This window comes from Candidatus Sulfotelmatobacter sp. (assembly GCA_035498555.1).
Taxonomy (GTDB): domain Bacteria; phylum Eisenbacteria; class RBG-16-71-46; order RBG-16-71-46; family RBG-16-71-46; genus DATKAB01.
In genome coordinates, this window is sequence record DATKAB010000062.1 from 1 (window position 1) to 46,564 (window position 46,564).

The window sequence follows — 46,564 nt, forward strand, 5'->3', positions numbered from 1 at the left end:
CTGCGTCTTGATGTCCGACAGCGTCGCCGCCGGCACGTAGAGCGCGCGAATCCCGCCCTTCATCTGCGTCATCATGCCGTTCACGGTCACTTGCTTCGCGAGCAGCGGCAGGAAGGCATCCTTCAGCGTCACCTGGCCGTCGCGCCGCGGATCGTGCTCTTCGGCGAACAGCAGGTAGAGATTGTTCTGGGCGTCCACGAGCCCGATCGGCTGGCCGTTGTTGATGCACTTGGTGCCGCAGGGAATGTGGGCTTCGCCGCGCTTGCCGAGCTGGAGATAGCACGACACTTCGACCACCTCGCCGGTGACGGCGGCGGGCTTGCCGGACGCCAGCACCTTCTTGTTGGCGTCGGTGGCCGCCGCCTTGATCGTGGTCTCGGTCCACTTGGAGTCGGCAGCCTTGCCCACCGTCACCGGCGCGCCCGAATCGGCGCTGGTGTGATGGGCAATCGCCGGAATCGCCGCGGCGACCAGCAACAGGGACAGCGCGAAGCTCACGAGTCGAGTGCGCATGGGATCCTCCCGAAAGGCGCGCGGAGCGCCGAAGCCGAGCGTGCGGTCAAGGCCGGTGGGGTAGGGCCGGCTCGCGGAGTCTACCGCCGGGCGGCGGCGCGCGCATCCGACTCCCGGAAGCGCGCCGTGAGCAGGGGCGGCGTGAGCAGCGTGGTGAGCGAGATCATCAGCACCACCGCCGAGTAGACCGCGGGGCTCACCACCTTCCCGCCGTCCAGCGACAGCGACGCGCCGATACTGGCGAAGATCAGCCCGACCTCGCCGCGCGGGATCATGCCGAGCCCGACCGACAGCCGATCGAGCCCGCGCTCCAGCACGCCCAGCGAGCACGCCTGCTTGCCGGCGATCGCCGCCAGCGTCAGCACCGCGGCGAAGCCGAGGATTTCGCGGTGAGCGAACCTGGACAGATCCACGCGCATGCCCATCAGGACGAAGAAGACCGGCACCAGAAACGAGGCCAGCGGCTCGATCAGCTCACGAATCTCGCGCCGATGGCGATCGCGGGCCATCAGCTCCTGGTAGTTGACCGGCTCGAGCACCAGGCCGGCCGCGAACGCGCCGACGATGGGCGCGAGCCCGGCTTTGGCGGCCAGCCACGACAGCGCGAAACAGAACGCCAGCGCCAGCGACAGGAGCACGCCCTGGCCACGCAGGTGACTGGCCACCCGGAAGACTCGCCGCGAGAGCCAGCCGCCGATCAGCACCGCCGCCACCAGGAAGGCCACCGCCTTGCCAACGATCCACGCCAGCGCCGAGATCCGGAACGCAGCGCCTCCGTTCGCCGCCTGGATCGCGCCCGAGATCACCGCCAGCACGATCAGTCCGAGCACGTCGTCGATCACCGCCGCGCCGAGGATGATGCGCCCCTCGCGGCTCGCGGTCCGGCCGAGATCGCCGAGCACCCGTGCGGTGATGCCGACGCTGGTCGCGCACAGGATCGCGCCGATGAACCAGTGGGCGAGCCCGGGACTGGCGGGAAAGAACTCGCGCGAAACGAAGAACCCCAGCACCATGGGCACGATGACGCCGAAGGTGGCGACCAGGAACGAGGACGCGCCCACCGCCAGCATGTCGCGCACGTTCGACTCGAGCCCGACCTGGAACAGCAGGAACAGCACGCCGATCTCGGCGAGCAGCTCGAGACTCGGCTGATGCGCCAGACGATCGAACTGGTGAAAGCCGATCAGTCCGAGATTGCCGATTACCACGCCGATCAGGAGCTCGCCGAGCACCGCCGGCTGGCCAATCGCCTCGAACGCTGCGCCGCCGAGGCGCGCGCCGAGCAGCACCAGCACCAGCGCCAGCAGCACCGGCAGCAGGTCCGCGTGCGTCAACGCACCACCACCTTGCCCTTCAGCATGCCCATGCCGCAACCGTAGCTCAGGGTTTCGGCGTCGGCCGCCGGCATCGCGATCCGCACGGTTTCGTTGAGTGGCAGCTCGTGCTTCTCGCCGCTCTGGTCGAACACCAGCTCGGTGGCGCAAGTCGCCTCGACCTTGCGCGTCACCGCCAGCGTGTAGGGCTGCCCCTTCGGCACGATCACGATCGGCGGCACGAAGCCATCCTCGGTCACGGCGATCGCGACCTCGCCGGGCGCGGCGCTCCTGCCACAGCCGGCCAGAGCTCCCAGCGCCACCAGCAAAATCAGCGTTCGTTTCATGTGCGAATCCCCGTCATCCGACCGTTCAAGGTCGACCGGCCTCGTTCGAATCCGCCATCGCATGCGCGCCCGGCGGCGGACCGCCGCTCTCTCCGCCCGCGCCCTTCGATCCCGAATACCCGATCCACGCGATCAGAAATGGCAGCACGATCCCGGCCGAGACCGCCACCCAGGGCGCGCGGCCGTGCTTGCCGAGCTTGAATCCCAGGACGATGCCGAGCAGGGCGGTGCTCGCGAACACCAGCGCGATCGCCAGCTCGCCCAGCCGGAACACGTTTCCCGCCGGACCTCGCAGGCGCTCGGCCTTGTGGAGCACCGAGAGCCGCTCGAGCACCGCCGGCGCGTGATAGCTGCCGTCCTTGCGCGACTCGTGCAGCCGGAACGATTGCCACGCCCCCGAAACCGCGAAGAACAGCATGGCCGGCGCGACGCTCAAACTCAGATAGCGATGCCACCTCATCAACAGTCTCATTCCGCCATTCCTCCCGATTGGGCGCCGTCGCCGCCAGTGGCCGGCAGCATACGACCCTTCCACCACGCGAACACAGCCGGATACACCAGCAGCTCGAGCACGAACGAGCTGATCACGCCGCCTACCATCGGCGCGGCGATCCGCTTCATCACGTCGGCGCCGGTGCCGTGACTCCACAGGATCGGCAGGAGGCCGAAGAGGATCGCGAGCACCGTCATGTTCTTGGGCCGGATGCGATGCGCCGCGCCTTCGACGATCGCCGCTTCGAGATCGCGCCGATCTCGCAGCGCGCCGCGCGAGACGCGCTCGCGCCACGCCAGCGTGAGGTAGAGCATCATGAGCTGGCCGGTCTCGGCGTCGAGCCCGGCGAGCGCGATCATCCCCACCCACACCGCGACGCTCAGGTTGTAGTGGAGCAGGAACAGCAGCCAGACCGCGCCCACCAGCGAGAACGGCACCGCCAGCAGGATGATCGCGGTCTCGGGGACGCTGCGCAGATTGAGCCACAGCAGCAGCGCCACCAGCAGCAGCGTGATCGGCACCACCCACAGCAGCCGGCGCCGGGCGCTCTCGAGATGCTCGAACTGTCCGGCCCACGCCAGCCGATAGCCGGGCGGCAGTGTGACCTGCGCCGCGACCGCGCGCTGCGCGGCGCGCACGTAGTCGGCGATCGGTCGGTCCGCGACGTCCACCGACACCAGGCCGAACAACTGGCCGTCCTCGCTCTGCAGCATCGGCGCGCCTTTGCGGAACGAGATCGTGGCCAGCTCGGCGAGTGGCACCTGCGCCCCGCTCGGCGTCCCCACCAGTACTCGCGAGATCGCCTCCGGACTGTCACGCAGCTCGCGCGGGTAGCGCACGGTGATCGCGATTCGCTCGCGCCCCGCGATCGTCTGCCCGACGGTCATGCCGCCGATCGCGGACTCGATCACGTCCTGGATGTCGCCGGCGGTGAGTCCGTAGCGCGCGGCCTGATCGCGACGCACGTCGAAGTCGAGGAAGTAGCCGCCCGAGAGCCGCTCGGCGTAGGCGCTGCGCGTGCCGCGCACGCTTCCGAGCGCCGCTTCCACCGCGACGCCGAGGCTCTCGATCCCGGCCACGTCGGGCCCGAACACCTTGACCGCGACCGCGCTCCGCACGCCGGTCGAGAGCATCTCGTTGCGGGTCTGGATCGGCATCCACCACAGGTTCGGCATGCCCGGGTAGCGCAGGCGTCGATCCAGCTCCGAGACCAGTCGTTCCCAGGTCATGCCCTTCCGCCATTCGCGTTCGGGCTCGAGCTGAATCATGGTCTCCACCATGCCCGGCGGCGCGGGATCGGTGGCGGTGCGCGCGCGCCCGATCTTGCCGAACGCGTGCGCCACCTCGGGCACTTCCATCAGGCGGCGGTCCATGTTCTGGAGAATCGCGGCCGATTCGGTCTCGGACATGCCGGGAGGCGCGGTCGGCATGTAGAGAATGGTGCCCTCGTTCAAGGGTGGCATGAACTCGGTGCCGAGCGAGAGGAACGCCGGCACGGTCGAGAGCACCAGCAGCGCCGCGCCCCCGATCACCCAGCCGCGCCGGCGAATCGCCAGGCGCAGCACCGGCGTGTAGAGCGCGATCAGCGCGCGCGCCAGCGGCTGCTCCCGTTCGGGTCGGATCCTCCCGCGAATCAGCCAGGCGGCCAGCGCCGGCGTGAGCGTGATCGCGAGCAGCGCGGCGAAGGCCATCGAGTAGGTCTTGGTGAACGCCAGCGGCCGGAACAGCCGGCCCTCGGTGCCCGACAGGGAAAAGATCGGCAGGAAGGACACGGTGATCACCAGCAACGCGAAGAACACCGGCCGCCCGACTTCCTGGAGCGCGCGCACCAGGACCGCGTCGCGTTGCGCCCGCGGCGCGGCGGCGTCCACCGACTCGAGCCGCTTGTGCACGTTCTCGACCATGATGATCGCGGCGTCCACCATCGCGCCGATCGCGACCGCGATGCCGCCCAGCGACATGAGATTGGCGTTCAGGCCCTGGCGCAGCATGGGAACGAATGCGAGCAGGACGGCCGCGGGGAGCGACAGGATCGGGATCAGGGCGCTGCGGAAGTGCGAGAGGAACAGCAGGATCACCAGGCTCACGATCACCATCTCTTCGATCAGCGTGCGGCGCAGGGTGTCGGTGGCGCGGCGGATCAGCTCCGATCGGTCGTAGGTGACCACGATCTGCAGGCCCGGGGGCAGCGAGCGCCGCACCTCGGCGAGCCGGCGTTTCACGCCCTCGGCGACCTTGAGCGCGTTCGCGCCCTGGCGCATCACCACCACGCCGCCCACCACCTCGCCGCGGCCGTCCAGCTCGGCGATGCCGCGCCGCGGCTCGGGGCCGAGATGGACGTCGGCGACGTCGCCCACCGTCACCGCCACGCCATTCCCGCCGGTCTTGACCGGCGTCGCTTCGAGATCGGCGGCCGAGGTGACGTAGCCGTTGGCGCGCACCACGAACTCGTGCTCGGCGATCTCGAGCGCGCCCCCGCCGGTCGCGCCGCTCGCGCGCTTGAGCGCGTCGGCCACTTCCGAGAGCGTGACCCCGTAGCTCAGGAGCCGCGTGGGATTCACCTCGACCTGAAACTGGCGCACGAAGCCACCCACCGCGGCGACCTCGGCGACGCCGTCGACGCTCTGCAGCCAGTAGCGCAGCGTCCAGTCCTGGAAGCTGCGCAGCTCCCCGAGATCGAGGCGGCCGGTGGTGTCGACCAGCGCGTACTCGAACACCCAGCCGACGCCGGTGGCGTCGGGGCCGAGGCGCGGAGTCACGCCCGGGGGCAATCGCCCACCGGCCGCGGCCAGCGCTTCGAGCACGCGGCTGCGCGCCCAGTAGAGATCGACACCGTCCTTGAACACCACGGTCACGTACGAATCCCCGAACATCGAGAGGCCGCGCACGTAGCGCGCGCCGGGTGTCGAGCGAAGCGCCGCGACCAGCGGATAGGTGACCTGGTCCTCGATCAGGTCGGGGCTTCGGCCCGGCCACTCGGTCTGGACGATCACCTGGGTGTCGGTGAGATCGGGAATCGCGTCGAGGGGCGTGCGGAGCAGCGAGTAGACGCCGAAGCCGGCGGCCACCACGACGCCCAACACCGTCGCGGCGCGATGGCGCGCGCACCAGGCGATGACGCGTTCGATCATGGGCGGCCTCGCTTCATCGCCTCACCACTTCTCGCCCGCCGAGCGCAGCCGCGCTTCGGACGAGATCAGAAAGTTGCCCGAGGTGACGACGCGCTCGCCGGCCTCGAGTCCGCCGAGCACTTCGTACCATTCGCCGGCGTGGACCCCGAGCCGTACGTCGCGCGGTGCCAGCCGCCCGTCGCCGAGATCCACGAACACCAGGCGTCGCTCGCCGGTCGGCAGCACCGCGCTCTCGGGCACCGCGAGCCGCTCGCCGAGCGGCTTCTCGATCACCGCGTCCACGAACATGCCGGGCTTGAGATCGCCGGCCGGGTTCGGCACCTCGATGCGCACCGCGGCAGTGCGCGTGTCGGCGGTCAGGGTGGGATCCACGAACGCCACGCGACCCTTGCGAGAGCCACCGTCGAGATAGGGATTCGAGAGGGTGACCGGCGTTCCGACCGTCACCAGCGGCAGGTCGACCTGATAGATCGCCGCCATCACCCAGACCGGGTCGATCGGCGCGATCCGGAACAGCACGTCGCCGGCCGCGAACGGACTGCCCGCCACCACCCGCTTCTCGGTGATCACTCCGGTCGCCGGCGCCAGCACCGGAATCTCGTCGCGCGCCCTGCCCTCGCGCGCGATGCCTTCGATCTGCGCCGGCGGCACGTCCCACAGCAGCAGCCGGCGCCGCGCTGCGTCGGCCAGCTCGCGTGCCGACGGATCGGTCGGCGCGGCGCGCAGCGCTTCGAGATACTCCTGTTGCGCCGAGAGCAGTTCCGGCGAATAGACCGTCAGCAGGGGCTCGCCGGCGTTGACGGTGCGTCCGGTGAAGTCGCCGGACAGCGTGCGCACGTAGCCCGAAAACTTGAGCGTCACGTCGTGGAGTCGGGTCTCGTCCCACGAGACGCGGCCCGCGGCGCGAACCGTGGCGGTCAGCGGGCGGCGCGCCACCCCCTCGGTGCGGATGCCGAGCGACTGCCGGCGCGCGGCGTCGAGCGTCACCGCCTGCGCCACGCCCAGCGATTCAGCGGGCGGGGCGCCGCCGGTGGCCGCTTCGCCGGTGAAGGTGGCCCCGGCGCGAAGCGTGCTCAGACGGTAGTCGGCGTGAAGCGGCGGGCCGGATTTCGGCGTCACGCGCAGCTCGACGGTCCAATCGCCGGCCATCGCGAGCCCGAAGCGCGCGCGATAGAAGCCGGGGGCGATCTCGCGAAACTCGCCGCGGCTCTCCATGCGCGGCATCGCGCCCATCGCTTCCATCACCACCCGCGCCTGGAGATCGGCGCCGCGCAGCGGCTGGCCGTCGCGATCGCGCACTGCCACCAGCATCTGGTTCTCGCCCGCGCGCGGCGGATCGGGCGCGGTCGCGAGCCCGACCGAGAGCTCGCCGATCCTCTGGTACGCCAGGTCGGCCGGGAGCCTCGGAGCGCCGAACGGTCGCACGAGCAGCAGCGCCGCAACCGCGAGGACCGCCAACCCCGCCAGCGCGATCCCGGGCACGCGCGCCCTCATGGCCGGACCTCGGCTTCCGAGCGATCCGCGACCACGGCCTGCTGCGCCGCCGCCCAGGCACGCGCCCGCCGCACCCGCGCGGCTTCCAGCTCGAGCCGCGTGCCGGCGGCCCGCCGCGCGATGTCGAGCAGCGCGAGAAAGCTGCCGCGCCCGCTCTCGAACGATGCGCGCGCCGCGGCCAGCGCGCGAGCGCTGGTCGGAACCATCTCGCGCTCGATCACTTCGACCTCGTGGCCCGCCTCCTCGAGCTCCGCGGTCGATTGCTGGACGTGCCGCGCCGCCTCGTCGGCCGCCGCCGCGCGCTCCGCCTCGGCGCGCGAGACCCCGAAACGCGCCTCGTCCTCGGCGTCGGCCAGCCGGCCGAACCACAGCGGCAGGTTGAGCGCGACGATGCCCATCGATCGCCATTGCGGCTCGGCCATGGCGCGGTCGTAGCTCCATCCCAGCTCGAGGCGCGGCAGCCGCTGCCGGCCCGCCAGCGCCAGCCGCGATTCGGCCGCGGCGACACGCGCATCGGCTGCGGCGACTCCGGGCCAGCCACCGCGCGTGGCGATCGAGTCGCGCGCGGTGTCGGCGGCGGCCGGGATCTCGAGCACGCGCGGCGCGGGCGGCAGGCTGGCCGCGGGGTCGCGATGCAGAAGCGCGTTGATGCGCCCGGTGATGACTCGGCGCTCGCTCTCCAATTGCCGCTCGTGATGCTCCAGCTCGGCGATCTCGAGCTCGGCGGTCAGGGGATCCTGCTGCTCTCCGGTGCCGGCCGAGTAACGCGACAGCGCCACGCGCCGAAACTGATCCATCAGCGCCGACTGCTCGGCGTTGTTCTCGAGTGAGCGCGACACCAGGTAGTAGTCGAAGAACGCCTCGCGCGTCGCGCGCAGCAGATCGAGGCGCGCGCCCGCGGCGTCCTGCGACGCGGCGCCGGCGTCGGCCGCGGCGGCGCGGCGCTCGAGCCCGCGCTGGCCGAACGGCGTGAACCACTGCGTGACCTCGACGCGGTAGCCGGCATCGGGCGGACCCGAGCCGAAGCTCTGCGGCGCCGCCATCATGCGAACGCCGGGATCCTCGAGGGCCCCGCTCGTGCGCGCGCGGGCCGCGGCCTGCCCGGCGGCGGCTCGACTCGCGGCGAGGCCGGGATTGCGAGCCTCGACCTGGCGCTCGAGCCAGGCGAGCGACAGCGTGTCGGGCGGAGCCAGCTCCGCGGAAGCAGCGGGCGCGGCGGCGAGGAACGCCGCGACCACGAGAGTCAGAATCATGGAGCCATCCCACCGCGCGAACCGGAAACTCGCGCCACGAAACGAAGCCCTGAATCGCGCGTGCGCGATCCGCTGCCGGGAGTCCTCCCGGCGGGCGTTCTCACCCGCGGGCGAGAACGAGCCTCAGCGTGGGATCAGAGACGCGGCGGAGCGCGACCCGCGTCGGGGGTCGCGGCGCGTTCCGGAGGTCGAACGGCCTCGACCGAGACGGCCCGAGCGAAGTCAGCCGTCTCGGTCGGAACTGCGGGGAGCAGTGCGAGGAGCGTGATCGCGGCCGGGGCCGTGGCGATCGTGGGAGACGCCGGCGCCACCACCGGCGCCATCGCAACGCAACACGGCGCGGTGGACTCGCGGCGGGTCTGATGCTCGCGCTGGGCGCGAGCGGCCGCCGCGACACAACAGGGGTGGAGCGGAGCGGACGGCCGAACCGAGGCGCCCGCCGGCGCCGCCGACAGCATCGGCGCGCCGGTCACCACGCAGAAGTTGTTCCCGAGCAGGAACAGCGCGAGCGCGGTGGACGCCCAGATTCGCCGCAGGTCGTGGGTACGAGCCATGACCCCAATAGTATCGGCAGGCGGAGACCGCCGGGGTGTCCCAGAAGGGTCAACTCTCGTGAACGTCGCGCTCGGGCGCGCCCGAATTGCGGCGCGCGATCTGGGGCAGCTGGCGCGATCATCGAGCGGGTTCGAGAAGGCGGTGCGGTCCGATGATGATCCGCCTGCCGAGTCACATGATCAAGTGCCTGTCGCGATTATGCTTGGCTCCGTCCTCCGACGGGTTCCGCAACCCGTCGGGGTCGATGAGGGAGCGGCCGCTCGACGGCTTGTGATTTGTGCGAGGCGCGTGGGTCCCAATCATGGGTCGGGAGAGCGCAAACCGTCCGTCGAGGACTTTCCTTCATGCGAGTTCGCCAGATGCTCGGAGTGTTGTCGCTTCCGCTCGTCGCGTTCGCGACTCCGGTCCGCGCACAGGTCCTGGTGGATTACAACGCGGCGCTCGGCGCTCTGCCGCAGGCGAGCGGCTGGCTCTTCGTCGATGACGCGGGCGCCGAGCCCGCGCCAGTCGTTTCCGGTGGCGCGCTGCTCCCGCATCTCACCAACAATCCCGAGACGCGCTGGTGGCAGCGAGCGGACGTGCCGTTCCAGTTCCGGCCGGGGTTCGAAATGGTCATCGTTCTCGCGGTGTCGAGCTCGAGCTACAACGGCAACGTGGGCGACGGAACGCAGCGCTCCGGTTTCTACTTCGACGCGGTGGATTCCACGGGCCGGCGACTCACGCTTGGAATCGCGACCCCGGGACTCACGGTGAATACCGATCTGCGGCTCGATCCCACGAACGGCATACCGCTCGTGCCGTCCGGCGGGGTGGGCTTTCACACCTATCGGCTTGCAGTGGTCGCCGATAGCGCGATTCTGCAGCTGGACGGCGCGCGGATCGGGGCGACGGTGCTGGGTCCGGCCATCCTCGGATCCAGTCCGGACAACGTCTACTTCGGCGACGGCACCGGGGCCGCGGGGAGCGAGGTGGCCATCCAGCGGGTTCGCTACGGCTATGACAACGGAACGGCGGCGGTCGAGCCGGTTGCGATGGCGGTTCCCGGCGGCCTGCGCCTCGAGGCGCGCCCTTCGCGGGACCACGGCGGCGTGGACTTCGCGCTCCGCTCCGACCGCGGTGGAAGCGCGCGCGTGCGCATCCTGGATCTCTCGGGCCGGCGGCTCGCGGATCTCGGCGAGCATGTCGCGAGCGCGGCGGGCACGACCCTCCACTGGCCGGGGACCGACGCCTCGGGCCGGAAGATCGCGTCCGGCGCCTACTTCGCGCTCGCCGAGGGCAGCGCCGGTCGCGCCAGCTGCCGCGCCATCGTGCTGCGCTGAGACCGGGCCAGCACCGGCTCGACGAATTCACCCCGCGGCGCGAGGCATCCCCACCGCCCCCGCGCGCGTGCTAGATTTCACGCCCGGAGGCCGCCATGTTCATCGGCCATTTCGCCGTCGGTTTCGCCTCGAAACGCGTGGCGCCACGCGCCTCGCTCGGCACGCTGATGATCGCGCCGCTGCTCGCCGATCTGCTGTGGCCGGTCTTTCTCTTGCTCGGGATCGAGCAGGTACGAATCGTCCGGAGCGCGAACCCCTTCACCACCCTCGAGTTCATCGCTTATCCCTGGTCGCACAGCCTGCTGATGCTGTGCGTGTGGGGCGGGCTGTTCGCGCTGCTCTACTTCTGGCGGACGCGCGACTCGGTCGCAGCCTGGGTGATCGCCGCCGGCGTCGTGAGCCACTGGGTGCTGGACTGGTTCGCGCATCAGCCCGACCTGCCCCTGATTCCGGGCGGCGGGCCCAAAGTCGGGCTCGGGCTGTGGAACTCGCCGGCCGCGACCATCATCGTCGAGGCGCTGATGTTCGTGGTCGGGCTCGCGATCTATCTCAGGACCACGCGCGCCAGGAATCTCGCCGGCCATCTCGGCATGTGGTCGTTCGTGGTCGTGCTGCTCGCCTTCTACGTCGCGAGCATCGCCGGTCCGCCGCCGCCCAACGATCGCGCCATCGCGATCATGGGCAACATCGGCTGGCTGCTCGCGATCTGGATCTTCTGGTTCGACGCGCAGCGCGAGCCGATCGGCGTGTCCCCGGGTTGAAACGCGCGCCTCAGCGCTTCGATTTCCACAGCCCCACGACGTTGCCCTCGGGGTCCGCCATCCACGCGAACGTGCCGTTGGGAATCTCGATCGGCCCGACCAGCGTGCGCCCGCCGAGCCCGCCGGCCTTCTCGAGATAGGCGGCGACGTCGTTCACCTCGATGTAGAACGTGGTGTAGTTGTGCGGCTCGTGGCCGAGCGCGTTGATATGGCCGCCGATGCCGCTGGGGCTCGAATCCACGACGCCCATCGGATTGATGTTCCAGTCGAACAGCCGTCGATAGAAGGTCTCGATGCGCGCCCGATCGCGGCAGCCGATTTCGAAGTGAACCACGGGGCATCCCATGAGCGTTCTCCGGTGTGGGGAGCGGCCTGAACGCGAGTGGGGGCTCGCTGGGTCTCGTGACGCAGGGGCACGCTACTGCACCACGACCAGCCGGGTGGAGGCAAGCATGGATGCGCCGGCCTCGAGCCGCAGGAAATAGAGCCCCGGCCCCGGCACTGCCGGCTTCCACGCCAGCGTCGAGGGCGCGCCGGACGCGATCCAGCTCACGTCCGTGAAGTCCACGCGCCTCCCCGCGAGATCGTAGAGCGCGACGCGTGAGGGCGGCCTGAGAGTCGCCGCGAACGCCACGCGCAGCGCCTCGCCGGCACGCGCGGGGTTCGGCCAGGCGCGGACGCCCGAAGCGGGCGGCGCGGCCGGCGCCACCGGCAGATCGGCGCCGGCCGCGTCGTAGGCGGTGACGTCATCGACCGCCGCCTCGACGATGTCGTCGGGCGGCGTGTCGGCGGCGCTGAAGCGGACGCGCACGCGGTCGGTGGGCGCGACGAAATCGCGCACCGAGATCGAGACTTCCTTCCAGGCGTTCTCGAATCCCGCGTAAACCGTGTCGACCGGCACCCAGGTCGCGCCGTCGTCGTTGCTGAGTGCCACCGCAAACCAGTCGTCGCCGCGCCCGGTGGCGTACCACCAGCGCCAGTAGCCGATGGCCGGCTTCGCCATCCGCGAGAGATCGAGCCGCGGCGAGGTGAGCGACGTGTGCCCGTTGTCGATGTCGGCCTCGGTGAAGTTGGAAGGATCGCTGCCCTGGCCGGTCACGTAGCACTGGGTGCCCGCGCCGGGAGAGCGATCCGCGCCCGGCGCCACGTCACCGTCCGCGCCCGCGGCCACGATCGCCGACAACGCGGCGGCTCCGCCCAGCTCGGCGAGCGCGGCCTTCCGCGCCAGCGCCGGCGGGCACTGGCCGGTGCACGCGGGCAGGTTCTGGCAGCACGGCGGCACCGCGTCGCCGGCGGCGAGGAGCGGCACGATGCCGGTGCCGAGCGGTGTCACGCGCACCCACCGGCCGGTGGTCGCGTCGTCGCCGCTGCCGGGACCGCCGACGGTCCAGCCGCGATCGGTCTCGAAGTCGTCGTGGAACTCGGCCGGCTGGAGCGACAGCGTCTGTCCGGGATAGAGGCCGCCGGCCGGCATCGCGAGCGACAGCGGCACGTAGCCCGGCGCATGCACCGAGAGCCGATAGGCGTCCACCGGCACTTTGCCGAAGTCGAAGCGCCCGCCGGGATCGGTGCGGATCGTGGCCAGCGGCGTGTACTCGAGCCGCACCTCGGCGTCCTCGAGCGCCGCGCCGGTGCGCGCGTCGCGCACCAGTCCCGAGAACGGCGACCGCGCGCGCGGAATCATCGTCAGCAGCACCGTGTCGCGACTGCCGGTCGAGACCAGGCGCGTGGCGCTCGCGTCGTAGCAGCCGAACACGCGGGCGCGAACGGTATGGGCGCCGGGCGAGGGCGCGAACTGAACGATGCCGTCGCTCGGCGTCTCGAGCGAATCGCCCTGGGTGGTGAGCATCACCTGCGCGCGCGCGACCGGCGAGCCGTCGGCGTACGCGACGCGCGCACGGATCAGGCCGTAGTCGCGATCCGGCCGGTAGATGTAGAGCCCGGTCTCGCGGTCACTCGCGATCACGATGCCGGAGGGGAAGTAGGGGCACGCTTCCCACACGCCGTAGAAGCCGCCCGAAGGGCCGAAATACGAGTCGGCGCTCGCGAACTCGGCGGGATGCCGGGGATCGCTGATGTCGAGCGCGCGCACCCCCTCGGTGTAGTTGGCGAGATACAGCTCGTCTCCGAGCACGTGGGCGTTGTGGACGATCGCCTGCGGGTTCGAGGTGATGCCGTTGACGAGCTGGGGATGCGCGGGGTCCGACACGTCGAAGATCTTGAGCGGCTCGCCGTTCACTTCGTCGGTGACGTAGATCGTCTGGCCGTCCCGATCCGGCCAGATGTTGTGCGAGAACGCCCCGGGATAGGTCCAGGACTCGAGCATCGCCGGCGCCGCCGGATTGCTGAAGTCGAAGACCCGCGCGTAGCCGCCGTAGATCGAGGCGGCGTAGAGCAGGTTCCCGACCGGCACGCAGTCATGAACGTAGTCGGCCGCAGCAATCGGCACCGTGCCTCCCGGCCACCACGACAGCTCGACCGGCGCTTCGGGGTTCGCGATCGACAGCACGCGCATGCCGGTGCCCTGGCCCTGCGCGTTGGTGGTGCCGTTACAGATCAGGATCGCTCGCGTGGTGTCGATCGCCACGGTGTGCGAGCGGATGAAGTTGGTGGTGTAGGTGGCGGCGAGCACCGGATGCTCGGGATCGCTCATGCGCACGATCTGCAGACCCTGGCCGATTCCCGAGCCCTCGGTGGTGATGTAGACCCAGTTCCGGTACGACTTGGCCTCGCGCCAGGTCGAGACCGGTCCGGGAATGTAGGCGACGCGGTACGCGTGGACCGGATCGGTGACGTTGTAGATCGCGGTGCCGATCTGGAGCCCGAGGATCGCGTACTCGCGGCCGTCGCCGTGGACGTACGACCAGCACGCCGAGTAGCCGGTCTCGCCGGGCGGCGCCGGGAATTCGTCGAAGTGCGAGAGCAGCGTGAAATTGCGGGTGATCGCGAGCGGGCCGGCCGCGGTCGAGGCCGCCGTGGCGGGCGGCGAGCCGGCCAGCAGCAGGGCGGCGAGCGGCGCGAGGGCGGCGGTGAGATGAGGCAGGCGCAAGCGAACGATCTCCGGGCGCGGCGCAACGGGGTGTGGAAAGGATAGCCCAAGCCCGGGCACCGTGGGTGACCACGCCGTGGTCGAAACCAATTGCGACCGAGCGGAAAAAGCCTTTGAATAGCTGACGTGAATCTCGACTCGGCGAAGTGCTCAGAAGGGTGGCCCAAACGAGGCGGAACTTGCTGTGGACGGCCAAGACTGGCTGTCCAGTGCCTCGGCGTCTTGTCGTTCGCGCTGGCGCTCTGCGGCTGCGCTCCCAAGCCCACCGCGCCCGCGGTCACTCCACCTGTTCAGCGCCTGCCCTACAGTTCGGACTATCCCTTCGCATGGGCACCCGACGGTCGCACAATTGCGTTCCGCCGGATCATCCGCAGCAGCGCCGGACCGCCTGGAATCTACGTGGTCCAGCTCGGCGACCATCATCCCAGGTATCTCTTCCCCGCCAATCTCCTTTGGCCCATGAACGGATCCTTCTCGTCGGATGGCCGCCGGCTGCTGCTCTCGTATGCCCTGCGGATCTACATCATCGACGTGGCGTCGGGGAAGTGGATTGCTCCGTTCTACACGCCAAGCGGTGAGGATTTTCCGGTCTGGACGAACGGCGACAATTCAATCATGTACATCCGCGTCTATGGCGACGTGTCACTGCCTCCGGATTCGTTCGGGGTCCACGCTTACAGCCTATTGGACCACGTGGACCGAGCGGTTTCTTCGGCTGGAGAGGTGCTCAGGGCTTCGGACATCTGCTCGCTGCCCATCGATGGCCGCGTCGCGCTCGAAAACTTCGGGCCCCAGGGCCATAGAATTTTGCTCGCGCGCCCCGACGGCTCCGACCTCGCAACGCTCTTTCAGGCCGATCCTGGCCGACTCATTTCAGACCTCCAGCCGTTCCTCGACCCAGTCCGCGGACGCCGCGGAGTCGTGTTCGGCTACGGACCGTACCCCGCGGTCTTCAAGAGCTACTTTGCTGATGTTTCTGGATCCCCCGCTGATTCCTTGCCAAACGTTTCCAGCCATTTCGACCGCATCTCGCCCGACGGAACGCGTGTCCTGACTGCTGGCCTCGCGCCGGGCGACTCGGTGATTTCGCTGTTCATTCGGCCGTTGCTCGACCGGCTCTCCCGGCCACCCGTTCAGGTGACATGGTGGAGCCCGCCCCAACCTTAGCTAGCCGACGCCTACCGGAGCCGGACTGGCGCTCGGCAGCTGCTCAGGAGGTCGCAATGAAGGCGCCTTTGTTTCTTGCGGCGCTGGTGCTCGCGCTCCCCGCTGATGCGGCGGCACTCTCTTTGGCGTGGCAGAACGGATCCAAGGACATTCAATTGACGGCAGCTGCGGCGTGCACGCTCGAGGTGGTTACCGCAGCAGGTGAGATCGTCCTTCCGGCCTCTTGGCGGATGGTGTTCGCGTGCGACGACGGCCAAGGGAACGGACTTGTAATTTCGGGAATGACGGTTGCGGCGGACCCGAGCGGCGCGGCCTTCGCTGGGGAGGGCGCCGCCATCAGCAATGCTGATTCCATCGCCCACGTCACCTACGAGAACTTTTCCAGCGCTCCCGGGGTGCCATCCGCGACATCCGCCTACTACGTCGCCCGTTTGCCCGCCGCGGCAAGAGCGAAGATTGTCCTCATCGCGCCCGTCGGCGCCGGGCAGAACGAAGCTGCGGTTGATTCCGTGACGGTCAACTTAGGCATCGGCCTCCCTCCCGTCCCCATCATGACCTCGGCGCAATGCGCTTGGTTTGGTAATAGGCTCGCGCTTGCCGCCACCGGGATAGGCCTTAATAACGTCTCCTCCGCTTACCTGTCTTCCAGCGGGCGGGACTCGACTCCTGTGCAGATCCTTGGATCGGCGCTTGGGCAGGTCGCCCTAATGTCGGCGCCCATCGCCCCGGGGCAAGCGCTGCAGTCGGCCGCGCTAACGCTCGAGTCGTCTGGCGGCGTCAGGGCCGCTGCGCAGGTACCAGCGTCGATGTCTCCAGCAGCCGCAGCTAATAGCTCCCACATTGTGATCAGGTTCTTCCCTTACAGGGCATCCCAGACGCAACTGGTAGACGAAACGCTTTCGAGCTTCTCCTTCTCGTCCCCCTCGGCGCAGGACTACCTCGCCTCCGCCGGCGTCTCTGGCCTCATCAGGCTCATACCGGAGTTCGAACATGCAGACACTAACTCCGTCAACGAGCTGGGGGAGCCGGTCCACCTCGAGGACCTCGCCGACATCTACCGCGTGGAACTTCTGCCAGGAGCCGACGCAGCTGCCGCGGAGAGTCTCCTCAAGCTGGACCCCGACCTCATGTATGTCTCCAAGGACCTCTCTCTCTCGTCGCCGTCCTACTCGCCGGCGCCCAATGACACGCTCTTCCCAGTTCAGTGGGGTCTGCAGAATCTCGGCAGCGTCTACTGCGGCGGCGAGTTCGTCGGGGCGCCCGGCCTCGACATCAACGCGCTTGGCGCCTGGGACCTCACCACCGGGCCATCTGAGATCAAAGTGGGGATCATCGACACGGGCGTCGATATTCTACATCCCGATCTCGCAGGCCACGCTGAATATGGTGTCTGCGTCGCAGATGCCTGCAAGGACACCGCAGATGCCAGTGACTATGGCAACCACGGCACAGGCATCGCCAGCATCATTGGAGCGGCCACGAACAACGTTGCCGGGACGGCCGGAGTAGCCTGGAACTCGAGGCTCATCTCTATCCGGGCCGTTGACGACCAAGCTGAGGTCAGCCCGTCTTCCGTGGCCCGCGCCTATGCGTGGGCCGACGCTGCCGGCATCGGCGTTACAAACAACGCCATCGCATCAGCGATGCATCAAACACCTCCGTACGACCCAGACATCCAAGTTCTGTACGACGCGACCTTAAACTCGTTCAACCGCGGGCATTTGCTCGTCGCAGCAATGGGCAACGAGAACGACAATCTGCCGTCGTACCCAGCAGCACTTAAGGCGCAGGTATTTGGGGTCAGCGCGGTTCTCCCCAACGGCCGCCGCTGGGACGACACCCAGATAATGACGCCGTTTGTGTGCTCTATCCCGGAATTGTACCAATGCGGGGGCTCCGTTATCGGCCCATGGAATGACATCGCCGCGCCGGGGGGACACTTCATTGCTGCTGCCAGTTTCGACAACAACTCAAACCAGGAAGGCTGGCTGGTGCCCACGCCGGGCTGCCAGCTCCAGCCGCAATTCCCACCCCCCACTGGCCTCGGATTCGGCGGCACGTCCGCCGCGTCCGCCTTTGTCACCGGTGCAGCCGTCTTGCTGAAGGACTACTGCCCTCAGCTCACAGGAGAGGACATCGCCCAAATTCTTCAACGCACCGCCAAGCCGCTGCCTGAGACGGACACCACCCTGGTTGGCCGAGGCCTGGTCAATGCGCGCGCAGCTCTGGAATTCATTCGAAGGCCCAAGTTGCTGCTTCACCTGATCGCAGACGGTGTTGGTGACCATTCGACTCCGTTTGTCTGCGTTAACCCAAACGACCCCTCGATCCCGTTGCAATTTTATGACGTTCATGCTGCCTATCCACCTTGCCCTCCGCCCCCACCGGATCCGGACTTTTGTCCCCACGACGATTCCTACATTTGCTATGTGAGGAGAATGCAGACGACTGTTACATTTCCGATCGGGTTTGCTGGGACGCCCGCTGTGTGGGTCAGGTCATCAGGCAGCAGGGGGGCTGGTGACCCAAGTTACGATACAACTTGGGGGATAGTGGTTCCGCATTATTCCCTTCTCGAGACGTTGAATACGGGGAGAGTCGTCTCAGTCAGCCCATCTCAGGTGGTCCTCGAGACCAAGGTCTATGAAGTCCACAACGCGCACAATGGCGCGTTGATGTTCACATGGCCGACAGATTTTGGCCCGTTGCATCTCGCGTACACCGCCATTGGCCCCGGCAACTCGGTCGGCGTTGACGGCAAGCCTGCGCGACACCTAAAGGTAAGCGTCATGCCCAATCCAGTCAGAGGCCAGGCGAGGATCCTGCTGGAAATTCCCAGGCGCGGGAGTCTGAGGGCGGAGGTCTTTGATGTAGCAGGTAGGTCGGTAGCCCTCCCATTCAGCGGCGTCGTCGCCGATGGGCCGATGATGCTATCACTTGATCGTAACCGGATGGCTTGGCACGGGATGCCTGCGGGGGTCTATTTCCTATCAGTATTCTTTGACGGAGAGAAACAGGTCAGGAGATTTGTGACCCTTGCCCCAGCACACTGACAAGGAGAGCTGTACGACGGGACCGAAACGGCTTTGGCCGGCGGTTGTGGCGACTTCCGCATCGGTCCTCCTTTGGGCGAGTTGTGCTCTGAGCGGAGAGCGCGTGGTCCGGTTCGAAGTCGCTGCGGTCGCACGCTCGACCGATGCGATTAGGGTGACCGGCGCGGAGCCCGCCCGCATCGCCGTTCCAGGGGCTGAGGCCGAATTGACGGTCGCGGCCCCCAGGAGCGCCTTCGGACTTCTCGTTGGCGGAGGAGTCGGGGGCTCGTGGTATTTCGAGGAGGGAACCGGCTATCACGCGCGCACCTCTTACACCGAATGGCGCGGGCATGCCGGGATCGTAGCGGCACCCTTGCGCTCGAATGGCGTGGCGTTCGAGGTGGCGGCTCTCGCCGAGTACGGCGAACTGCGCTCGTGGCTCGAGAACGCCAACGTTAGCCAATCGGGGCCGCGTGGTTATTTCGTAGGTGGCGGCCTCAAGCTGAGGGCGGTCGGCAGGCCACTGTGGCAACTGAGACCGACGCTGGGACTCCAGGCCGACGTGTTCCGTGCCCATGCTGATGACCCCGAGTCGGCCGCGCGGTACGCTTGGATTGGCACCGGGGCCTCCATGTTCGTGGGCCTCCGATACTAGGGGCTGAGCCTCAACAGAACGCTAAGCCCGCGGCTGAGGCTGCGGCGTCAAGTTCTTCGACAGGCCCCGGGGTAGGGGCTAGACTCGGGACGCTCTCTACCCTGGCCGACCGGGCCCGCACGGAGACTGAATGCCGTTCCAACTCATTCCACCGCTTCGCGCCCGGCTCTCGCTTCTGGCCGGGCTCTCGCTGGCCGTCCTGTGCCCGTGGCTCGCCGGCTGTTCCAAGAGCAGCCCGGCCGCCCCCAAGGTTCCCGGGCCCACCAAGTTCATGGTGTTCTCGAGCGACCGGGGCCAGCCGGCCGGCAAGTACCGCAACTACTTCCTCACCCTCGATGGCGCGAGCTACGCGCAGTACCCGGCCTCGGACACCGTCATCGCGCTGAAGCCCAGCATCAACAGCGACAACACGACGCTGGCCTACGAGGAGGATCCGGCCACCGGCTATTCGTTCAACAAGCGGGTAGTGCTCTACAACACCGACTCGCACGCGCGCACCGTGGACGTGAACGTGAACATCCCGGGCGCGAACGCGACCGAACCCTACCTCTCGCTCGACGGCGCCAAGCTGTTGTTCGTGCGCGACACCCTCGGGGCGAAGCAGCTCCGGCTCTACGACGTCGTGAACCTGGCGTTCATTCCCCTGCCGGGGCTGGCGGGGCCGCCAGGCACCAACGACCACGCTCCGGCCTGCGACGCCCAGGCGCATCGCATTGTGTTCGTGAGCGATCGAAACGGGAACGACGACGTGTTCCTCTACCAGCTGCCGACCACGTCGTTCATCGACATCGCGGGAATGACCTCGCCGTCGGAGGATCGCGAGCCCTGCATCTCGGGCGACGGGCGAACGCTTGCCTGGTCCACCGATCGCAACGCCGGCGACGGCTTCGACATCATGCTCGCCGACGTCAACAGCCTGACGCTCGTGCCGTTCACCGGGAACACCACGTCGGACGAAATGCAGCCGTCTCTGAGCCATGACGGAACCAACTTGCTGATGGTGTCCGACCGGCCGACGGGAATGGGTGGACTCGACGTGTGGAGCTTCAATCTGATCACCAGCACCGCCACCGAGGTCACGAATCAAAGCAGCGCGGGCGCCGACATTCTGCCGGTGCTGGTGTGGCCGTGAGCGAGGCCGCGCACTGCTCCGCTCGCGCAACGATCTGATTCCGGGATCGCCACGCCAGCCCAAGCCCGCGAGGGACGGGGTTCGCGCCACCTCACCGCCGTTTCCCTCGCGTGAATCCAACGCTGCGCGCCCTCTGCCGTTCGAGAATCGAATCCCGCCCGCGAAAATCGAGGCGAAAAAATCCTCTTGCCGGAAGCGGCGCGGCGAGGGATAAAAGCGGTCACCGTCGGTAGTGATCGACCCTCGCGAACCGGCGGGCAGCGCTTTCCAAATCACGCGAACGACGAAGCACCGAGCAGCAGCAGTCGTAGCGGGTCAGCCCGCGCGGGCGTCGAGGTGTCTCTTGCCCTCCTCGCCACCGCGGTCTGGCTGAAGAGCAGGGGGCGCGGCAGCCACGCGTCGGTTCGGAATCGAGACACAGCAGGATGCGCCTGGCCGCGCGAGCGGCTCACGCGTCTCTGATCGGTTCACGAAGCGCCGATCGCCGCGAACTCCGCACGGGGAAGTCGCCGCATCCGCGAGGGACAGGGAGGTCCCATGACGCAGAGTTTGATTCACGACGTGCCCGCCACCGATTCGTCGAACGCTCCCACCACCGCCGGACTTCACGTTCCCCGCCGCTACACGAAGCGCGGCGTGAATCCGCTGGACGAGATTCTGTGGGAGAAACGCCGCACCGTCATTTCGAACACCGACGGCTCGGTGGTCTTCCAGATGGACGACGTCGAGGTGCCGAAGTCATGGTCGCAACTCGCCACCGACATCGTGGTGAGCAAGTACTTCCGCAAGGCCGGCCTGAAGGGCGCACCGGGCCACGAGACCAGCGTGCGCCAGGTTGTGCATCGCATCGCGCACACCATCCGCGTCACGGGCGAGCAGCAAGGCGGCTACTTTGCCAGCGCCGAAGACGCCGAGGCGTTCGAAGCCGAGCTCGCCTATCTGCTGGTGCACCAGATCGGCGCGTTCAATTCGCCAGTGTGGTTCAACTGCGGCCTGTGGCACGAATACGGGATCGAGGGCTCGGGCGGAAATTTCAGCTGGGATCCCGACGCCGCCGCCGTGCAGGTCACCAAGGACTCCTATTCGCGCCCGCAGGTGTCGGCGTGCTTCATCCAGTCGGTGGACGACGATCTTATGTCGATCTTCGAGCTGGCCAAGAATGAAGCGCGCGTCTTCAAGTTCGGCAGTGGCACGGGGAGTAATTTCTCGCGACTGCGCGGCCGCATGGAGAAGCTCTCGGGCGGCGGCACCTCGTCGGGGCTGATGAGCTTCCTCGAAGTGCTCGATCGCGGTGCCGGTGCCACCAAGTCGGGCGGCACCACGCGGCGGGCGGCCAAGATGGTGGTGCTCGACGCGGACCACCCCGAGATCGTCGACTTCGTCCAGTGGAAGGTGCGCGAGGAGCGCAAGGTCGGCGCGCTGATCGCCGCCGGCTATTCCTCGGACTTCAACGGCGACGCCTATCAGACCGTCTCGGGCCAGAACTCGAACAACTCGGTGCGCGCCAACGACGCGTTCATGAACGCGGTGGTGACGGACGGCGCCTGGCAGACCACCTTCCGCACCACCGGCCAGGTGCACGAGACGCACAAGGCGCGCGAGCTGTGGCGGAAGATCGCCGAGGCCGCGTGGCAGTGCGCCGATCCGGGCGTCCAGTTCGACGACACGATCCAGCGCTGGCACACCTGCAAGGGCACCGATCGCATCAACGCGACGAATCCGTGCTCCGAATATGTGTTCTTGGACGACACCGCCTGCAATCTGGCCAGCGTCAATCTCATGAAGTTCCTGGGCGACGACGGCAGCTTCGACGTGGACGGCTACAAGCACGCCAATCGCGTCTTCTTCCTGGCGCAGGAGATCTTGGTCAGCTTCGCGTCGTACCCGACCGAGAAGATTGCGCAGCGGTCGTACGAATACCGGCCGCTCGGGCTCGGCTACGCCAATCTCGGCACGCTGCTGATGGTGCAGGGGCTGCCCTACGACAGCGACGCGGCACGCGCCTACGCCGGCTGCGTCACCGCGATGATGACCGGCGAGGCCTACGCGCTCTCGGCCGAGATGGCGGCCAGCAAGGGAACCTTTGCGGGATACTCGAAGAACCGCGACAGCATGCTCGACGTGATGCGGCAGCACCGCGAGGCGGCGCGCTCGATCGACAGCGCGTTCGCTCCGCGCGAGCTGCGCGCGGCGGCGATCGAGGCCTGGGATCGCGCGATGGCGCTCGGCATCATGCACGGCTACCGCAACGCGCAGGCCACCGTGCTGGCGCCGACCGGCACCATCGGCCTGCTGATGGACTGCGACACCACCGGCGTCGAGCCTGACTTTGCACTCGTCAAGTTCAAGAAGCTGGCGGGCGGCGGCTACTTCAAGATCGTCAATCAGTCGGTACCACTGGCGCTGCGCCGGCTCGGCTACACCGATCAGGCCGTCGATCGCATCGTGCGCTACGCGGTCGGCTCGGGCTCGTTCGACGAGGCGCCGCACGTCAATCGCAGCACGCTCATGCACAAGGGGCTGCTCGACGAGGAAGTCGATCGCCTCGAGAACGCGCTGCCCGGCATGCTCGACATCCGCTTCGCGTTTTCGCGCGGCATGATGAGCGACGAGACGCTGACGCGCCTCGGCGTGAGCCAGGCCGAGCGCGAGAAGCCGACGTTCTCGGCGCTCCCGTTCCTCGGCTACACCGACGAGCAGATCGAGGCGGCCAACGCGCACATCTGCGGCAGTCTCACCATCGAGGGGGCGCCGGGACTCAAGGCTGAGCACTACGCGGTGTTCGACTGCGCGAATCGCTGCGGACCGAAGGGCAAGCGCTTCATCCAGCCGATGGGCCACATCCGCATGATGGCGGCGGTGCAGCCGTTCATCTCGGGCGCGATCAGCAAGACCGTGAACCTGCCCGGCGACTCGACGGTCGAGGACGTCGAGAAGATCTACTTCGATTCTTGGAAGCTGGGGCTCAAGGCGGTGGCGCTGTATCGCGACGGCTCGAAGCACAGCCAGCCGCTCGCGACCGCCAAGCGCGTCGAGAGCGCGGCCGACTCGGTGACGCCGCCCAAGCTGCGCCGCCGCCGGCTGCCCAAGCGCCGCCACGGCTTCACGCAGGAGGCGCGCATCGGCGGTCACAAGGTGTTCCTGCGCGCCGGCGAGTACGAAGACGGCACGCTCGGCGAGATCTTCATCGACATGCACAAGGAGGGCGCGGCGTTCCGCAGCATGATGAACTGCTTCGCCATCGCCGTGTCGATGGGGCTCCAGTACGGCGTGCCGCTCGAGGATCTGGTGGATCAGTTCTGCTTCACGCGCTTCGAGCCACACGGGCGCGTCGACGGGCACGACAACATCCGCGCCGCCACCAGCGTCGTCGACTACGTGTTCCGCGTGCTCGGGCTCGAGTACCTGAACCGCACCGATCTCGCCCACATCATCGACGAGAGCCTCACCGGCCAGCCGCGCCCGCGCGCCACCGATCGGCCGGTCGGCAAGGAGCATCGCCAGGAGACCAACGGCCATGCCGCCGAGTCGGCGCCGGTCGGCGATCCGTTCGCGCCCGCGGCGATCGATCGCGGCGCGCCGGGCGGCAATCGGGTGGCGGCGGTGGCCGGCGAAGGCGGCATCAATCAGCAAGCCTCGAAGTTCTCGGGCGACGCGCCGATTTGCGACGTGTGCGGCCACATCACGATTCGCAACGGCACCTGCTACAAGTGCCTCAATTGCGGAAACTCGCTGGGGTGTTCGTAAGGCGCCCGCCTCACGAGCATTCCGGCCACGGGCGGGAGCGACCGGCTCCCGCCCGTCGTGTTAGCGGGCGCGGAGCGCTGGCAGGAATCGGCCGGGCGCCGGGCGGCGCCCCGATCAGCTCTGCCGGCTCGCCTTCTTCCCCGACTTCACCGACTCGCCGATCTGGATCTCGCCGTTCGCCTTGATGCGAACGTAGACCTCTTCGCCATCCTCGCCGCCGGGCGGCACCGTGCGATAGACGACTTCGCCGTCTCCGGCGACGTCCTTCTGCCAGCCGTGAAGATGCTCGTCGTAGTACGCCACGATCCGCTCGGGGCGATCCTTGCTGCGAAACCACCACGCCATGCCGTCCCACGACGCGCCCGGCCCATCGCCCAAGGAATTGCTGCCCATCTGGTCCATCAGCCTGGCGTGGGGATAGAGGGGCACCAGATCCTGAGCGTAGTAGGCGTCGGGCAGTTCCGCCTTCTGCGAACAGCCGGCGATCGGCACCGGCAGCAGAGTGGCCAGCACGGCGGCACGCACGAGGGTTCCGAGTCGCATGAAGTTTCTCCGGCGGCGGTGGAGGCCGGACGTGCGGATGCCGGCCCTCCGTGGAGTGATCGGCACCATCGGGTCGGAGCTTGAGCGCCTGCTGGCCGCGAATCCGCGTTGACAGGCGCAAGGCGTCCGGCAAGACTGGCCAGCCTCGTTGCCCGCCGCCCACGTCTTCGGAGGACCGCACCGTGCCTCGCTTCGCGACCGCCACGCTCCTCCTCGCGGCGTTGTCTCTGGCCGTCGCGCCTCGCCCGAGCGGGGCGGCCCCGATCGGCTTCCAGGTCGAGCTGCAGGGCGTCGGCAGCCAGCTCGGCGGCAACACCGGCATCGCCGGCATCCACTCGGTGACCGACCTTTACGCGCCCCAGTTCGGGTTCATGGTGGGTGCGACCTACGGCTTCACCGATCATCTGGTGTTCGGCGTGCGCAGCGGCGAGTTCGCCGAGAAGCAGGACGTCACCGATATCGCGCGCGAGGTGGGATCGCTCTCTGCTCCGCTCACCGCCAACGCCGAGCTGCAAGTGATTCCCACGCATGCGCTGCTTCAGTACCGCGCGAAGCTCGCGCGAAAGTTCGGCGTTTACGACGAGTTCGGTGTGGGCGTGTCCTCGTTCAAGCAGAACTTCGAAGTCTTTCGCAGCGGACAATCGTTGGTGCGCACCGCCGCGCGTCAGCTGAATCTCTCGTTCCTGATCGGCGGCGGCGGATCGTGGGATTACCAGACCGCCTTCTCGGTGGTTGCGAGCTTCGACGTGCTGGTGGTGCCGAGCGCGAACGGCGAGGTGTGGTCCGAGGGCCACAACCCACAGTTCTTCATGTTCGCGCTCGGGATCCGCTACCCGCGGCGCTGATCGCATGCCGGCCGCCGCCGCGCGCCGGGGCGCCTGGTTCGCGCCCGAGAATGCGCTTCAACTGCTGCTGCTGTTCGTGGTGCTGGCGCCGCTGGCGGCCGCGCTGCACTGGGGCAGCATCGCCGTGTTCGGCTTCGCGGCGCTGGCGGTGATTCCACTCGCCGGCCAGATGGGCGACGCGACCGAGCGCCTCGCCGCGCGCCTCGGCGCCGGCATCGGCGCATTGCTCAATGCCACCTTCGGCAACGCCGCCGAGCTGATCATCGCGCTGGCGGCGATGCAGCGCGGGCTGTACGACGTCGTCAAGGCCAGCCTCACCGGGAGCATCATCGGCAACGTGCTGCTGGTCACCGGTCTCGCCTGCTGTCTCGGCGGCATCGGCCGCGAAAAGCAGAGCTTCGATCGCGCCGCCGCCTCGGCCAATTCCACGCTGCTGGCGCTGGCGGCGATCGGCCTGCTGGTGCCGGCGGTCTTCCATTTCGTGGCCGAGGCCGCGATCCGGAACGCGCGGCTCGATGCGGCCAGCGAGGCGGCGCTCGAGCGCGGCCTCTCGCTCGAGATCGCGATCGTGCTGTTCGCGGTCTACGTGCTGAGCCTGGCCTTCAGCCTGCGCACCCACCGGCACCTGTTCGCCGGCCCGGGACACGCGGCGACCGAGGTCGAACGCGGACCGCTGTGGCGCCCGGTGCTGCGACTGCTGGTGGCCACGGCGCTGGTGGCGTGGATGAGTGAACTGCTGGTGGGCGCGGTGGAGGGGGCATCGGAGTCGCTCGGCCTCACGCCGGTGTTCGTCGGGGTGATCGTGGTGGCGGTGATCGGCAACGCCGCCGAGCACTCGACCGCGGTCACCCTGGCGATCCGCAACCAGATGGATCTCGCCTTGAACATCGCGATCGGCTCGAGCATTCAGATCGCGCTGTTCGTTGCCCCACTGCTGGTGTTCGTCTCCTACGCGCTGCCGCACGGCGCGATGAATCTGCGCTTCACGCCCTTCGAGGTGCTGGCGGTCGGAATCAGCGCGGCGGTCGCCAGTCTTGTCTCGCAGGATGGCGAATCGAACTGGCTCGAGGGCGCACTGATGCTGGCGGTCTACGGCATCCTGGCGATGGCCTTCTACTTCCTGCCCGCCGCCTGAGTCGCACGGCGCGTTCGCACCGGGGCGGGTTCGCGCTTGAGCTTGACCCTCTCGCCCGCGGTCCGACCGGCGTTGCCGAGTCCGAGCTTCCGGGCGAGCGCGCCGAGCGTTTCCTGCTCCCCGGGCGTGAGCACCGAGTACAGCTCGCGGATCTCGCCGGCGTGCGCCGGGAAGATGCGGCTGATCAGGCGCCGGCCCTCGGGTGACAGTTGCACGCGGCTGCAGCGCCGATCGTTCTCGCTCGGCTCGCGGCGCACCAGCTCGCGCTTCTCCAGATTGTCGAGCACGGTCGTGATGTTGGCACCGCTGCTCAGGCGCTTCTCGCTCAACGCCGTCGGCGACAGCGGACCCAGGAACAGGAGCGTTTCGAGCACTCCGAACTGGCTTTCGGTGAGCCCGGCCGCGTTCACCCAGCGCTCGAGCAGCGTCTTGAGCGTGCCGGCCGCGCGCATCAGCTTGATGTGCGCGTTGAGGGCGCGAACCTCGGCCGGGTTTCCCGAATAGCGGGTGGGCATGCGGTGTCTCCTCGTGGCCAGGGCTGGGCCCGGACGATCGCCCGTCCGGCCCACCCTAGCACGCGCCTCAGTGCAGCAGCCGCGAGAGCCACAGATCTACCGACCAGGCGCCGCTGCCGTGCCAGATCACGACCAGCGCGAGCGCCATCGCCAGCAGGTGGTATTCGAAGCCCTCGCCCTGGTTCTGCCCGTACCAGTTCATGAAGAAGCCGTGGGGCCGATGGACGCGCAGGGTCGCGACCAGCATCACCACGGCAATGCCGAGCGCCGCGAGGCGGCCGAACACCCCGAAGATCAGCGCCACCGATCCCAGCGACTCGGCGGTGATCGCCGCCGCCGTGAGCGGATAGGGAATACCCATGCTGGCGAAGCCGCTGAGCGTGCCGCGCAGCCCGCCGCCGCCAAACCAGCCGAACAGCTTCTGGAGTCCGTGGGGAAGGATCACGAGCCCCAGCACGATGCGAACCAGCGCCACCGCCGGATCGGGGGTGGTGGAAAGCAATGCCTGCCACATGAGCGAACCTCTCGAGCGACCGAGCCGGCGCCGCCCCGATCCGCGGCCTCGGACCCGCCGGCGCAATCGATTCGATGTCGAAGCAATTGCTTCGATGTCAAAACAATTGTCGTGCGGCGCAGATGGTTGATGGGGGGATGCGGGCCGCTAAGTCATTGAAATGCGGTCCGGTTTCTGCCGAATTCCGGTCCGCGGGAAACGATCCACAGTCTTCGCCGCACAACCAGGACAATGGCGCGGGCCCGCCGCGCTCGAGCCGGGCGCGAGAAAAGCGCGTTTCCGGGAGCCGGGCCTCTGCTACTCTTCCTCGCACCAGGAGGGCTACCCCATGACCGTCACACCCCAGAGATCCGCACGCGTCGACGAGCTGGTGCGCCGTCTGGACGAGGCGGTCGCGGTCCGCGACGACGAAGGTCGATGTCGCAACGTGAAGCGCGTGCTCAGCGAAATGCTGAGTGCCGGCGAGCAGTTTCTCGACCCCGCATTCCTCCAGCCCACCCCCAATGTCTACGCTCGCCGCCTGCTGCATCGCGATCCCGCCGGCCGCTACACCGCGCTGGTCATGGTCTGGGATCGCGGGCAGGGAACCCCGCTCCACGACCACGCCGGCATGTGGTGCGTCGAGTGCGTCTACCAGGGCCGGATTCGGGTCACCTCCTACTCGGTGCACGGCGGCGACCCCGACACCGGCGTCGTCCAGTTCCGAAAAGAGAACGAGATCCACGCCGGCCCCGGCGAAGCGGGCGCATTGATCCCGCCCTTCGAGTACCACGTGCTCGAGAACGCCGGCGACATGCCGGCGGTGACGCTTCACGTCTACGGCGGCGAGATGACCTACTGCCACATCTTCAATCCGGTGGATGGCGGCTGGCGTCGCGCATTTCGCGAGCTGAGCTACACGGCGTGAGTGAAGCCGTCGACCGCGCGGAGTCGCGCCGGCGGCCGCGCGGCCGGAGGCACGTTTGAGCGACGTCACCGCGCCGAAGTCCGGCGTGATCGCGCTGCTCCCCGGACTGCTGCTCGCCGCGCTGCTCGCCACCGCCGGTTTCGTGCTCGCCGATCGCCCGTGGGTCCAGCAGCACCTGCATGTCAGCGCGCTCCTCGTCGTGATCCTGCTCGGTATGCTGGTGCGCTCGATCCTTCCGCTCCCCGCCTCCACGACCCCCGGCCTGCGTCTCGCGCAGCGGCCGCTGCTCCGCTGGGCGGTCGCCGGGCTCGGCCTCCGCCTTTCGCTGGCCGAGCTGGGGAAGATCGGGCTCCCCGCGCTCGGCGTGGTGGCGATCTCGTGCTGCGCCGCGCTCGCTTTCGGCTGGTGGATGGCGCGGCGCCTCGGCGTACCTGAAAAGCTCGGGCTCCTGCTCGGGGTGGGGGGCGCGATCTGCGGCGCCTCGGCGGTGGTGGCGGCCGACAGCGTGGTGCAGGGCGAGAAACGCGACTCGGCGATCGCGATCGGCGTGATCACGCTGTTCGGCACCATCGGCATCGTGCTCTATCCGCTGATCGGCCGGCGGTTCGCCATGAACGATTTCGTGTTCGGCGTGTGGGACGGCGCTTCGCTCCACGAGATGGCACAGGTGGTGGCCGCGGCGTTCGGCAAGAGCGACGAGGCGGTGCGGGTCGCGACGGTGGTGAAGCTCGCGCGCATCGCACTGCTCGCGCCGGTGGTCTTCGGCTTGAGCGCGATGATGCGGCGTCGCCATCAACAGGCGGGCCAGGCGCACGTCGCACCGGTGCCGTGGTTTCTGGTGATGTTCCTGGTGTTCGCGTGCGTGAATTCGCTGGGATGGATTCCGGCGCCGGCGCTCGAACAGCTCCGTCGCGCCGATCTGTGGCTGCTGTGCGTCGCCATGGCCGGCGTCGGACTGCAGACCGGGTTCTCGGATCTGCGCGAAGCCGGCTGGGCCCCGCTCACCGCCGGCGCCGTTCAGTGGCTGTTCCTGGCCGCGACCGCCTACGGACTCTCGATCGCCTTCTGCCGATGAAGCGCCACTCCCGCGCGCGCGGACGCTGGCCGCGCGGCGACCGATCCGAAGGCTCCGCCCGCCCGGGCTCGCGCTCGGTTTCGTCCGGCGCGGCGCTCCCGTTGCGGCACCCGCTGATGGTCGTGGCCGCGCTCGCTGCCGCCGCGAGCCTGCTGCTCTCGGCCGGCTACCGTCTCTACGACACCGACCTGTGGACGCTGCTCGTCACCGGCAAGGCAATCTGGTCCGGACGCGGCCTGCCGATGCACGACCAGTGGACCTGGACCAACTTCGGCGCCCCCCAGGTGATGTCGTCGTGGTTGTTCCGCGCTCTGCTCTGGCCGGTCTGGAGCGCCGGCGGCGTGGCCGCGTTGTTCGCGTGGCGATGGGCGATCGAGCTCGCCACCTTCGCGCTGCTGTGGGTGACGGCGCGGCGCATGGGCGCCCGCGGCCCGGGGGCGCTGGTGGCGCTGTCGTGGTGCGGCGTGGTGGCGCGGCTTCGCACCGACGTGCGCCCCGAGGCGCTCGCGGCCCTGCTGTTCGCCGCATCGCTGTGGATCCTCGAGACGCGCCGCGGGGGGTCCCGTGGAGCGGAGCCCGGCCCCGATCACCGGGCGTGGTTGATCCCGATCGCCGGGGTGTGGGTGAACGTCCACCTCTCCTGGTATCTGCTGTTCTTCCTGTGGGGGCTCTACCTGCTCGACGGCCGCGGCGGGCGGCCGTGGCGGCTGGTGCTGCTCGCGGCGCTCGCGCTGTTCGTCAACCCGTGGGGCGTGGCGGCGCTCGCCCAGCCGTTCGAGTTTCTCTTCGTGTGGAGCCGCGAGCCGATCTTCCGCTTCATCGCCGAGCTCCAGCCGCTCGACATGTCGGTGCACCAGCGCGACGGGCTGGTGGCGCTGGTGGGATCGTGGGCGGCGCTGGCGCTGTGGCGCTGGCGGCGGGCACATGCCGCAGGCAGGTCGGGCTTCGACGTGGTCGAGATCGCGGGCGGGGCGCTGCTGCTCGCCGCCAGCGTTCACTCGCAGCGCTTCCTCGGCATCTTCGCGATCTTCGCGGCGCCGTTCCTGGCGCGCGACCTGGCCGCCGCGGTTCAGGCGATTCCACGCGGATTGCTGCCCGCGCCCCCACGCGCGCTGCCGCCGCTGGCCGCGGCGGTCGGCTGCCTCGCGATCGGGATTCCCGAGTGGAGCAATCCCGATCTGCCGCTCGGAATCTCGCTCGATCAGGACGCGCTGCCGGTCGCGGCCTGCGACTTCGTCGAGGCGCACGGCATCCGCGGCCCGGTGTTCAACGACTTCCACCTCGGCGGCTATGTCGCGTGGCGCTTCTGGCCGGACCGCGCCCGCCTGCCGTTCATGACCACCCAGCCGGAGAATGCGCGCCGTGAAGATCGCGACGCGATCGTCCGGGTCGACGCCGATCCCTCGGCGTGGGCCGCGCTCGATCAGCGTTGCCGGTTCGACTGGCTGCTGCTCGATCGGCTGCGCAACGGTCCGGGAGACCACTTGCTCACCACCCTCGACCGCGATTCGAGCTTCGCTTGCGTGTTCATGGACGACGCCGCCTACCTGTTGGTGCGCCGCGCCGGCGCGACCGCCGCGCTCGCCGATTCGTTCGGCTTCCGTACGGTGCCCGCCGATCCAGCCGGCCGCGAAGCGCTCATCGCCCGTTGCGAAAGCGACGCCGCGGTTCGCGTCGCGGCGCGCGCGGAGTTCGAGCGCCAGGCTCGGGATTCGCCGCGCAACGCCTTCGCCGAGCAGGCGCTCGGAACTCTCGACCTGATGGACGGACGCTACGGCGAAGCGCGCATCCATCTCGAGCGCGCGCTGTTCGTGCGGCCGTCGCTCGAGAGCGCCCGCCGCATGCTGGCGGCGGCGCCGGCCGGACGCTGAGCGGCATGCGCTTCGACGTGCTGCTCCACGAGCTGCGGCTCTACAAGAGCCGCTCGCAGGCGGCGGCGGCGATCGAGGAGGGTCGCGCGCTGCTCGACGGCGCGAGCGTCAAGCCGAGTCGCGAGGCGCGCGCCGGCCAGCGCATCACGCTGATCGAAGCAGGACGGCGGCGCTCGGTCGAGATTCTCGACCTGCCGCGCGGCGGCCTCAGTAAAGAGGCGGCGCGCGGGCTCGTCCGCGAAGTCGCCGAGTAGCGGCTCCCGCAGCGCGTTCGATATTCGTGAACCGGGCCGCCGGCCAATCTCTGGCCGGCCCGGTGCTGGTGGGCCGCGTCGCCCGGGTGCTATTTTCGGTCCCGCTCAGGGTCTCACGCTCATTCCGTCGTGCCCGGAGGTATCGCTTGGGAGCTGATTCCACGCGGCGCTGGTCGAGCGGGACGGGCGCGGTCTCCAGCGCCTCCGCGCCCACTTCACACCGCGGCGCCGGCTTCGCGCAGCGCTTCGGCGAGAGCGAGCGCTCCGACGCCTGGTGGCTGAAGCCGCTGAGCCAGGCGGCCGGCTTGGTCGTGCTGATCGGCTACGCCAACTATGCGGCGATCCTCGGCCCCGCGCACTACCACTTCGAGGCGATGGGCCGGCACTACCTCTCGCCGTTCTACTCGCCCTACGTCCACCCGGCGTGGCTGCCTTTCTGGCTCTCGCCGGCCCTGCTGATCCTGATCTTCCCGCTCGGCTTCCGCACCACCTGCTACTACTACCGCAAGGCCTACTATCGCTCGTTCTTCGCCGACCCGATGGCGTGCGCGGTCGGCGAGCTGAAGCCCGGCGGCTATCGGGGCGAGACGCGCTTCCCGTTCATCCTGCAGAACATGCACCGCTACTTCCTGTACGCGGCGCTGGTGTTCCTGATCTTCCTGTGGAAGGACGTGTTCGACGCCTTCGCCTTCACCAACGCCGACGGCTCGTGGGGCATCGGCATGGGTGGCGGCTCGCTCGCGATCCTGGCCTCGACCGGGCTGCTCACGCTCTACACCTTCTCGTGCCATTCGATCCGCCACCTGGTGGGCGGGCAGGTCGACTGCTTCTCGTGCGCGGTGGCCGGCGGCCCGCGGCTCAAGACCTGGGGCGTGGTCTCGATCCTGAACGAACATCACATGGCGTGGGCGTGGTGGAGTCTGTTCGCGGTGTGCTTCGCCGACTTCTACGTGCGCATGTGCTCGATGGGCGTGTTCCACGACCCGAGGTTCTTCTGATGCAGAAACTCGAAGTGCACGAGCACGACGTGCTGGTGATCGGCGCCGGCGGCGCGGGGTTGCGCGCGGCCATCGAGGCCTCGGCGATGGGGGCGAGCGTCGGGCTGATCTGCAAGTCGCTGCTCGGCAAGGCCCACACGGTGATGGCCGAGGGCGGCGTGGCGGCGGCGCTCGCGAACGTGGATCCGCAGGACGACTGGAAGACGCACTTCCAGGACACCATGAAGGGCGGCTCCTTCCTCAATCACTGGCGCATGGCGCAGCTCCACGCGCAGGAAGCGCCCGATCGCGTGCGCGAACTGGAGCAGTGGGGCGCGCTGTTCGACCGCACCAGCGACGGCCGCATCCTGCAACGCGCCTTCGGCGGCCACAAATGGAAGCGCCTCGCCCACGTCGGCGATCGCACCGGCCTCGAGATGATCCGCACGCTTCAGGATCGCGGCGTGCATCAGGGCCTCGAGGTCTACATGGAATGCACGATCACCAAGCTGTTCCTCGACGGCGGCCGCATCGCCGGCGCGCTCGGCTACTGGCGGAAGAACGGCGAGTTCGTGCTGTTCCGCGCCAAGGCGGTGGTGCTCGCCACCGGCGGCATCGGCAAGGCCTACAAGATCACCTCGAACTCGTGGGAATACACCGGCGACGGCCAGGCGCTGGCCTATCGCGCCGGCGCCGAGCTGATCGACATGGAGTTCGTGCAATTCCATCCCACCGGCATGGTGTGGCCGCCCGGCGTGATGGGCCTGCTGGTGACCGAGGGAGTTCGTGGCGAAGGCGGGGTTCTACGGAACAGCAAGGGCGAGCGCTTCATGTGGAAGTACCTGCCCGAGGCGCGCCGTCAGGAATACGCCGAGACCGAGGAAGAAGCGCGCGAATGGCTCGAGGCCTCGGTGGCGCAGCGCCAGACCCAGGCGCGGCGCCCCCCCGAGCTGTCGACCCGCGACAACGTCTCGCGCTCGATCTACACCGAGGTGAAGGAGGGCCGCGGCTCGCCGCACGGCGGGGCGTTCCTGGATATCAGCTACCTCCCGGCCGAGCGCGTGAAGCGGAAGCTCCCCTCCATGTACCACCAGTTCCTGGAGCTCGCCGACGTCGACATCACCAGGCAGCCGATGGAAGTGGGGCCGACCACTCACTACATGATGGGCGGCATCCGCGTGGAGCCCGACACCGCCGCCGCCACCGTGCCGGGCCTGTTCGCGGCGGGCGAAGCCGCCGCCGGCATGCACGGCGCGAATCGCCTGGGCGGCAACTCGCTCTCGGATCTGCTGGTGTTCGGCAGGCGCGCCGGCGAAGGCGCCGCCCGGTACGCCAAGTCGATTTCAGCGGCGCCGCGCGTCGACGACGCCGAGGTCGAGGCCGAGATCGCCGATCTGCTCGCGCCGTTCTCGCGCCCCTCCGGCGAGAATCCTTACGACGTCCATCGCGCGCTGCAGGAGACCATGGACAAGTACGTCGGCATCTTCCGCGAGCCGAAGGATCTCGAGCGCGCGCTCGAATCACTCGAGCAGCTCAAGGCGCGCGCCGCGAAGACCGGCGTCCAGGGGAACCGCGCGTATCATCCGGGCTGGCACATGACCCGCGACCTGCACAGCATGCTGGTGGTGTCCGAGGCCATCACGCGCAGCGCCCTGCTGCGCCGCGAGAGCCGCGGGGCCCATTCGCGGCTCGACTTCCCCAATCCCGATCCGGCGTTCGGCTCGGTCAACCACTGCGCGAAGCTCGTGAACGGCGCGATGAGCGTTGAGCCGACGCCGCTGCCGCAAATGCCCGCCGAGCTGAAGGCGCTGTTCGACGCGCCCAAGGAAGCGCCCAAGGCGAAGGAGCCGGTGCGATGAGCGGCGGAGCGAACGGCGCGCGCGAGGTGACCCTCAAGGTCTACCGCGGCGACGCCGCGGGCGGCGAAGAGGTCGAATACCAGGTCCCGGTCGAGACCGGCATGGTGGTGCTGGACGCGGTGCACTGGATCCAGGCGCACCGGGCGCCCGATCTCGCGGTGCGCTGGAACTGCAAGGCCGCCAAGTGCGGCTCGTGCAGCGCCGAGGTCAACGGCAAGCCGGCGCTGATGTGCAAGTCGCGGCTCGACCACTTCCCGGCCGGCGAAACCATTCGCGTGCGGCCGATGAAGACCTTCCCGATCGTGAAGGACCTGGTCACCGACGTGTCGTGGAACTACGAGGTCAACAAGCGAATCGCGCCGTTCACGCCGAAGCCCGACACCGAGTGGAAGTGGCAGCAGAGCGACATCGATCGCGTGCAGGAATTCCGCAAGTGCATCGAGTGCTTCCTGTGCCAGAACGTCTGCCATGTGCTGCGCACGCACGAGCTGAAGAGCGAATTCGCCGGACCGCGGTTCTTCGTGCGCGTCGCCGGACTCGAGATGCACCCGATGGACGGCGCCGATCGGCTGAAGTTCCTCAAGGACGAAGGCGGTATCGGCTACTGCAACATCACCAAGTGCTGCACCGAGGTCTGTCCGGAGAGCATTCACATCACGGACAACGCGATCATCCCGCTGAAGGAGCGCGTGGTGGATCGCTTCTACGACCCGGTGGCGAAACTGCTGCGGGTGTTCAGCGGCGGGAAGTAGCGGGAAATGGGCGGGACGGCGCCGTCCCGCCTACGCCGCCCGGCGATGCTCCTCGTCGAGCTCGATGCCGCTCTCGAGCGCGCTCGGCAGCGGGAGCGAGCGCTCTTCCTCGGCCGGCTCGGCGAGCCCCGGGATCACGTGGGTCAGCGCGTCGATGCACTCGCCGCTCACCGAGACGTCGCGATCCTTCTCGAGGATCTTGAGCGCGGTCTCCTCGGGCAGCGCCGGGCGATAGGGGCGCGCGGTCGAGAGCGCGTCGAACTGATCGGCGGTCGCGAGCACCTGCGCCACCAGCGGGAACTGATCGCCCTTCAATCCGCGGAAGTATCCCCGGCCGTCCAGCCGCTCGTGGTGCGAGGCCGCGATCTGGGCGATCGGCTTGAAGCCGCGCACGTGGAGCAGCACGCGCAGCGTGTAATACGGATGGAGCTTCACCGCTTCCCATTCGGCAGGTGAGAGCGGCCCCGGCTTGTCGAGGATGCTGTTCGGCAACGAGAGCTTCCCGATGTCGTGGAGCAGCGCCGCGCGCTTGAACTGGCGCAACGATGGCTCGTCGAACCCGAGCTTGCGGCCGATCGCGAGCGCGATCTCGGTGACGCGATAGGAGTGCGCCGCGGTGTAGGGCGACTTGGCGTCGACCACGCCGGCGAAGGCCAGCGCGATGCGGTCGAGCGCCTCGGGGCCGGCGAGCAACGAGGCGTCGCCGGGCTCGCTCGCGCGCACCGCGTCGCCCAGGTCGCGCTCGCTCAAGCCGCACCACGATTCGAGCGACGGCCCCATTTCGTGGGTGAGCTTGACCAGCGTCGGATCGAACCAGCGGCCGCTGCGCGCGTCGGCCATCGCCAGCGCAGCGCGCGGGCCCTCGACCATCGCGAACACCTCGAGTGATTGCGCCAGGCACAGAATGCGGCCGAGCAGCGGGACCTGCTCGCCCGAGAGTCCGCGCGGCTGGCCGTGGCCGTCCCAGTGCTCTTCGAGGGACTCCACCGCGGCGATCACGCCGGCGCTGAAGCCCAGGCTGCGCACGATGGTGGCGCCCTGGGCGCAGCGGATCGCCACCAGCTCGCCGGCCACCGACGGGCCGCGCCGCGCCAGGCTGGCGATGCGCTTGGCGCGCTCGAGCCAGGAGCCCCCGGGCGAGGCGTGGGCCAGGCCGAAGCGCACCGCCTTCGCGTAGTTGGCCCAGTCCACGCGCATGCGAGCGCTTTTCGCTTCGCGATCGTCGCCGCCGAACAGCTCGAAGACGCGGGCGGCGTTGCTCGAACAGCCCACGTCCTTCAGGAGCGCCGCGTAGAACAGATCGGTGCGCTGCCGGATCGAGAGGCCGAACTGCTGCGCAATCGTCTGGGAAATCAGACAGGTGCGCAGGGCGTGGCCCATCGGCTGGCCTTCGGTGAGGTCGAGGGCGAAGGACAGCGCCGAGAGCACTTCGGAGACGCGCACCGAGTCGTTGGGCGCGGCGTCGGAGTCGTGCACGTGAAGGTCGCTCACCCGGGAGTGATCGGCGAGCTTCGCGGCGCAGTTGAGTCCTAACCGCGGATTTGGCGGGTGAATCGCATTTTGCTACCCGCGTTGCATGGCGCAAGACCGGCGCGGCCAACCTGCCCGCCGATCGCCCCGATCGGACCGGTCACGCTCCGGGCTGGCGCGGCCGCGGCCGCTGCGGCTACACTTTTCCCCGGGTACTCCCCTCTTCAGGTCGTGTGTTCCACGGCACCCGCGGCGATCCTGCGGCTCGGCCGTTCAAGCAGCTTTGCTCAGGAGTTTTCATGGCCCCCGTCCGTGGTCTCCGTCGCACCCGCATTTCCATTGGCCTCGCCGCGCTGCTGCTGGTGGCGCTCGCACCCGCCGCGTTCGCTCTGCGAATCGTGGACTACAACATCACGAACTACGGTGCGGTCGGCACCTTCAACTTTCCCGCCCGCCAACCCTACTTCCGCACCATCTTCGCCCCGCTCAACGCCGACATCGTGGTGGTGCAGGAGATGCGGGCGGCGGCCGGCGTGGATTCGTTCCGGAACAATGTGCTCAACGTGAACGAGCCCGGACAGTGGGCATCGGCGCAGTTCTTCAATGGCAACGACACCGACAACGCGCTGTTCTACAAGCCGTCCAAGGTGCAGGTGCTGGGCGCGTGGGCGTTCTACCCCGATCCGCCCACCAATCTGCGGCTGGTCACGGTGTGGAGGCTCAAGCCGGTCGGCTATTCGTCGGATCAGGCCGAGTTCCGCATCTACTCGCAGCACCTGAAGGCCTCGACCGGCTTCGAGAGCGAGCGGCTCACCGAAGCGACCGGCATTCGCGACAGCATGAACGCCATGCCGCCCGGCACCCACGCGATCGTGCTCGGCGACTGGAACTTCTACAACTCGTCCAGCGAGCCGGCTTACTCGAAGGTCCAGGAGGTCCAGGTCAACAACATCGGGCGCGTCTACGATCCCTTGAATCCCACGCTGGCGGTGCAGAACTGGCACAACAACGCCGCGTTCGTGAACATCCACACCCAGTGTCCGTGCGTCACCTGTCCGGCGGGCTCGGGGTTCTCGGGGGGCGGGCTCGACGACCGCTTCGACCAGATCCTGCCCACCCACAATTTCAGCACCGGACAGGGCCTGGCGCTGTTGTCCAGCACTTACACCGTGGTCGGGCAGGACGGCCTCCACTTCAATCTCAACATCAACGACCAGCCGGTGATTCCCGAGGGCCAGCCCTACGCCGACGCGCTCTGGAACGCGAGCGACCACTTGCCCTCGCGCGTCGACCTCCAGGTGCCGGCCAAGCTCAACGCCTCGAGCTCGCCGATCGCCTTCGGCACGTTCATCGTCGGCGCGACACCGCCGAGCCAGACGCTCTCGGTCTCGAATCCCGCCACGCCGCCCGCCGATCAGCTTCGCTACAGCTACACGGCGCCCGCCGGCGTCACGACGCCCGCCGGCGTGGATTCGGTCGCGCCCGGCAACACTTCGCTCGACCCGATCGGGCTCGACACCGCGGCGCCGGTCGCGGTGAGCGGCAATGTCACGCTCAGCTCGGGCGCGGTGGATTCCGGGACGCTCCTGATCCCGGTCTCGGGCACGGTCTTGAGCCACGCCGCAGCGTCTCTCGATTCGCTGACCGCGACGCCCGCCGACTCGCTCGACTTCGGCGTCCACGACGCCGGCGGCTTCACCGACCAGCTCGCGCGCGTTCACAACCTGGGCTACGACGCCCTGCACGCGCGGCTCTCGGTCTCGGGCGCCACCATCACCGGCCCCGATGCGGCGCGCTTCTCGATCGCGGGCGGATTTTCGCCGGCGCTGGTCGCCGGCGTGGCGGGAGGCTGGAACGTGCACTTCGACGACACCGGTGCGCCGACCGGCACGACCTTCGACGCGACGCTGACGTTCAGCTGCGCCGACGAGCCGCTGCCGGGCGCGACCGCGCTTCCCGGCGTGAGCCTCGCGCTCCACGCCGAGACCACCAGCGGCTCGACCGCCGTTCCCGGCGACCGGCTGCCCACGGTCACGAGGCTCTATCCGCCGTTCCCGAACCCGCTCTCGGGCGCGAGCACGATCCGCTTCGATCTCGCGCGGCCCGCATCACTCCAGCTCGACGTCTTCGACCTCTCGGGCCGCCGGGTGGCGAGGCTCGCCGAGGGTGAATTCGCCGCCGGCAGCTATTCGACGCAGTGGAACGGGCGTCTCACGAGCGGCGGCAGCGCCGGCGCGGGCCTCTATTTCATCCGCATGAGCGGGCGCGGCGTTCCGACCGCGACCATGCGACTCGCCGTGGTACGGTAGCGGGCGTGTCCTCCCGCACTCGCATCCCGGCTCTGGCCGTCGCCCTCGTCGCGCTGGCCTCTCAGCTGGTCCTCGGAATCGCCCCCGCTCACGCGTTGCGCGTCGTGACCTGGAACATGCTCCAGTATCCCGACTACAACCTGGCCGGGCGGCAGCCGAGCTTCCGCACGGTGATGGCCAACATCAACGCCGATGTGCTGATCGCGCAGGAGCTGCTGAGCCAGGCGGGCGTCGATTCGTTCCAGAACAACGTGCTCAACGTGGTCGAGCCCGGGCAGTGGACCAACAGCGGCTACGCCTCGCTCCAGACCAGTCCGGTGCCGGAGGGCGGCTCGATCTTCTGGAAGCCGGCGAAGGTCAGCGTCAGCTTCGTGAGCCAGCTGGTCACCGGTGGGCCGCGCAACGTGCTGTTCGGGCGCGTCACGCCGGTCGGCTACACGGCGCTTTCCGGGACCTTCCGCGTCTACTCCGTGCACTTCAAGGCCGACGGATGTTCGGGGGCGTGCGACTCCACCACCCGCCGGCTGGAGGCGACGAGTCTGCGCAGTCAGCTCAACAACATTCCGGCGAACACGAACTTCCTGCTCGGTGGCGACACCAACATCTACGGCGCCTACGAGGGCGCCTACGTCCGGCTCACCGAGTCGCAGAGCGACAACGACGGACGCGGCTTCGACCCGCTCAACATGCCGGGCAACTGGCACACCAACGCCAGCTACGCGCCGTTCTTCTCGCAGTGTCCTTGCGCGACCGGCTGCCCGGCCGGCATCTCGGGCGGTGGACTCGACGATCGCTTCGACCTGTTCCTGTCGTCGGCGTCGATGACCGACGGGCAGGGCGTGGACGTCGTGCCCGGCGCCTACTCGGCCTACGGGAACGATGGCCAGCACTTCAACTGGGACGTGAACGGCGGGGGCTTCAACAACGCCGTGGGGCTGACCATCGCGAACGCGCTCTGGACCGCCTCCGATCATCTGCCGGTGATCTGCACCGTCCAGCTGGCGTCGAAGATCCACGCGAACTCGACGGTGAATTTTGGCCCGGTCCTGATCGGCGCCACCGCGCAGCAGAACTACACCGTCACCAACAACGCGGTGACCCCGGCCGACTCGCTCCGCTTCTCGTTCGCGCCGCCGGCGGGTTTCACCGCCCCGGCCGGAAACTTCTCGGCGGCGCCCGGCGGCTCGAACGTCCAGCCGCTCGGCATGAATACCGCCTCGGTCGGGGTGAAGAGCGGGACGCTCTCGCTCTCGACCAACGCGCCGGACTCGCTGGTCAAACCCGCGCAGCTCTCGGGCACGGTGTTGAGCCACGCCGTGGCCTCGCTCGATTCGGCCTCGGTGGTGCTCGGCGGCAGCGCCGATTTCGGAGCTCATCCGGCGGGCGGCTTCGCGCCGGCCGAAGTGCGCGTCCAGAACGTCGGCTACAACTCGCTCCAGGCGCGGCTCTCGATCAACGGCGGCTCGATCACGGGCGGCGACGGGCGCTTCTCGGTGGTGGGCGACTTCTCGCCGTGGCTGATCGACGGCGTTGGCCACACGTTCGAGTTCCTGTTCGACGACAACGGCGCGACGCTCGATTCGACCTACACCGCGACCGTGATTCTGAACAGCGGCGACGAAGCCCTGCCTGGCGCCCTGCCCCAGCCCGATCTGACCGTGACGCTCTCGGCGCGTGTCTCGAACGGCAGCACCGGGGTCGAGGGCGGCGGGCTGCCGGCCGCGATCGCGTTCCTGCCGCCACGACCCAATCCACTCGGCAGCGAGACGCGTTTCGCGTTCGATCTGCCGCGCGCCACGAGCGTCTCGCTGGCGGTGTTCGACGCGAGCGGTCGCCGGCTGGCGAACCTGCTGGAGGGGCCCGAGGAAGCCGGCCGCCACGAGCTGCAGTGGGCGGCGCGAAGCGACGATGGCCGGCGCCTCGCCGCCGGGCTCTACTTCGTTCGCTTCACCGCCGGCGGCTACACGCGCACCCGGCGGATCGCGGTCCTACCCTGACGAGGCGCCCTCCGGCCTGATCGGCTCGTAGCCCGGGCATTCACGCACCGGCAGGCGTGGATACCTGTCGAAGCGGGGATCGGTGGCGGAGCGCTCGCACAGGAAATAGGTTGCGCGCGGAGTCGGCACGCGCCGCGAGTGGCGGCAATCCAGACACAGGCCGACCCGATCTTCTCGCTCCACCCCTCGTTCCTCCTGCGCCGGTTGCCCCGCGTTTCGCGCGAGTTTCCCCACTCTTCAGCGGTCGCGCCCGGCCGCGCTCCTCACGCCGCGCCGCGTAGATTTTCTGCGAGCGCGGCTCGCGCGCTCGCCGGCCACAAGAGTGTCGGTCCGGCAGACACCCGGGGCTCGAAATGGCTCTCAATTCCGCCGCAAATCCGCCTGCTGTCGGGCCAGCTTACAGTTTTCTCCCTGGCGGCGGCCTGGTCGGCCTCATGGGAGCACGTCAAGGAACGCCCACCCGCTTGGGGGTGTTGCAATTGCCGCGAGAGACGTGCTCGCGGCACGAGGCTTGCGGAGGGGAGAGGCCAAGAGCTGCCCTGCCGAGTCTCACTGGAGTCAGAAAAGGATTACCCCCATGAAGAAGTGGCTTCTCACTCTCGCGGTCCTGGCGATCCTCGCGTCGCCGGCTCTCGCCTACGTCCAGAGCGGACATCTCCTCTCGAATTCCCAGGGAAACGGCGCGGCGGCTCGTGCCAGCCGGGTTCCTTCATGGATCGAGAGCCACGGCCCGCTGACCCAGCCCGGGGCTCCGAATGTGGATCCGCCGGTGATGCCGTTCGGCGAAGGTCCGAGCCGTCCGATCCCGGAGCCGGGCACCATGGCTCTCGCTTCTCTCGGTCTTCTTGCGCTCGGGGTCTCCAGGGCCCGGCGCCGCGGGCACTGATCGGCCGGGCATCCCCACGACCAGCTGACCCATCCCGCGCAGCGGCGGAGTCCTCGACTCCGCCGCTGCAGTCTTTCGGGCTCGCCGTAGACTAGACTTGCGGGTCATGCCTGCCCCATCACGCCGGGCGCGCAAGGCTCCCCCCGCTTCGCGACCGGCCCGATCCCGCGACGGCGCCGCCTTGCCCTCGATCACCACCGATCGTCTGCTCACGCGCGCGGCCTGGGCTCTGGCCGCGGTGCTCGGACTCGCCCTCGGCTTCATGATCGCCGGCCCGCACCGGATCGGCGACTACATGGCCGAGACCGATTTCTACGGCGCCTATGCCGCCGGCGCGCGCCTGATCCAGCACGGGCACCTGATCCCGTCGCGTTACGGCGTGGTGGGGCCGGGATACGAGGTGTTGCTGGCGCTCGCCGGCTTCCTGATTCCCAATCTGTTCGTGGCCGCCGAGATCCTGTCTCTGCTCGCCACCGTGGCCACTCTGCTGCTGTGGTTCGCCATCCTCCGCCGGCTCGTGGACGCGCGCGTGGCTTTCGCCGCCGCCCTGCTGTTCGCGGCCAACACGTTCGTCTTCCGCTATGGCTTCTCGGCCACCACCGACGCGCCGGCGATCGCCTGGCAGGCGCTCGCGTTCTTCCTACTGCTCACCCCCGGCGATGGCCGCGCCCGCTTCGGCGCCGGGCTCGCCGGCGCGATCGCGTTCCTCACCCGCTACAACGCCATCTACCTGCTGCCGGCCGGACTGCTGGCGATGCTCGCCGGCGCGACTCCGGCGCGCGCCGACGCCGGAGTTTCGCGGCGCCGGCAGGCGCTGCTCTTCACGCTCGGATTCCTGGCGCCGGTGGTGCCCTGGGTGGTGTATTCGCTCGCGCACGGCTCGGGGTTCTCGTTCCAGCTCCATCACAACATCGCCTACGAGGTGTTCGCCCGCTCGAAGGGCATTCCCTGGGACGACTACCAGAAGTACATGCAGGCCAACTTTCACAACCTCGGCGACGTGATCGCTCGCGATCCGCGCGCGGTGGCGACGCGCCTGCTGCTCAACGTCTTCGAGCACCTGCGCGACGATGCGACGAAACTGCTCGGGCTGGCGACGGCGATCGCCGCAGCGGCCGGACTCGCGCTGTACGCGCTCGACCGCCGCGCGCGTGCGCTGTGGCCGGTGATGTTCGGCGGCGCGCTGCTGTTCCTCACGCTGGTGCCGGCGTTCTACTCGGAGCGCTATTCGCTCGCTCTCATGCCGATGTATGCGGCCCTGGGCGGCCTCGCCTTCGGTTCGCCGCGGCTGGCGTTCCCGCTCGGGCGCGCGTGGCTCAAGGCCCCGCTGATCCTGGTGCCGCTGACCCTGGCGCTTCGCGCCAACGTCAGGAGCCAGACCTACGCGATGACTCAGCTCCCCAACGAGGTGCTCGAAGCGGCCGAGACGCTGCGCGCGCTCAAGCGCCCCGGCGACCGGTTGATCGCCCGCAAGCCCCATCTCGCGTTCCACGCGGGCGTCGAGGCCGCGCCGTTCCCGTTTGCTGATTCGCTCGGGGATCTGGCGGCCGGAGCGAGGCAGCTGGGAGCGCGCTGGATGTTCTTCTCGTGGCCCGAGGCCGAAACGCGTCCCGCGTTCTGGTTCCTGCTCGACACTGCCGCGACCGTGCCCGGGCTCACGGTGCGCAAGGTGACGACACTGCACCCGGCGGTGCTCTACGAGATCGGCCCCGAGTTCGGGCGCACGCCGGCCTGGTTCTCGAACGACACGCTGCGCGCCTGGCACACGCTGCGCGCACGCACCCTGGTGGACGCCGGCAATTCCTCGCTGCTCGCCAGCCGGGGCGCGATCGAGCGAGCGCTCGGCCGCTACGAGGACGCGCGCGCGTCGCTGCAGGCAGCCCTGGCCGGCGACCCCAACAATCTCGAGGTGCTGCTCGAGCTCGGCGCGGTCGGCTACCAGCTGAACGACGCCGCGCTCTCGATCGCTGCGCTCGAGCGCGCGGTTCAGCTCCATCCCGACAACGCCGACGCGCGGCTCGGCCTTGGCTGGGCGTACGACCTCGCCGGCCGCGACGTGGATGCCGCGGCAACCTGGGCGCCGGTGGTGTCTCAGGCGCGCGATGTTGCTACGCTGCGCCGCATGCGAGAAGTGCTGCAGAGCGCCGGCAACGTCGCGGCCGCCGCCGAAGCCGAGCGCGCGCTCCAGCGACCGGGTCCGGCCCGATGACGGCGCGGCCCTTTCGCGGGGCTCTCCTCGGCCCGGCCGCCACGCTGCTGCTGCTCGCGCTGTGCTCGGGCTGCGCCGGGTCGCAGCGAAGCGTGCGGCACGCTCCCCGCGCGCGCACCGCCCCGCCGCCCGCCGATTCGCTCACCCTGCTGCTGTGGCACATGGACGAGACCGGCGGCAGCGAGGTCACCGACGCCGGGCCGCTTCACCTGCTCGGCCTCGCCGGACCCGACACGCGGACCGACTTCGGCCGCATCGAGCGCGCGCGGCTGTTCACGCGCAGCATCGATTCGTTCGTGGCCTGTGGCTATGCCGATCCGCTCGAGTCGCCCGCCGCGCTCACCGTCGAGGCCTGGGTGCGCGTGGACGAATACGGACAGTACGAGGACACGCCGATCGCCGGACGCTGGACCCCGAACGTCAACGAGCACAGCTGGCTGTTCACGGTGCTCGGACGGGACCTGCTCCCGCCGATCGCCAACCTGCCGAGCCCGGGCCAGCACCAGGACCTGCTGCCCGCCTCGATCGGGGGCGACAACCTGGGCAAGCTGATGTTCGCATTCCAGCCGCGTGATGCCGGCAGTCCACTGTCGTTCGTGTCGAATCGCGCGCTCGAGATCGGCCGCTGGACGCACGTCGCGGTCAGCTACGACGGGCGGGTGGTGCGCTTCTATGTCGATGGCAATCTCGATGCCCAGTACGCCGTGCTGGGCGCCATTCGTCCCAGCCCGGCGCCGCTGCTGGTGGGCAACTCGTTCGATCCGCGCTGGCTCACCAACTTCGGTACCACCGAGATCCACGTCCTCTCCAACGTCGATCGCAATCCCTACTACGCCTTCGTCGGCGCGATCGACGAGCTGCGCATCTCGAACGCCGTCCGCACCGCGTTCCCGTACGTGCGATAGGCACGCTTCTGGCAGCCGGCTCCCGGACCACCCGCCTCCGGGAGATCCGACATGCGAAGTCGTGCGCTGCTGGTCGCGCTCCTGATCGCTGCCGTCGCGGCCCGCCGTGACGCCCACGCCGAAGCCATGCCGGGGGCGGATGCCGCCGAGCGCCTCGAGATCGCCCGCCACGTCGTGGTCATGCTGTCGCCGCCGCGCGCGGGCCAGACGCCGGCGAGCCAGCGCGCGCGCTTCCTCGAACGTGTCGCGCCGCTGGCGTTGGCGCCGCTCGACCGGCTGGCGGACCGCGCAGCCGGCGCCGCACCCGACCCCTTCGGCCTCGATCCCGCGCGCGTGCTCCGCCTCGCCGCCGCCGATCCCGAGGCGGCGCGTGCCGCGCTCGCCTCGCTCGCCGCGGATCCGCAGGTGGCATGGGCGGAGCCCGAGCGGGCGCGCGAAGCCTGCGCCTTCCCGCTCGACGATTCACCGCCCGACGATCCGCTCTATCTCGACACGCGCCAGTGGGGCCTGTGGAACGCGGGCGCGACGGGAGTCTTCGGCGGGCTTTCCGGCGCCGACATCGGGGCGCGCGAAGCGTGGCGGCTCTCGTGCGGCGCGAACGGGGTGCTGCTGGGCGTCGCCGACACCGGCATCGATCCCGCTCACCCGGACCTCGCGCGGGCTCTCCCGGATGGTTCGCCGCGGCTCGCACTCGGCGTCGGCGTGGCGGGCGAGCCCTCCGCCTGGGCCGATTCCAACGGTCACGGCACCGCCGTCGCCGGGGTGATGGCGGCGCGGACGCACGACGGTCCGCACTTCGACTCGCTCGGCGTCGCCGGCGTGTGCGGAGGCGATGGCGGCGACAACGCCGGATGCCGGCTCGCCATCTTCAAGATCGCGCCGGGGCATTCCGGCACCGCCTCGTCCTTCGACATCGCGCGCGCCATCGTGCTGGCCGCTGACGCCGGTGTGCGCGCGCTCAACCTGTCGTTCGCCGGCGACGGCGCGAGCATCGTCGAGCGCCGCGCGCTCTACTACGCCATCACGCGCGGCTGCGTGGTGGTGGCGGCGATCGGCAATCGCGGGCTCACCGCGCCGCTCGCGCCGCAGTATCCGGCGGCCTACGCGGCCGAGGGCCTGTGCGTGGCGGTCGGGGCCAGCGACGCGTGGGATCGGCGCGCCGCGTTCTCGTCCTGTGGACCGGGGCTCGATCTGCTGGCGCCCGGCCTCGACATCTGGAGCACCGGCCTCACCTATTCGAACGGCCTCGGCGCCAGCACCCGCGGTTATCTCGACGCCTCGGGCACCTCGCTCGCGGCGCCGTTCGTGACGGGAACGATCGGGCTGATGGCGGCGTATTGTCCAGGCCTCGGCGACACCGACTTCCAACAACTGCTGCGCATGAGCGCTCACGACCTCGGCGCTCCGGGACCGGAGGCCGATACCGGCTGGGGCCGGCTCGACGCCGCGGCGGCGCTGCGGCTGATCCCGCCCGGCACCGGCGTCTGGCACGATGAAACCGAGACCATCGCGCGTCCGACCGGCGTGTTCGACACGCTGAGAGTGGCGGCGGATTCGTTCGGCACCTTCGATCGCGGAAC

Annotated in this window: 36 protein-coding genes; 22 read left to right on the top strand and 14 right to left on the bottom strand. The window is 69.0% G+C overall.

Annotation, left to right across the window (positions count from 1 at the left end):
• From VMJ70_05775 to VMJ70_05810, 8 genes are all read right to left on the bottom strand, one after another.
• On the bottom strand, positions 1 to 513 hold a 513-nt coding region (locus VMJ70_05775; protein ID HTO90622.1), incomplete at its 3' end, for a hypothetical protein.
• 80 nt (positions 514 to 593) lie between these two features.
• Positions 594 to 1,847: a cation:proton antiporter gene (locus VMJ70_05780; GenBank protein HTO90623.1), complete on the bottom strand. Its 1,254-nt coding sequence runs from the start codon at positions 1,845 to 1,847 to the stop codon at positions 594 to 596.
• Positions 1,844 to 2,173, bottom strand: a complete 330-nt coding sequence (locus VMJ70_05785) for a cupredoxin domain-containing protein (protein HTO90624.1) — start codon at positions 2,171 to 2,173, stop codon at positions 1,844 to 1,846. Before VMJ70_05785 ends, VMJ70_05780 begins: the two co-directional genes overlap by 4 nt.
• A 25-nt stretch (positions 2,174 to 2,198) precedes the next feature.
• On the bottom strand, positions 2,199 to 2,645 hold the full coding sequence (locus VMJ70_05790; GenBank protein HTO90625.1) for a hypothetical protein: 447 nt from the start codon (positions 2,643 to 2,645) through the stop codon (positions 2,199 to 2,201).
• Entirely contained in the window at positions 2,642 to 5,797 is a 3,156-nt protein-coding gene (locus VMJ70_05795; protein ID HTO90626.1) for a CusA/CzcA family heavy metal efflux RND transporter, read from the bottom strand. Before VMJ70_05795 ends, VMJ70_05790 begins: the two co-directional genes overlap by 4 nt.
• A gap of 21 nt (positions 5,798 to 5,818) precedes the next feature.
• The gene (locus VMJ70_05800) at positions 5,819 to 7,291 is read right to left on the bottom strand and encodes an efflux RND transporter periplasmic adaptor subunit (protein ID HTO90627.1); all 1,473 of its coding nucleotides are present in this window, start codon (positions 7,289 to 7,291) and stop codon (positions 5,819 to 5,821) included.
• On the bottom strand, positions 7,288 to 8,544 hold the full coding sequence (locus VMJ70_05805; GenBank protein HTO90628.1) for a TolC family protein: 1,257 nt from the start codon (positions 8,542 to 8,544) through the stop codon (positions 7,288 to 7,290). The genes VMJ70_05800 and VMJ70_05805 overlap by 4 nt, the downstream gene beginning before the upstream one ends.
• A 134-nt stretch (positions 8,545 to 8,678) precedes the next feature.
• Complete coding sequence (locus tag VMJ70_05810) at positions 8,679 to 9,098, bottom strand: hypothetical protein (GenBank protein HTO90629.1); 420 nt, start codon at positions 9,096 to 9,098, stop codon at positions 8,679 to 8,681.
• A gap of 345 nt (positions 9,099 to 9,443) precedes the next feature.
• Between VMJ70_05810 and VMJ70_05815 the strand changes: the two genes are divergently transcribed.
• Positions 9,444 to 10,418: a hypothetical protein gene (locus VMJ70_05815; GenBank protein HTO90630.1), complete on the top strand. Its 975-nt coding sequence runs from the start codon at positions 9,444 to 9,446 to the stop codon at positions 10,416 to 10,418.
• A 95-nt stretch (positions 10,419 to 10,513) separates the two neighbouring features.
• Positions 10,514 to 11,179 carry a hypothetical protein gene (locus VMJ70_05820; protein ID HTO90631.1) on the top strand — a complete coding sequence of 222 codons (666 nt, stop codon included), beginning with the start codon at positions 10,514 to 10,516 and terminating at the stop codon, positions 11,177 to 11,179.
• A 10-nt stretch (positions 11,180 to 11,189) separates the two neighbouring features.
• On the opposite strand, the gene VMJ70_05825 is transcribed toward VMJ70_05820, so the two are convergent.
• Together VMJ70_05825 and VMJ70_05830 are read right to left on the bottom strand one after the other, a co-directional pair.
• On the bottom strand, positions 11,190 to 11,513 hold the full coding sequence (locus VMJ70_05825; GenBank protein ID HTO90632.1) for a VOC family protein: 324 nt from the start codon (positions 11,511 to 11,513) through the stop codon (positions 11,190 to 11,192).
• A gap of 84 nt (positions 11,514 to 11,597) precedes the next feature.
• Positions 11,598 to 14,228 carry a choice-of-anchor B family protein gene (locus VMJ70_05830; protein HTO90633.1) on the bottom strand — a complete coding sequence of 877 codons (2,631 nt, stop codon included), beginning with the start codon at positions 14,226 to 14,228 and terminating at the stop codon, positions 11,598 to 11,600.
• Between the two features lie 222 nt (positions 14,229 to 14,450).
• Between VMJ70_05830 and VMJ70_05835 the strand changes: the two genes are divergently transcribed.
• The 5 genes from VMJ70_05835 (at position 14,451) to VMJ70_05855 (ending at position 23,961) form a co-directional block, all read left to right on the top strand.
• On the top strand, positions 14,451 to 15,395 hold the full coding sequence (locus VMJ70_05835) for a hypothetical protein (GenBank protein ID HTO90634.1): 945 nt from the start codon (positions 14,451 to 14,453) through the stop codon (positions 15,393 to 15,395).
• 56 nt (positions 15,396 to 15,451) lie between these two features.
• Complete coding sequence (locus VMJ70_05840; protein ID HTO90635.1) at positions 15,452 to 18,448, top strand: S8 family serine peptidase; 2,997 nt, start codon at positions 15,452 to 15,454, stop codon at positions 18,446 to 18,448.
• 205 nt (positions 18,449 to 18,653) lie between these two features.
• Positions 18,654 to 19,082, top strand: a complete 429-nt coding sequence (locus VMJ70_05845) for a hypothetical protein (GenBank protein HTO90636.1) — start codon at positions 18,654 to 18,656, stop codon at positions 19,080 to 19,082.
• Between the two features lie 130 nt (positions 19,083 to 19,212).
• Positions 19,213 to 20,214 carry a hypothetical protein gene (locus tag VMJ70_05850; protein ID HTO90637.1) on the top strand — a complete coding sequence of 334 codons (1,002 nt, stop codon included), beginning with the start codon at positions 19,213 to 19,215 and terminating at the stop codon, positions 20,212 to 20,214.
• A 537-nt stretch (positions 20,215 to 20,751) separates the two neighbouring features.
• Positions 20,752 to 23,961, top strand: a complete 3,210-nt coding sequence (locus VMJ70_05855; GenBank protein HTO90638.1) for a vitamin B12-dependent ribonucleotide reductase — start codon at positions 20,752 to 20,754, stop codon at positions 23,959 to 23,961.
• Positions 23,962 to 24,075: 114 nt separating this feature from the next.
• On the opposite strand, the gene VMJ70_05860 is transcribed toward VMJ70_05855, so the two are convergent.
• Positions 24,076 to 24,504: a hypothetical protein gene (locus VMJ70_05860; protein ID HTO90639.1), complete on the bottom strand. Its 429-nt coding sequence runs from the start codon at positions 24,502 to 24,504 to the stop codon at positions 24,076 to 24,078.
• A 182-nt stretch (positions 24,505 to 24,686) separates the two neighbouring features.
• Between VMJ70_05860 and VMJ70_05865 the strand changes: the two genes are divergently transcribed.
• On the top strand, positions 24,687 to 25,349 hold the full coding sequence (locus tag VMJ70_05865) for a LamB/YcsF family protein (protein HTO90640.1): 663 nt from the start codon (positions 24,687 to 24,689) through the stop codon (positions 25,347 to 25,349).
• A gap of 4 nt (positions 25,350 to 25,353) precedes the next feature.
• On the top strand, positions 25,354 to 26,484 hold the full coding sequence (gene cax / locus VMJ70_05870) for a calcium/proton exchanger (GenBank protein ID HTO90641.1): 1,131 nt from the start codon (positions 25,354 to 25,356) through the stop codon (positions 26,482 to 26,484).
• Here cax and VMJ70_05875 read toward each other — a convergent pair.
• Positions 26,463 to 26,999 carry a MarR family transcriptional regulator gene (locus VMJ70_05875; GenBank protein ID HTO90642.1) on the bottom strand — a complete coding sequence of 179 codons (537 nt, stop codon included), beginning with the start codon at positions 26,997 to 26,999 and terminating at the stop codon, positions 26,463 to 26,465. The two genes, cax and VMJ70_05875, sit on opposite strands and share 22 nt — an antisense overlap.
• 67 nt (positions 27,000 to 27,066) lie before the next feature.
• Positions 27,067 to 27,513 carry a DoxX family protein gene (locus tag VMJ70_05880; protein HTO90643.1) on the bottom strand — a complete coding sequence of 149 codons (447 nt, stop codon included), beginning with the start codon at positions 27,511 to 27,513 and terminating at the stop codon, positions 27,067 to 27,069.
• Between the two features lie 328 nt (positions 27,514 to 27,841).
• Between VMJ70_05880 and VMJ70_05885 the strand changes: the two genes are divergently transcribed.
• The 7 genes from VMJ70_05885 to VMJ70_05915 all read left to right on the top strand — a co-directional run bounded on the left by VMJ70_05885 (position 27,842) and on the right by VMJ70_05915 (position 35,208).
• Positions 27,842 to 28,420: a cysteine dioxygenase family protein gene (locus VMJ70_05885; GenBank protein HTO90644.1), complete on the top strand. Its 579-nt coding sequence runs from the start codon at positions 27,842 to 27,844 to the stop codon at positions 28,418 to 28,420.
• Positions 28,421 to 28,475: 55 nt separating this feature from the next.
• Positions 28,476 to 29,495: a putative sulfate exporter family transporter gene (locus VMJ70_05890; GenBank protein ID HTO90645.1), complete on the top strand. Its 1,020-nt coding sequence runs from the start codon at positions 28,476 to 28,478 to the stop codon at positions 29,493 to 29,495.
• Positions 29,492 to 31,366, top strand: a complete 1,875-nt coding sequence (locus tag VMJ70_05895; GenBank protein HTO90646.1) for a hypothetical protein — start codon at positions 29,492 to 29,494, stop codon at positions 31,364 to 31,366. Before VMJ70_05890 ends, VMJ70_05895 begins: the two co-directional genes overlap by 4 nt.
• Positions 31,367 to 31,371: 5 nt before the next feature.
• Positions 31,372 to 31,620 (top strand): S4 domain-containing protein, encoded by a 249-nt coding sequence (locus tag VMJ70_05900; GenBank protein ID HTO90647.1) that lies wholly within the window; start codon positions 31,372 to 31,374, stop codon positions 31,618 to 31,620.
• A 146-nt stretch (positions 31,621 to 31,766) separates the two neighbouring features.
• Positions 31,767 to 32,618: a hypothetical protein gene (locus tag VMJ70_05905; protein ID HTO90648.1), complete on the top strand. Its 852-nt coding sequence runs from the start codon at positions 31,767 to 31,769 to the stop codon at positions 32,616 to 32,618.
• A complete protein-coding gene (locus VMJ70_05910; protein ID HTO90649.1) occupies positions 32,618 to 34,456 on the top strand; it encodes a fumarate reductase/succinate dehydrogenase flavoprotein subunit in 1,839 nt (612 codons plus the stop codon). The genes VMJ70_05905 and VMJ70_05910 overlap by 1 nt, the downstream gene beginning before the upstream one ends.
• Positions 34,453 to 35,208, top strand: a complete 756-nt coding sequence (locus tag VMJ70_05915) for a succinate dehydrogenase/fumarate reductase iron-sulfur subunit (GenBank protein HTO90650.1) — start codon at positions 34,453 to 34,455, stop codon at positions 35,206 to 35,208. The genes VMJ70_05910 and VMJ70_05915 overlap by 4 nt, the downstream gene beginning before the upstream one ends.
• A 30-nt stretch (positions 35,209 to 35,238) precedes the next feature.
• On the opposite strand, the gene VMJ70_05920 is transcribed toward VMJ70_05915, so the two are convergent.
• Positions 35,239 to 36,699 (bottom strand): HD domain-containing phosphohydrolase, encoded by a 1,461-nt coding sequence (locus VMJ70_05920; GenBank protein HTO90651.1) that lies wholly within the window; start codon positions 36,697 to 36,699, stop codon positions 35,239 to 35,241.
• A gap of 278 nt (positions 36,700 to 36,977) precedes the next feature.
• On the opposite strand from VMJ70_05920, the gene VMJ70_05925 reads away from it, so the two are divergent.
• The 6 genes from VMJ70_05925 to VMJ70_05950 form a co-directional block, all read left to right on the top strand.
• Positions 36,978 to 38,987 (top strand): FlgD immunoglobulin-like domain containing protein, encoded by a 2,010-nt coding sequence (locus tag VMJ70_05925; protein HTO90652.1) that lies wholly within the window; start codon positions 36,978 to 36,980, stop codon positions 38,985 to 38,987.
• A 5-nt stretch (positions 38,988 to 38,992) separates the two neighbouring features.
• Complete coding sequence (locus VMJ70_05930) at positions 38,993 to 40,984, top strand: FlgD immunoglobulin-like domain containing protein (protein ID HTO90653.1); 1,992 nt, start codon at positions 38,993 to 38,995, stop codon at positions 40,982 to 40,984.
• Positions 40,985 to 41,561: 577 nt separating this feature from the next.
• Complete coding sequence (locus tag VMJ70_05935) at positions 41,562 to 41,870, top strand: PEP-CTERM sorting domain-containing protein (GenBank protein HTO90654.1); 309 nt, start codon at positions 41,562 to 41,564, stop codon at positions 41,868 to 41,870.
• A gap of 181 nt (positions 41,871 to 42,051) precedes the next feature.
• Positions 42,052 to 44,079, top strand: coding sequence for a glycosyltransferase family 39 protein (locus VMJ70_05940; GenBank protein HTO90655.1), 2,028 nt, complete (start codon positions 42,052 to 42,054; stop codon positions 44,077 to 44,079).
• Complete coding sequence (locus VMJ70_05945; protein HTO90656.1) at positions 44,076 to 44,984, top strand: LamG domain-containing protein; 909 nt, start codon at positions 44,076 to 44,078, stop codon at positions 44,982 to 44,984. The genes VMJ70_05940 and VMJ70_05945 overlap by 4 nt, the downstream gene beginning before the upstream one ends.
• A 51-nt stretch (positions 44,985 to 45,035) precedes the next feature.
• On the top strand, positions 45,036 to 46,564 hold a 1,529-nt coding region (locus VMJ70_05950), incomplete at its 3' end, for a S8 family serine peptidase (GenBank protein ID HTO90657.1).

Coding starts and splice junctions, on each gene's coding strand:
- VMJ70_05910 (HTO90649.1), top strand. CDS start 32,618: ATGCAGAAACTCGAAGTGCACGAGCACGACGTGCTGGTGATCGGCGCC.
- VMJ70_05935 (HTO90654.1), top strand. CDS start 41,562: ATGAAGAAGTGGCTTCTCACTCTCGCGGTCCTGGCGATCCTCGCGTCG.
- VMJ70_05815 (HTO90630.1), top strand. CDS start 9,444: ATGCGAGTTCGCCAGATGCTCGGAGTGTTGTCGCTTCCGCTCGTCGCG.
- VMJ70_05820 (HTO90631.1), top strand. CDS start 10,514: ATGTTCATCGGCCATTTCGCCGTCGGTTTCGCCTCGAAACGCGTGGCG.
- VMJ70_05915 (HTO90650.1), top strand. CDS start 34,453: ATGAGCGGCGGAGCGAACGGCGCGCGCGAGGTGACCCTCAAGGTCTAC.
- VMJ70_05945 (HTO90656.1), top strand. CDS start 44,076: ATGACGGCGCGGCCCTTTCGCGGGGCTCTCCTCGGCCCGGCCGCCACG.
- VMJ70_05805 (HTO90628.1), bottom strand. CDS start 8,544: ATGATTCTGACTCTCGTGGTCGCGGCGTTCCTCGCCGCCGCGCCCGCT.
- VMJ70_05840 (HTO90635.1), top strand. CDS start 15,452: ATGAAGGCGCCTTTGTTTCTTGCGGCGCTGGTGCTCGCGCTCCCCGCT.
- VMJ70_05785 (HTO90624.1), bottom strand. CDS start 2,173: ATGAAACGAACGCTGATTTTGCTGGTGGCGCTGGGAGCTCTGGCCGGC.
- VMJ70_05880 (HTO90643.1), bottom strand. CDS start 27,513: ATGTGGCAGGCATTGCTTTCCACCACCCCCGATCCGGCGGTGGCGCTG.
- VMJ70_05875 (HTO90642.1), bottom strand. CDS start 26,999: ATGCCCACCCGCTATTCGGGAAACCCGGCCGAGGTTCGCGCCCTCAAC.
- VMJ70_05895 (HTO90646.1), top strand. CDS start 29,492: ATGAAGCGCCACTCCCGCGCGCGCGGACGCTGGCCGCGCGGCGACCGA.
- VMJ70_05850 (HTO90637.1), top strand. CDS start 19,213: ATGCCGTTCCAACTCATTCCACCGCTTCGCGCCCGGCTCTCGCTTCTG.
- VMJ70_05800 (HTO90627.1), bottom strand. CDS start 7,291: ATGAGGGCGCGCGTGCCCGGGATCGCGCTGGCGGGGTTGGCGGTCCTC.
- VMJ70_05900 (HTO90647.1), top strand. CDS start 31,372: ATGCGCTTCGACGTGCTGCTCCACGAGCTGCGGCTCTACAAGAGCCGC.
- VMJ70_05790 (HTO90625.1), bottom strand. CDS start 2,645: ATGAGACTGTTGATGAGGTGGCATCGCTATCTGAGTTTGAGCGTCGCG.
- cax (HTO90641.1), top strand. CDS start 25,354: ATGCCGGCCGCCGCCGCGCGCCGGGGCGCCTGGTTCGCGCCCGAGAAT.
- VMJ70_05795 (HTO90626.1), bottom strand. CDS start 5,797: ATGATCGAACGCGTCATCGCCTGGTGCGCGCGCCATCGCGCCGCGACG.
- VMJ70_05860 (HTO90639.1), bottom strand. CDS start 24,504: ATGCGACTCGGAACCCTCGTGCGTGCCGCCGTGCTGGCCACTCTGCTG.
- VMJ70_05885 (HTO90644.1), top strand. CDS start 27,842: ATGACCGTCACACCCCAGAGATCCGCACGCGTCGACGAGCTGGTGCGC.
- VMJ70_05925 (HTO90652.1), top strand. CDS start 36,978: ATGGCCCCCGTCCGTGGTCTCCGTCGCACCCGCATTTCCATTGGCCTC.
- VMJ70_05855 (HTO90638.1), top strand. CDS start 20,752: ATGACGCAGAGTTTGATTCACGACGTGCCCGCCACCGATTCGTCGAAC.
- VMJ70_05810 (HTO90629.1), bottom strand. CDS start 9,098: ATGGCTCGTACCCACGACCTGCGGCGAATCTGGGCGTCCACCGCGCTC.